This is a genomic window from Mesorhizobium sp. M1A.F.Ca.IN.020.04.1.1, assembly GCF_003997315.1.
Classification (GTDB): domain Bacteria; phylum Pseudomonadota; class Alphaproteobacteria; order Rhizobiales; family Rhizobiaceae; genus Mesorhizobium.
Genome location: NZ_RZSN01000004.1, coordinates 1 through 57,671 on the forward strand (window position 1 = coordinate 1; position 57,671 = coordinate 57,671).

Consider the following 57,671-nt stretch of genomic DNA (forward strand, 5'->3'; position numbering starts at 1 on the left):
TTCATGTGCAGGAACACGGTGCCGTTCTCGAAGCCGCGGAAGGTGATGTCGCCACCATCCTGCGCGACCGCCGGGCGCACCCGGGTGTCGAGCAGCTCCTTGATGGTCAGCACCAGCTCCTCATCCGCCTTGTCGTAGAACTCGCCGGCCTGGCCGGCATCGTTGGCCGGGGCCGCCGAAGCCATGACCGGCGCGCCGGACATGAAATGCTCCATGATGGCGCCGAGGATCGCCGGCTTCAGGTGCTGCCAGTCGGGACCGTCCTTGGTCACGGTGATGAAGTCGTAGCCGAAGAAGACGCCGGTGACGCCGGGGATCTCGAACAGCCGGCCGGCCAGCGGCGAAGCCTGCGCGGCGCCTTCGGCGTCGCGGAAGTCGGCGGTGCCGTCGCGCAGCACTTCCTTGCCGGGCAGGAATTTCAGCGTCGCCGGGTTCGGCGTCGATTCGGTCTGGATGAACATGGATATCTCCAGGCCCTTCCGGGCCGATAGTTTGGAATAGTTCTAAATAGGCTCTATCGGCTGGACATTCAAGCGAAACGCGTCGCCCGAACGGCTGGCTGGCGGAATGTTTTTGCCCCGGCGGAGCGCTTCGCCACGGCAAGCCTATCCTCCGACTTCCACGCTGAGTTGTCCACTCGTCTTCTGGATGTTCACCTCGGCGCCGTCCGCCGTGCGCATGAATTCGAGGTCGGCGCTTGCCTCGCCGACCCGCAGCCCGCGAAGCTCGATGCGGCTGACGAAATCGGGCAGTCGCGGCCGCACGATCCGCAGCCTGTTTGCGAAGGCGTCGGGCTCCAGGCCGAGGCAGGTGGTCACCAGGAACGGCACCGCGCCCGCTGCCCATGCCTGCGGGTGGCAGGCCACGGGATAGTGCACCGGCACCTGGAAATCGTTGCGCTGAAAGCCCGCCATCGCCTCCGGCAGCCGGTGATGGCGGAAGTGCATCGCCGCTTCGACAATGGCGGTGAAGGTCCTCAGCGCCGCGCCGTCCTCGCCATACCGCCGGCAGCCGGCCGCCAGCAGCGCATTGTCATGCGGCCAGACGGTGCCGAGATGATATCCGACGGGATTGTAGCGCCGCTCCGCGCTCGAGAGCGTGCGCACGCCCCAGCCGTTGAACATGTCGTCCTGCATCAGCCGCCGCACGGTTCGGCGGCCCTTGCCCCGATCCGCGATACCGGTCCACAGCGCATGGCCCGGGTTGGAGGAAACGACCGCGACCGGGCGGCCGCGCGCCTCGAGCGCCAGCGCGAAAGTGTCCAGGTCCTCGCACCAGAAGTCGCGGTTGAACCGTGTCCGAAGCTTTTCGGCCTCGCCGCGAACCTGCCTGGCGCTGTTGCGCTCGCCAATGCGTTCGTAGAGATCGGCGATGGCATGCTTGGCCGCAAACACATAGCCCTGCACCTCGACCAGCGCGATCGGCGGCCTGGCGATGCTGCCGTCGGTCCTGACGATCGCGTCGGCCGAATCCTTCCACCCCTGGTTGACGAGACCGCTTTCCGAGATGGTCCGGTATTTGACATAGCCTTCGCCATGCCCGTCTCCGGCCCTGGCGATCCAGCCCAAGGCCTTTTCCACCGGCTCCCGCAGTTCGCGGAAGAGCCCCACGTCGCCTGTCCACGCGGCATAGCGGCCGAGAAGCAGCAGGATGAGCGGGGTCGCGTCCACCGTGCAGTAGAATCTGGCATGCGGGACATTGCCCGCGCGAGCGAGCTCGCCGACGCGCAGCTCATGCAGGATCTTGCCGGGCTGCTCCTCTCGCCATCGATCCGTTCGACGTCCCTGATAGCCGGCGAGAAGGCGCAGCGTCTGGGCGGCGATCTCCGGCTGGAAGGCGAGCATCTCGAGCGCGACGATCAGGCTGTCGCGTCCAAACAGCGCGACGTACCACGGCACACCGGCTGCGAAATACTCCCTCTTGCCAAGATCCGACCTGAGCACCGCGAGATCGCGCAGCGAACGGTCCATGATGCTGTTGAGCAGCAGGCTGTCGCTGTCGAACTTCGTGTGTTGCTCCAGCCATTTTTCAGTATCCGCCTGAACCGTCCCGGCAAAGCCCTCGAGGGCAAACGCCGGGTGCTGGCTCATTTGCTCGGCCTCCGGCTCTTCCGACAGTTCCCTCAATTCTATGGTGATCGCGATGGTGCGCTTTTCTCCTGGCGCAACATCGAACTGGAACTCGGCCGCGGTTCTGTGCATGGCATCGGGTGCCGGCAAGAAACCGATTGTTGCCGTTCTGCGAACGTGGTCGGCGCCGTGATAGACAAAGTGGAGGCTGCCGTCGCACCAGGCGGGCCGCTCGCACCTGCCGAGGTTCTTCGGCACCAGTCCGCGCACATTGAAAATGTCCTCGAAGCCGGCGCCGAAGTGCAGGGCCAGCGGAAAGCCATGCGGCTCGTGGCCGAAATTCTGGATGGTCAGAACCTCTCGCACGCGTGTTTGCTCCGCATCGAGAATGCGCTCCCAGCGGATGCCGAGCTCGTCCTTGGGGATCAGTCGCCCCCCATCGCAATGCAGGTCGGGATTGGCCAGTTCGAAAAGCGCGGCGTAACCTCTTTGCGCGGTCGAGGCCAACACGATCGGCGGCAAACCGCCCAGCGTCATCTCATAGCCGCCGAGGAAACGGCAGTCGTGGAAATAGAGCCCGAAGCCGTGCTCGCCTTTCAGCGGTATCTGGGCGTCGGGAGCGACGACATAGTAGAGATCGAGATTCTTGACCGTAATCGCGCCGGCGATGCTGTCCACCATGGCCGGGTGCCCCTTGGCGAGCACGCGGTGCCTGCGCTCCTGCTGCGCATGAGGCGTCTGCCGGGCTTTTTGCTGCGATCGCGCTGCCTGCGAGCGCGGCTGCACCGGTGATCCAGTCCCAGCGTTTCGCGGCTTTGACGTGCCGCTACGCCCTGCTTTCCGGGTTGATTCGTCCACCGGCGCTCCTTTGGAATGGCCGTTTCCGTGACCATTCCAAATGGCGCGCCGCCGACACGGGCCAAGGGCTATGGGCTGGTTGATAACATCGATGTGTATCTGCGGATCGGCGACGTTCCAATCGGGCCGGAGGGGCCTTCCCAATTCAGGCCAGGCTCTCGATTTCCTCGTCGGAGAGGTTCTGCGGCACCACGGTAACCGGGATGGGGAAGGCGGCGCCCCGGCCGGCCACCGCACTCACCAGTGGCCCCGGACCTTCCTTGCCGGCGCCGGCCGCCAGCACCAGGATGGCGATGTCCTGGTCTTCCTCGATGAGCTTGTGGATTTCCTCGGTCGGCTTGCCTTCGCGCACCACCAGTTCCGGCTCGATGCCGACCTTCTGGCGCACCTTGCTGGCATAGGTGTCGAGCGCCGCGCGCGCGGTCGCGTTGGCTTCCTCGCGCATGATCTTCTCAACCCCCAGCCAATGCTGGAAATCGTCCGGCTCGATCACGTAGAGCAGGACCAGCACGCCGCTGGTGCTCTGTGCGCGCGTCGATGCGTAGGCGACCGCGCGCTCGCATTCCGGCGTATCGTCGATGATCGCCAGGAATTTGCGGCGATGTCCGGCTTCACGGCTGAGGCGTTTGGAAACCATGTCTGTCCGCTCGGTATCAATTCGGCCGCAATCTGCCACCGCCACGGACCGGCGGCAAGCCGCCGGCCGGTATGGCGATCCCGGTCAACCAGCGAGGACCGATCAGTCCTGCAACAGGCCGATGATGTCGCGCACCGTCTTCATCGTGCCTTCGGCGATCGCGCGGGCGCGCTCGCCGCCGTCCTCGAGCACGGCGTCGACATAGGCGCGGTCGCCCTCGATGCGGCGCATCTCCGAGGCGATCGGCGCGAGCTTTTCAACCGCGAGGTCGGCCAGCGCCGGCTTGAACACGGAAAACTGCTGGCCGCCATATTCCTTCAGCACGTCGGCTTTGGAAATTTCGGCGAGGCCGGCATAGATGCCGACCAGGTTTTCGGCTTCCGGCCGGCTTTCCAACCCGTCGACTTCACTCGGCAAGGCCTCCGGATCGGTCTTGGCCTTGCGGATCTTCTTCGAGATTGTGTCGGCATCGTCGGTGAGATTGATGCGCGACAGGTCCGACGGGTCCGACTTCGACATCTTCTTCGAGCCGTCGCGCAGGCTCATGATGCGCGCCGCAGGACCGCCGATCACCGGTTCGGTGATCGGGAAGTATCCGTTCACCGTCTCTTCGCCGACCTGCATCTCGACGCCGACGCCAAGCGCCGCGATCTTCTCCGAGAAGTCGTTGTTGAATTTTTGCGCGATGTCGCGGGTCAATTCCAGATGCTGCTTCTGGTCCTCGCCCACCGGCACATGGGTGGCGCGGTAGAGCAGGATGTCGGCGGCCATCAGGCTCGGATAGGCGAGCAGGCCGAGCGAGGCGTTCTCGCGGTCCTTGCCGGCTTTGTCCTTGAACTGCGTCATCCGGTACATCCAGCCGATGCGCGCCACGCAGTTGAAGATCCAGGCCAACTCGGCGTGCTGGATGACCCGCGACTGATTGAAGACGATGTGCTTCTTGGGGTCGATGCCCGATGCCAGGAAGGCTGCGGTGATCGAGCGCGTCTGGTCGCCAAGGTCCTGGTGCACGAGCTGCGCCGTCAGCGAATGCAGGTCGACGACGCAATAGATGCAGTCGGATTGTTCCTGGAGGGCGACGAATTTCTTGATGGCACCGAGATAGTTGCCCAGATGCAAATTGCCGGTCGGCTGGACGCCCGAGAAGACGAGGGGCTTGAAGGCGGACATGATTTCCTCATGGCTTGTGGAGGGCCGTATATGCATGATTCCAAAAAGTTGCAGACTTTTTGGAGCCAATCATGCGGCTGGAAACCGCGCGGCGAAAGTCTTGCGACGGCGGGCTTATGGACGAAGGCGAATGCGGGATCAAGACCGCTGTTGCTGAAAGCCAGCTCGAGTTATTCGTCCAAGCCGGTGTTCGATTTCCGCGGCGCAGATTTCCCCGTGCCGCGCTTCACGTTCCGACGGATCATGCCGAAATCGGCGCCGCCGGTGCCGAAGGCGGTGATGAAGTAGAGCGCCGCACCCCCGCCGACAAGCGCGAGCAGCGTCGTCGCCTTGATCACCAGCGGCGAGCCGGGTCCGAGCCTTGCCGCGAAATAGTGCTCGGCGAAATAGAGCGCGACCGCCATCACAACAGCCGACAGCACCAGCCGGGGAATGCGCTTCAAGAGCGGTATGTCACGACCCCAGTGGCCGCGCTTTATCAACATGCCGAGCAGCAAAGCCGCGTTGACCCAGCCGGCGACGGCCGAGGCGACGGCGATGCCCGGCGCGCCCATCGAAGGAAACAAGCTCAGCGCGGTGGCGACGTTCACGCCGACGGAGATGGCGGCGAAGATCATCGGCGTGCGCGTGTCCTCGCGCGCGAAATAGCCGGGCGTGAAGGCCTTGATCAGCACGAAGGCCGGCAGGCCGAGGCCGAAGATCGCCAGGATCGAGGCGACGATCGGCGTCGAATGGTTGGCGGCGAAGGCGCCGCGCTCATAGACCAGCCGCACGATCGGCTCCGACATCACCCAAAGCGCCGCGGCCGCCGGCAAGGTCATGAACAGCGTGAACTCGACCGAGCGGTTCTGCAGATTGGCCGCCTCGATCAGATTGCCCGATTTCAAAGCCCGCGACAGCTCCGGCAGCAGCACGATCGCCACCGCAACGCCGACGACGCCGAGCGGCAGCTGGTAGATGCGATCGGCATAGGCGAGCGATGACACGGCGCTGTTCTGCCCGGAGGCAATCGCCGTGCCGATCAGCTGGTTGATTTGGGTGATGCCGCCGGTAATAGCGGCCGGCAGCGCCAGGATCAGGAGCCGCTTGACGTTCGGCGTCATCTTGGGTCGGCGGAAGCCGATCGAGATGCCGGCATGGCGCACCGCTACCCAGACGATGGCGAGCTGCACGATGCCCGCCGCCAGCACGCCCCAGGATAGGCCGAAGCCGACATCATGCGCGTCGAGCCCATGATACCAGGCATAGGCGAGCACGCTGATCAGGATAATGTTAAGGAAAGCGGGGGCGATGGCCGCGGCGAAATAGCGGCGCAGCGAGTTCAGCATGCCGGCCATCATGGCGCCGAGCGACATGCAGATCAGATAGGGAAACATGATCGTCGCCAGCCGGACGGTCGTCTCGAACTTGCCCGGAATGTCGGCAAAGCCGGGCGCCACCAGGTAGCGGACGATCAGCGGCATCGCCAGTTCCATGGCGATGGTGAGCGCCAGAAGCGCCGAGAACAGCACGCCGAACACTTCCTCCGAGAAGCGCTTTGCGCCGTCGGTGCCGTGCGTTTCGATCTCCTTGGCGAACAGCGGCACGAAGGCGGCGTTGAAGGCGCCTTCGGCGAACAGCCGGCGGAAGGTGTTGGGAAACTGGAAGGCGGCGTTGAAGGCGTCGGCGACCGGTCCGGTGCCGAGGGCCGCCGCCATCAGCATCTCGCGGCCGAAACCCAGCGCGCGGCTCATCAGCGTGCCGGAGGCGACGGTGGCGAATTTTTTGACAAGGCTCATGCGGAGGATGACTGCCTGCGGAATTGCGTCAAATGGATGGTGATGATCACTCGGCGGCCGCCGCCTTGGCCTTGCCGTTGCGTTCGGGCGCGTTGCCTTCGAGTGTGTCGATCAGCCGCTTGTGGATCGTGGCCGTGCGCGTCGGGCTGTCGATCTTCTGGCCGGTAAGGTCGGTGACATAGAAGGTGTCGATGACCTTTTCGCCGAAAGTGGTAATGTGGGCCGAGGCGATATCGAGCGAAAGGTCCGACAGCGCGCCGGTGACCTCTGAGAGCAGGCCGGGCCGGTCCAGCCCCTCGATTTCGATCACGGAAAAACGGTTCGACAGCGTGTTGCGGATCTCGGCGCGCGGCGGAATGCGGAAGGCCTTGGCGCCGCGCTTCGGCTTGGCCCGCTTCTCGATCATCTCGGGCAGCCAGCTCTTGCCGGACAGCACGTCCTCGATCAGCTTGCCGACGCGTTCGGCCCGCCGCCGCTCGTCCTCGTCGCGATCGAATTCTCTGGAGATCAAAATGGTGTCCAGCGCCCGCCCGTCAGAGGTGGTGAAGATCTGCGCATCGACGATGTTGCCGCCGGCCGCGGCACAGGCGCCGGCGATCACCGACAGCAGGCGCGGATGGTCCGGCGCCAGCACGGTGATCTCGGTTACCGCTTCGAACTCATGCGTCTTCACAATGGTGGCGAGCTTCCTGCCGGCCACATCCGCCTCGCGGACGAATTCGGCGTGGCGCAACTGGTCGGGCAGGTCGACGGTCAGCAGATAGTTTTCGTAGTGCTGGGCGACATAGCGCTTGCGCTCCTTCGCCGGCCATGCGGAAAGCGCCTCGGCGAGCCGCTCGCGCGCGGCGGAGGTGCGCTCGGCGCGCGACACTTCGGAGAAGCCCCCGGTCAAGAGCAACTCGGTCTCGAAATAGAGCGTGCGCAGCAATTGTCCCTTCCAGCCGTTCCACACGCCGGGTCCGACGCCCCGAATGTCGCAGACGGTCAGGATCAGAAGCAGCTTCAGCCGCTCCACCGATTGCACGATCGAGGCAAAATCCTCGATCGTCTTGCGGTCGTTGAGGTCGCGCGTCTGCGCCGTCATCGACATCACGAGATGGTTTTCGACCAGCCAGGCGACGGTCTCCGTGTCGGCGGCCGACAGCCCCATATGCGGGCAGATGCGTCGCGCGATCCTGGCGCCGGCCTCCGAATGGTCCTCCGGCCGGCCCTTGGCGATGTCGTGCAGGAGCACCGCGACATAGAGCGCCTCGCGGCTCTTCTTCAGCCCCGGCATCAGCGAGTGCGACAGCGGATGCACCTTGGCGCCGTCGCCGCGCTCGATCTCGGCCAGCACGCCAATGCAGCGGATGAGATGCTCGTCCACCGTATAATGGTGGTACATCGAGAACTGCATCATGGCGACGATCTTGCCGAAGTCGGGGATCAGCTTGCCGAGCAGCCCCGCCTCGTTCATGCGCCTGAGGTTGAGCTCGGCATTGCGGTCCGAGGTCAGGATATCGAGGAACAACCGGTTGGCCTCCTCGTCGCGCCTGAGCGACTTGTTGGCCAGGCCGAGCGACCGGGTAAGCAGCTTCAGCGCGTCGGGGTGGAACTCCAGCCCGTGCTTGTCGGCGAACCAGAACAGCCGAAGCAGGTTGACCGGATCGCGTTCGAACACGCTGTCGTCGGCAATGTTGATGCGGTGGTTGTCGACAATGAAATCGGACGTGCCGGCAAGCTTGCGCTTGCGCCGCGAGAAGGTGAGGAAGATGCGGTTGAAGCCGGGCACATGCTTGGCCTGCTCTTCCTCGAGCGCGGCGCAGAAGATGCGGGTGAGATCCCCGACATCCTTGGCGACCAGGAAGTAGTGCTTCATGAAGCGCTCGACAGCCGACAGCCCGGGATGCGTCGTATAGCCCAGCCGCTCGGCGATCTCGCGCTGGATGTCGAAATGCAGCCGCTCTTCCGCCTTGCCGGTGAGGAAATGCATATGGCAGCGCACCGCCCACAGGAAGTCCTCGGCCTTCTGGAATTCGCGATACTCGGCTTCGGTGAAGACGCCTTTCTCGACCAGTTCCTGGCCGGTACGCACGCGATAGAAGTATTTGCCGATCCAGAACAGCGTCTGCAGATCGCGCAAGCCGCCCTTGCCGTCCTTGACATTGGGCTCGACGAGGTATCGGCTCTCGCCCGCCTTGGCGTGGCGCTCGTCGCGTTCGGCGAGCTTGGCCTGCACATATTCGGGTCCGGTGGTGCGCACCACTTCGTGGTCGAAGCGGGTGAGCAGTTCGTCGTAGAGCTTGCGTTCGCCCCACAGGAAGCGCGCTTCCAGGATCGAGGTGCGGACAGTGATGTCGGTGCGCGAGAGCCTCAGACACTCTTCGATGTTGCGGGTGGCGTGGCCGACCTTCAGCCCCATGTCCCACAGCATGTAGAGCATGTATTCGACGATCTGCTCGCCCCACGGCGTCTGCTTGTAAGGGAGCAGGAACAACAGGTCGATGTCGGAGCCCGGCGCCAGCGTGCCGCGGCCGTAGCCGCCGACCGCGACGACCGCCATGCGCTCGGCGGCGGAGCGGTTCTTGACCTGGTAGACGTGGGTGGCCGCGAAGTCGTAAAGCGCCCGGATCAGCTCGTCCATCAGATGCGACAGCCGCTCGGCGCAGGCATGGCCGCCGCCATCCTGCTTCAGCATCGCCTCGGCGATCGTTCGCCCTTCCGCGAGCTTGCCCTTGAGCAGTTGGAGAACCGCTGTGCGGGCAGCCTTGCCGGAGCCGTCGCCTGCGCTCGGCGCCGTCAGCGCAGTCATGTCGCGGCGCAAAGCGTCGCCATCGATGATTTCGTCGAGTTTGAGGGAGATCTTGGCCATTCGGCGGCGTCTATAGCGCGTTTTCTTCGCGCTGTGTATGGGGCGTGCGACAGGCCGAATTCCATCACGCGGAAGGTGCGTTCGACGCTCAGCCGATCAACTTTATAGACTAAAAAATCGAAATTGACCCTTGACCTTCCAGTTAATGGAAGGACTACCTCCGCCTCAATCCGAGAGTTCCGAGGCATTTGCTGATGACCCATTCCGACCATAACCATCATCATGCGCACGGCGCATCCTGCTGTTCGGGGAAGAATGCTCGGCCTGCGACCGAAGCGGTGATTCGCGACCCCGTCTGCGGCATGGCGGTCGATCCGGCGGCCGGCAAGCCGGCGGCCGAGCATGGCGGCAGGACCTTTCATTTCTGCAGCGAGCGCTGCCGCACGAAGTTCCAGGCCGAGCCGGACAAATATCTGACGGCCACCGATCCCGTCTGCGGCATGAATGTCGACCGCGCGAGCGCCAGGCATTTTGTCCGACACGAGGGGCAGGGTTTCTATTTCTGTTCGGCCGGATGCAAGGACGAGTTCGAAGCCGAGCCGGCAAAGTACCTTGCCGGCCGGCCTGCGCCGCAGCCGATGCCTAAGGGCACGCAATACACCTGTCCGATGCATCCCGAGATCATCCGCGACAGGCCCGGCTCCTGCCCGATCTGCGGCATGGCGCTGGAGCCGATGGGCGTGCCCTCCGGCGACGAAGGCCCGAATCCGGAGCTTGTCGATTTCACCCGCCGCTTCCGGGTCAGCGCCGTGCTTTCGCTGCCGCTTCTGATCATCGCAATGGCGCCGATGCTGGGCGTCAGCTTCGAAAGTTTCGTCGACGGCCGCACGAAGACATGGGCAGAACTGGCGCTGGCGAGTCCGGTGGTGCTGTGGGCGGCGTTTCCGTTCTTCCATCGTGGCTGGGAATCGCTGCTCAACCGCAGTCCCAATATGTGGACGCTGATTTCGCTCGGCGTCGGCGCTGCCTATCTCTTCAGCCTTGTCGCGACGCTGTTCCCGGATGTCTTCCCGCACCAATTTCGCGGCCATGACGGCAGCGTGCCGGTTTATTTCGAGGCGGCCGCGGTCATCGTCGCGCTGGTGTTCCTCGGCCAGGTGCTGGAACTCAGAGCCCGCGAGCGCACGGGCTCGGCCATTGGCGCCTTGCTCGACCTCGCGCCGAAGACGGCGCGCCTGATCGGCGCTGACGGGACCGAAAAGGACGTGCCGCTCGACAGCGTCAAGACCGGGGACAGGCTCCGTATCCGCCCTGGTGACGCCGTGCCGGTCGACGGCATCGTGCACGAGGGGCGCTCGGCCATCGACGAATCGATGATCACCGGCGAGCCGCTGCCGATCGAGAAGTCGGAGGGCGATTCGCTCACCGGCGGGACGCTCAACAAGAACGGCTCCCTCATCATGCGTGCCGAAAAGGTCGGCGCCGAGACCACGCTTTCGCGCATCGTCGAAATGGTCGCCAAGGCGCAGCGCTCGCGCGCGCCGATCCAGGGGCTGGCAGATCGAGTTTCCTTTTACTTCGTGCCGGCTGTCGTGCTGGTGGCGATCATCGCCTTCATTGTATGGTCGCTCTTCGGCCCCGAGCCCAGCCTGGCCTACGCCATCGTGTCGGCGGTGTCGGTGCTGATCATCGCCTGTCCCTGCGCGCTCGGCTTGGCCACGCCGATGTCGATCATGACTGCGACCGGCCGCGGCGCGCATGCCGGCGTGCTGATCAAGGAAGCGGCGGCGTTGGAGCGCTTCGCCTCCGTCGACACACTGATCGTCGACAAGACCGGCACCTTGACCGAGGGCCGGCCGCGGCTGACCGATGTCGTCGCCGCCGAAGGCATTGCGGAGAATGAATTGCTGGCGCTCGCCGCGACGCTCGAAAAGGGCTCGGAACACCCGCTCGCCGAGGCGATCGTCGAAGGTGCCGCCGAACGCGGCGCCAAGCTTGCAGGTGCCGAGGACTTCGAGGCGATAACCGGCAAGGGCGTTGCCGGTACCGTGTCCGGCAGGAAGGTTGCGCTCGGCAATGCGGCGATGATGGCCGACCTCGGCGTCGACACCGCGCCCGTTTCCGCCAGCGCGGAGGCGCTGCAGGCCGAAGGCAAGACGGCGATGTTCGTTGCCGTCGGCGGCAAGCTTGCCGGCCTGGTTGCCGTCGCCGATCCGCTCAAGGCAACCACGGCCGAGGCGATCAAGGCGCTGCACGACAAGGGCTTGAGGATCATCATGGCGACCGGCGACAACGAGCGCACGGCAAAAGCGATCGCCGGCAGGCTCGGCATCGACGAGGTCCGCGCCGGGCTGCTGCCGGATCGGAAGGCGGCACTTGTCGACGAACTGCGCGCCAGGGGCGCCGGCATCGCCATGGCCGGCGACGGCGTCAACGATGCGCCGGCGCTTGCCGGAGCCGATGTCGGCATCGCCATGGGCACCGGCGCGGACGTCGCGGTCGAAAGCGCCGGCATCACGCTGGTCAAGGGCGATCTCAACGGCATCGTCAGAGCCCGCACACTGGCCCAGGCGACGATCCGCAACATTCGCCAGAACCTGTTCTTCGCCTTCCTCTACAACGTGCTTGGCGTGCCGGTCGCCGCCGGAGTGCTCTACCCACTCACCGGTATGCTTCTGTCGCCGATGATCGCGGCGGCGGCGATGAGCCTGTCGTCGGTCTCGGTGATCGGCAACGCGCTGCGGCTGAGAACGTTGAAACTCTGAGCGACGCCCCCAAATACGACATTCCATTCAACAGGAGATATTGGATGACCTTGGCCAAGAAGATTGTGCTGCTGCTGATGGCGGCGGGAATGCTGATCGCGGTGTTCCTCGAAAGCGTGCCCGCGCAATCGGACGAAATGAAGCACGACATGTCCGGGATGGCCATGGGCGCGGACAGCCCAGCAACCGCTGGCTACAAGGCGGCCATGGTCAAGATGCACAAGGACATGATGCTCAACTACACCGGCAATGCCGATGTCGACTTCGTCCGCGGCATGATCCCCCATCACCAGGGAGCCATCGACATGGCCAAGGTGGTGATCGCCAACGGCAAGGACCCGGAAATCCGCAAGCTCGCCGAGAACGTCGTCAAGGCGCAGGAAGCCGAGATCAAAAAAATGCAGGATTGGCTTGCCAAGCATCCGGTGAACTAGTTCCCCGCGCCGGAAATCCGGACGAAGGCGAGGACTTCGGCCTGGATTTTCGGCCATGCTTGTGCTGCGATCCAGCCTCACGCGGAGCGGGCCATGTCTTCTAAAATCAGAACCACTTTCCTGCCGTCAGGCGAAGCCGTTCCGGTGCTGGGTCAAGGCACGTGGAAGATGGGTGAGGACGGCCGGCGCCGCGCCGACGAGGCCGCGGCGCTAAGGCTTGGGCTGGATCTCGGCATCACGCTTATCGATACGGCGGAAATGTATGCCGGCGGCGGCGCCGAGGAGGTGGTGGCGGAAGCCATCGCCGGGCGCCGCGACGAGACTTTTCTGGTTTCCAAGGTGCTGCCGTCCAACGCCTCGCGCGCCGGCGTCAAGCGGGCCTGCGAGAACAGTCTGAAACGGCTCGCCACCGACCGCATCGACCTCTATCTGCTGCACTGGCCGGGCAGCGTGCCGCTGTCGGAAACGATCGAAGCCTTCGAGGCCTTGAAGGCGGCCGGCAAGATCCGCCATTGGGGCGTCAGCAATTTCGATACCGACGAGATGGAGGAATTGGTCGGCCTACCCTCCGGCGCCAACGTCCAGACCAACCAAGTCCTCTACAACCTCTCTCGGCGCGGTCCGGAATTCGACCTCGCGCCCTGGAGCCTTGAGCGCGGCATCCCGCTGATGGCCTATTCGCCGGTCGAGCAGGGCGCGCTGGCGCGCAACGCCAGGCTCGATGCCGTTGCCGCCCGCCACAACGCCACGGCGGCGCAGGTCGCGCTCGCCTGGGTAATGGCGCAAAAAGGCGTCGTTGCCATCCCGAAGGCCAGCCGGCAGGAGCACGTCCGCCAGAATGCTGCGGCGCTCGACATCGTCCTGACGGCGGAAGACCTTGCCGAACTTGACCGCGCCTTCCCGCCGCCGACGCGCAAGCGCGGGCTGGAGATGATCTAGGCGCGCTCGCAATGACGCTGGAAAGCCTTATTTCGCCGCCAGCCCCTTCAGCCTGTAGAGCGCCTCCAGCGCCTCCCTTGGCGTCATCTCGTCCGGATTGATCACCCCCAGTGCTTCGCCCAGGACATCGTTCTTCGCCGGCTTCGGCGCTTCGCGCTTCACCGCCACCGAAAACAGCGGCAGATCGTCGACCAGCCGGTTGGTCTTGCCGGAAACTTCGCCTTCCTCGAGTTGGTGCAGCACTTGCTTGGCGCGCGCCACCACCGCTTCCGGCAGTCCGGCGAGCCGAGCCACCTGCACGCCGTACGAACGGTCGGCGGCACCCTTGCCGACCTCGTGCAGGAAGACGACATCGCCTTCCCATTCCTTGACCCGCATGGTGACGTTGGAGAGCCGCGAAAGCTTGCCGGCCAGCGCCGTCATCTCGTGGAAATGCGTGGCGAAGATCGCACGACAACGGTTTTTTTCATGCAGATATTCGACCGCCGCCCAGGCGATCGACAGACCGTCGAAGGTCGCGGTGCCGCGGCCGATCTCGTCAAGGATGACCAGTGCCCGCTCCCCCGCCTGGTTTAGGATCGCCGCGGTCTCGACCATCTCGACCATGAAGGTCGAGCGGCCGCGCGCGAGATCGTCCGAGGCGCCGACGCGCGAGAACAGCCGGTCGACGACACCGATATGGGCGCTTTCGGCCGGCACGAAGGAGCCGGTCTGGGCAAGGATGGCGATCAGCGCGTTCTGCCTCAGGAAGGTCGACTTGCCGCCCATGTTCGGGCCGGTGAGCAGCCAGATGGCGCCGGCCTTTGCCCCGTTTTCAGGCGAGAGGTCGCAGTCATTGGCGACGAACGGACCTTCGCCTGATCGCCTGAGCGCCTGTTCGACCACCGGGTGGCGGCCGCCGGCAATCTCGAAGGCGAGGCTGGAATCCACGACCGGCCGGCACCAGCCCTCGCTTTCGGACAGCAGCGCCAAGGCCGACGATACGTCGAGGACTGCAAGTGCCTCGGCCCCGGCGCGGATGCTGTCGGCCTCGCTCACCACTTCAGCCGTCAGGCGGTCGAAGGTGGCAAGCTCGATGCCCAGCGCCTTATCGGCGGCATTGGCGATCTTCGATTCCAGCTCCGCCAGTTCCGTCGTGGTGAAGCGCATGGCGTTGGCCATGGTCTGGCGATGGATGAAGCGCGCCTTCGCAGCGTCGCTGCCGGTCATGATCGAATGATGGTTGGCCGTCACCTCGATATAGTAGCCGAGCACATTGTTGTGCCGGATCTTCAGCGAGCGGATGCCGGTCTCCTCGATCAACGAGCGCTCCAGTCCGGCGATCACTTTTCGCGACTCATCGCGCAACGCCCGCATCTCGTCGAGTTCGGCACTGTAGCCTGACCGCACGAAGCCGCCGTCGCGCCTGATGAGCGGCAACTCGTCGTCGAGCGCCTCGCCGAGATGGCGGGCGAGCGCCTCGGGCACGCCATGGATCGCCGAGAGCGCCGCGGCGAGTTCGGCGGGGAGCGCCGTCGTCGCAAACAGTGCGGCGATCGCGCCCGCGGCCTCGAAGCCGGCGCTGAGCGCGCCAAGGTCGCGCGGGCCGCCGCGGTTGAGCGCCAGCCTGGAGAGTGCCCTCGGCATGTCGGCGACACTTTTCAGGTTCGTTCGCAATCCCTGGCAAAGCCGCGCTTCGGCGCGAAAGAACGACACCGAATCCAGCCTAGCGGAAATCAATGCCGGGTCGGTCAGCGGCGCCATCAGCCGGTCGGCGAGCAGTCTCGCCCCGCCCCCGGTCACGGTTCGGTCGATCGCCTTGAACAGCGAGCCTTCGCGGCTGCCGGATAGCGTGCGCAGGAGTTCCAGATTGGCGCGCGTCGCCGGGTCGATGAAAAGCGTCGAGCCGTTCTCCTCGCGCTCGGGCCGCGACAGCGGCGGCCGTTCGGCCTTCTGCGTCTTCTCGACATAGGCGATGGCGCCCGAGATCGCCGACAGCTCGGCACGCGAAAAAGTGCCGAAACTGTCCGGGGTCGCCACCTCGAAGAAGCGGGCTATGCGGCCCGTGGCCGACGCCGAATCGAACAGCGATGGCGGCTGCGGGTTGGCGACCCGGCCGAGCACGTCGAAGACCGGCCGCAGCTCCGCGTCATGGAACACCGGCTCGGCGACGATCAGCTCGCGCGGATCGACGCGGAAAATGTCGGCAAGCAGCCGTTCGGCCGAGGTTTCAGCCACCCGAAACGCGCCCGTGGAGATGTCGATCCAGGCAAGCGCGAAACTGCCTTGGCTGGCTGCATTGCCGCCCTTCACTCGCCCTAGCGCCATCAGGAAGCTCGACTCCGAGGGTGCAAGCAGCTTGTCCTCGGTGATGGTGCCCGGCGTGACCAGCCGCACCACGTCGCGGCGCACCACCGATTTCGAGCCACGCTTCTTGGCTTCCGCCGGGTCCTCGATCTGCTCGCACACGGCAACGCGGAAGCCCTGCGCGATCAGCTTCTGCAGATAATCGTCCGCCGCATGCACCGGCACGCCGCACATCGGGATGTCGTGGCCCTGGTGCTTGCCGCGCCGCGTGAGCACGATGCCGAGCGCCTGGCTCGCCTTTTCGGCGTCGTCGAAGAACAGCTCGTAGAAATCGCCCATGCGGTAGAACAGAAGCGAATCCGGGTTCGCCGCCTTGATCTCGATATACTGCTCCATCATCGGTGTGACGCCGCCCATGGTGGGCGCCGGCGTCGTCGTTTCCTGGGCGTCGGTATCGGTCGGCATGTGCATGTTCATGCCCGAACGCTAGCAGATGTGGCAGGGCGGTTTAATGCCGGAGGCTCGAAAAGCAGGGGAAAGCGCGAGCCATGCTGCCAGCTCGCCGTCAATCGGTCCGCCGCATTGCCGGCCTTCTGCGTTGAAGCAGCTTCGCCCGGCTTGTCGGTTTACAGTCGCCGCGTGTAGCCTTAATCGGTGGGAACCATAAGCAAGCAGCCGTCCCAAGCGGTGCCGCACAGGCGAGGAAATCAAAAGCATCATGGCCAGGAAAACCGAAAGCAGCGGGCCCTCCGTCAGCGCGCAGGAGGCGCTCGAATTCCACGCCATGGGTCGGCCGGGCAAGCTGGAGATCGTCGCCACCAAGCCGATGGCGACGCAACGCGATCTGAGCCTCGCCTATTCGCCGGGCGTCGCCGTTCCTGTGCGCGCAATCGCGGAGGATCCAAGCCGCGCCTTCGACTATACGACGCGCGGCAACATGGTCGCCGTCATCTCCAATGGCACCGCAATCCTCGGTCTTGGCAATCTCGGCGCCCTGGCTTCGAAGCCGGTCATGGAAGGCAAGTCGGTGCTGTTCAAGCGCTTCGCCGATGTCGATTCGATCGACCTCGAGGTGGCCACCGAGGACGCCGACGAATTCATCAACTGCGTGCGCTTCCTCGGACCTTCCTTCGGCGGCATCAATCTCGAGGACATCAAGGCGCCGGAATGCTTCATCATCGAGCAGCGGCTCCGCGAGTTGATGGACATCCCCGTCTTCCACGACGACCAGCACGGCACCGCCATCATCTCGGCTGCCGGGCTGATCAACGCGCTGGAGATCACCGGCCGAGACATGAAGACCACGAAAATGGTCTGCAACGGCGCGGGCGCAGCGGGCATCGCCTGTATCGAATTGATGAAGGCGATGGGTTTTTCGCCGGAAAATATCATCCTGTGCGATACCAAGGGCGTGGTCTTCCAGGGCCGCACCGAAGGCATGAACCAGTGGAAGTCGGCGCATGCGGTCAAGACCGAGGCGCGCTCCCTCGCCGAGGCGCTGGACGGCTGCGACGTCTTTCTCGGGCTCTCCGCCAAGGGCGCGCTGACCCCCGCCATGGTGCAGTCGATGGCCAAGAACCCGATTATCTTCGCGATGGCCAATCCGGATCCGGAGATCACGCCCGAGGAAGTGGGCGAGATCCGCACCGACGCCATCATGGCCACCGGCCGCTCGGATTACCCGAACCAGGTCAACAATGTGCTGGGCTTTCCCTACATCTTCCGCGGCGCGCTGGATGTCAGGGCCACCACCATCAATGACGAGATGAAAATCGCCGCCGCACGCGCCCTCGCCGAGCTGGCGCGCCAGGACGTGCCCGACGACGTCGCCGCCGCCTATCAGGGCAACCGGCCGAAATTCGGCCCCAACTACATCATCCCGGTGCCCTTCGATCCGCGCCTGATCTCGGCGATCCCGCTTGCCGTGGCCAGGGCCGCGATGGAGTCCGGCGTCGCCCGCAAGCCGATCCTCGATCTCGACCGCTACGCGCATGAGCTCTCCGCCCGCCGCGATCCGATCGCCTCGACCTTGCAGCGCATCTACGACCGCGTCCGCCGCCAGCCCAAGCGCATCGTCTTCGCCGAAGGCGAGGAGGAGCAGGTGATGCGCGCCGCCGTCTCCTATGTGAACCAGAGGCTGGGCACGGCGATCCTGCTCGGCCGCGACGACGTCATCAAGGAGAATGCCCGCAACGCCGGCATCGAGCTCAACAAGCAAGGCCTCGAGATCATCAATGCCAGGCTGTCGCGCCGCAATGGGATCTACACCGACTATCTCTACGAACGCATGCAGCGCAAAGGCTACCTGTTCCGCGACTGTCAGCGCCTGATCAACAACGACCGCAACCATTTCGCCGCCTGCATGGTGGCGCTGGGCGACGCCGACGGCATCGTTACCGGCGTGACCCGCAACTATTCCACCGCGCTCGACGACGTGCGCCGCGTCATCGACGCCAAGCCAGGCCACCGCGTGATCGGCGTTTCGATCGTGCTGGCAAGGGGCCGCACCGTGCTGGTTGCCGACACCGCCGTGCACGACATGCCGAATGCCGAGCAGATCGCCGACATCGCCGAGGAGGCGGCCGGGTTTGCCCGCCGCATGGGCTACGAGCCGAGGATTGCGATGCTCGCCTACTCCACCTTCGGTCATCCGCAGGGCGAGCGCTCCGAGCGGGTGCAGGAGGCGGTGCGCATCCTCGACAAGCGCCGCGTCGACTTCGAATATGACGGCGAGATGGCCGCCGACGTGGCGCTGAACCCGCGCGCCATGGCGCAGTACCCGTTCATCAGGCTGACCGGTTCGGCCAATGTGCTGGTCATGCCCGCCTTCCACTCGGCCTCGATCTCGACCAAGATGCTGCAGGAACTCGGCGGCTCGACCGTCATCGGCCCGCTGCTGGTCGGTCTGAACAAGCCGGTGCAGATCGTCTCGCTCAACGCCAAGGACTCAGACATCGTCAACATGGCGGCGATCGCGGCCTATACGGCGGGGAATTGACGGGCGGCCGCCGCGCCCCGCCCTTTGCCGAACTCAAAAGCAAAGGCCCGTGGCGATGCCGCGGGCCTTTCTGTTTGGGTCGCAGCTTTCGATCAGAAATTGCGCTGGAAGCGCACGATGCCGCCGACGCTGTCCTTCTTGTCGGCCTTGGTCCAGTTGCCGAACGGAGTGCCGTCGTCGAAGTGGCCGAAGTAGTTCCAGTCGACTTCGGTCGTGATCGTGTAGCCCGGTACGATGGTGTAGGCGACGTTCGCCGCAAGAGCGTAGTTCTTGTCGTCGTCGGCCGAAGCCTGGAGATTGAACGCCGTCTTGTCGTTGAACTTGTAGGTGCCGCCGCCCCAGACGGCCCAATTGCCGCCCCACGGCTTGTAGAAGCCGCGACCGCTGGCATCGATGGCGTTGCCGGCATTGTCATTGAGGTTGTCGTCGGCGCCGTAGCCGCCCATGACGAACAAAGTCAGTTCCTTGCTGACATTGACGTCCAAGCGAACCTTGCCGGCGACTTCCTCGTAATTGCTGTCATAGGCGACGACGCCGGTGATCGCACCCCAGTCGCCCTTGTACTTCAAGCCGCCGACGACGTGAGGAACGTAGCTGTCGATCGTGCCGGTCACGCCGGAGCCCCCTTCGAGCGAGATGACGCCCGAGAAGCCGCCGTCCACATCGAAGTAGTAGCTGACGACGTTGGTGTCCTTGACGCCGTACGGAATGATCGTGTCCTGGATGACATTGCCCGCGTAACCGATGAACTGGTCATAAGGCGTTTCGTCCTTACCGACGCGCAGGCCGCCGAGCTGGATCCAGGCGAAATGCAGGTCGGGCGCCTTGTTGGCAGCGGGGTTGGTGTCAACCTCACCGTTGGAGGTGACCAGGTTCTTGTCACCGAAGTTGAAGCGCGTTTCGGTGTAGGTCTTCAACGTGCCGAGCTCTCGCGCAGCATTTCGATGGGGACGCGGCCATCCAGTTCGGGGCAGGGATGAGCGAGCCAGAACCAGGCCAATCTCGGATTGGTGATGGCCGCCAACACCTCGCTTATGCCGGGGGCCGGCCTGCCGTCGATGAACTGGGCGAGCGGGAAGACATGCTTGCGGCCGCCTTTGCGCAGCGCGACGACCTCAGCGCGCCTTTGCCAGCGGTGCAGCGTCGAGCGAGGTATACGGAACTTCTCTTCCAGATAGGTCGACCCGGCGACCTCGCCGGCCCAGTCTTCGATCAGCATCGACTGCAGCTCGGAGACCCGCTCGGCAAAGGGCCGCGGGATGGGCTTGCCGGCCCCGATCTTCGGATTTTCGTCCCTGCTGCCTGCGTCGCGCGGCTCGGCGCGCGCGATCTTCTCCGCCATCGCGCGGAAGAATTCGGAGGCGAGCCCGGTCCAGCTGCCCTTGAAGGAGGTGATGGCAAGCCGCTGCGCCTGCGGCAGGAACGGAAGGGCGGCGGCAACACCGCCGGCCATCGCGGTGGCGCAGATCAGCGCCTCCGCGTCCTTTAGGACGCCATGCTGCATCAAAGCCTGTCGCACAGCCTCGGCCACAAGTCCGGCCAAGGCGTCTTGCGAAGTTCCTTCAGGCGGATTCTGAAATCTGGTCATGCATCTGTCTTGCGGGGCCGCGCTTCTCCCAAACTGGGCCGTCGTTGAACGGCTACAGCGGAAAGCGGCTATCGCAATGGTGACGGACGCAGCGACCGTGAAGGTTGCTGTCTTGCATTTTTGACACCCCAACTGCTGCGGGCGCCCGAAATGTCAGTCGCGGAACGCCCAATGTGCCTCTAGGAGCGATCTATGACAGCGGCGCGACAGCCGGGTTCATTTGGCGCCCGACCGGGATGACGCGGCGGAACTAAAGCAGGCCCGCCTGTTCCGCTTCGCGGCGCAGATTCTGGCGCGGTCGCGGGCCGATCTGCTGGATCACCAGCCCGGCCGCCAGTGAGCCGAGGTCGCCGCAGTCCTGGAGGCTGCGTCCGGTCGTGTATCCATAGAGGAAACCGGCGGCATAAAGGTCGCCCGCGCCGGTCGTGTCGACCAGTTCCTTGATCGTGGTCGCATGAATAGTGACGGTCTCGTCGCCGCGCACGATCACCGAGCCCTTTTCCGAGCGAGTAACGGCGGCGATCTTGCAATCTTTGCGTATCGCCGCCAGCGCGTCCTCGAAGGAAGCGGTCTGGTAGAGCGACTTGATCTCGTGGCTGTTGGCGAAGACGATGTCGACCGTGCCGGAGCGCATCAGATCGAGGAACTCGTCGCGGTAGCGGTCGACGCAGAAAGAATCCGACAGCGTCATCGACACTTCGCGCCCCGCCGCATGCGCCAGCCTCGCGGTCTGCCGGATCGCTTCCTTGGCGCGCGGCGGATCCCACAGATAACCCTCGAAATAGGTGACCTTGGCGCCGGCCGCCTTGTCGGCCTCGACGTCCTCCGGCCCCAGCTCGACGCAGGCGCCGAGATAGGTGTTCATCGAGCGCTCGCCGTCCGGCGTGACGAAGATCATCGAGCGAGCCGTCGGCGGCTCGCCTTGCAGTGGCCTGGTGTCGAAGGCCACGCCCTGGGCGCGGATATCATGGCTGTAGATGTCGCCGAGCGCATCGTTCGACACCTTGCCGAAAAAGGCGGCGCGGCCGCCGAAGCTCGCCACGCCCGCCGCCGTGTTGCCGGCGCTACCGCCTGAAGCTTCGATCGCCGGTCCCATGCGGCTGTAGAGGAGCTCGGCGCGCCTGGTGTCGATGAGGTTCATCGCGCCCTTGATGATGCCGTTGGTTTCCAGAAAGGCCTCGTCGCATTGCGCGATGATGTCGACAATGGCATTGCCGATGCAAAGCACGTCATATTCCGGCATCAATGTCTCCGCCAACGACTGTCCGGCTTTGTGCCACGCCGGCCGCGCGCGGGTCTAGCGGCTCGCAGCCGCTTTGCCTACCCCGAAAATCGGCACCGGTTTCCGCTTCGCCGACTTCCGGCCGGTTGCTGCGGCAGCCGTCGCGCCGAACTGGACCATATCGTTAGAGGCGACGGCGGCTATGGTTGGAGCGTCATCGAAACATCTAAGCCGCGGTGTGAGCTAGAACGGACCGTCGAAACAGGCTGAAGGCGCGAAATCCCATGTCCGATAAGACCGAGATGACGACCGAGCTGGCGCTGCTTGGCCTGCTGGCGGTGTTGTGGGGTGCCTCCTACACCTTCATCAAGATCGGCGTCGAGACGATCCCGCCGGTGACCTTCATCGCCGGGCGCACGCTGATCGCCGGCGGCATTCTGCTTGGCCTCATCCGCTGGCGCGGCCTTGTCATGCCGCGGGAGGTGGTCATGTGGCGCCGCTTCATGTTCCAGGCCTGCCTCAACAGCGTCATCCCGTTCACGCTGATCGCCGCCGCCGAACGTTCGATCGACGCCGGCCTTGTCACGATCCTCAACGCGACGTCGCCGATCTTCACCTTTCTGCTGACGGCGCTGATCACCCGCCACGAGCCGGTGACATTGCGCAAGCTGGTCGGCGTCGGCGCCGGCATCGCCGGCATTTGCCTCATCGTCGGCACCGAGGCGCTGGGCGGCATCGGCCATCAGCTCTGGGCGCAGCTTGCGGTCGTCGCCGCCACCGTCTGCTATGCCGGCGCCGCCATTTTCGGCCGCAATTTCAGAGGGCTCGACCCGATGGTGCCGGCCGCCGGCTCGATGATCTGCGGCGCCGTGATCCTGATTCCCTTGAGCCTCGTCTTCGACCGGCCCTGGACGTTGACGCCGTCGACGGCGTCGATTCTGGCGCTCTTCGGGCTTTCGGTCTTCTCCACCGCGCTCGCCTTTTCGATCTTCTTCCGGCTCATCCACACGCTGGGCTCTGTCGGCACCACCTCGCAGGCCTATCTGCGCGTGCCGATCGGCGTCGGCATCGGCGCCGTCTTTCTGGGCGAAAGCCTCGGGCCGAGCGCCTGGTTCGGCATGGGCTTCGTCGTCGTTGGCGTCGCGGCCATGACCATCCCGGCCAGGCTGGCCAGGCTTGCGCAATAATGCATGTCGCCCAAAAGTGCATGGCGGTTTTGGGAGGACGACATGCATCGAGACAAACCTAAGGCGCGTCGACGCGACGCGCTTAGTTGCGCCGCTTAGCAAGCCCGCCTATCTCGGGATCGTCGCTCCTCTGTAAGGGCTTGGACCTGCCGTGATCCTCGATGCCGCCCGCGCCGCCGCCAGCCGGCTGTTCTCACCTGAATTCCGCTCCGTCTTCCTGAAGACGCTGGGCCTGACGCTGCTCGCCTTGGTGGCGCTGTGGTTCGGCATCGAGAGCCTGCTCGAATGGCTGGCATGGCCGTGGCTGCAGGCATTTGTGCCCGGCCTGCCGTCCTGGGCAGGATGGCTGAGCGGCATCATCGCCGGCATCCTGTTGGCAATGGGCATGGCGCTGCTCGTGGCACCCGTGACGGCGATCGTCGCAGGGTTGTTCCTCGACGATATCGCCGAGGTGGTCGAGCGCACCGACTATCCCGGCGATCTGCCCGGCCGTGCCGTGCCGGTGCTGCAGTCGCTGGCGCTGGCGATAAAATTCTTTGGCGTCGTGATCCTCGGCAACATCGTCGCCCTACTGCTGCTCCTCGTGCCGGGCATCAACCTCGCCGCCTTCTTCATCGTCAACGGCTATCTGCTGGGTCGCGAATTCTTCGAGTTCGCCGCCATGCGCTTCCGCCCCGAGGCTGAAGCCAAGGCGCTGCGCCGGAAGTATGCGGGCACGGTATTCCTGGCCGGACTGCTGATCGCGGTCTTCCTTGCCGTGCCGCTGCTCAACCTTTTGACCCCGCTCTTTGCCGCCGCCATGATGGTGCGTCTGCACAAGGCGGTTTCGGCGCGGGACCCGGTCCAGCGCAAAAGCGCGTAGCGGTTTTTCGTCCGGAAATGCGCAACAAGGGGATAGAGCGGTTCGGTGTTTCCGTGAAACGCTGAACGCTCTAATCCTGCTCGGTACCGCCCCCGCGGAACAGCGCCTGCAGCTTGCCGAACGGCATCGCCGAACGGGTGAAGCCGAAGGTGCCGTCCTGCTGGATTTCCCGCGCAGCGGTTTCCAGCATGCCAAAGGCGAAATTCGTCAGCCATGGCCCGAGCGAGACGCGTTTGACCCCGGCCGCGGCAAGGTCGGCCACGGTGAAGCCGGGCCGCGCCATGACATTGACTGGCTTGCTGACCGCGGAGCAGACCGTCCGCACCGCGTCGATGTCGCTCAGGCCCGGCGCATAAAGCACGTCGGCGCCGGCTTTCTCGAAAGCCTGCAGACGCTTGATCGTGTCGTCGAGATCGGTCTTGCCCCAAAGGAAATTCTCGGCCCGCGCGGTGAACACGAAATCGTGCTTCAGGGCGCGCGCCGCCTCGGCGGCCGCGGCGACGCGTTCGACAGCATGCGAGAACTCGTAGATTGGATACTCTAGATCGCCCGTATGGTCCTCGATCGAGCAGCCGGCAAGGCCCGCGGCTTCCGCCGCGAAGATGGTTTCTGCCGCCTGCTCGGCGCTGTCGCCCTTGCCGCGCTCGAGATCGGCCGAAACCGGCAGGTCGGTTGCCGCCGTCACTTCGCGGCAATGGTGGATCATGGCCTCGAACGTCACGGCGCCGTCGGGCAGGCCGCGCGAGAAGGCGAAGCCGGCGCTGGTCGTGGCCAGCGCTTTGAAGCCGAAGGAAGCCAAAAGCTTAGTGGTGCCGACATCCCAGGGATTGGGCATGACGAAGGTCGAGGCGTGCAGATCGCGAAAAATCTTGCCCTTGTCCATGGCGGGTCCTCAATCATGGGTCGTGCCGGGAATTTATCGCGGTCGCCCCGGTCGGGCAAACGAATGCGCTCGGCTCAGAAGCGTTTCTCGTTCTCTGCTGACACCCGTTTGAGGGCGTCTGAACCCGCCACGTAGCGCGACGTTTTCTTATCCCAATGATAGATGGCTGAAATGTCCTTCGAGGACGCCTCGGGCGCCTCATCGTCGCAGCTTTCGCCGCTTGGTATCGTGGCGTCGGTCACCGTCACCTTGACGGCTGCATGCGGCCGGCCGTCGGCAACGGCCTTAAAAGCGATGTCCTGCTTGCGGCTGTAGGTGCATAGCCTTTCATCGAACGTGTAGATCATGTCGATCAGTTCGAACTTGTCGTTGCGCACCATGATCAACGGCGTGATCACATAGCCCTGGCTCGAATTGAAATGCGTGCTCATGGTGATGAGGATATCGTCACCGGCGCCGACCGACAGTTTGTTCGGTTCGCGAAAATAGGTGCTGCGATCGACGGCGACATTGACCGCGTCGAGCAGCGCCGGCTTGCCGCCGGTCAGATCGTAGAGCGCCAGCATCGCATAGCCCTCGGCGCTGTCGGGAGAGTCGCCGAGATCGAACAACATGGTCAGCCGGTCCTTGCCGCCGGCCTTGATGGCCAGCACCGCAGCATTGGGCAGGCTTGATGTCTCAGGCGGCGAGCCACCGCTGTCCGGACCGGCGACATGGCGCATTTCGATCGGCAAGCCGCCGTGGTAGAAGCCATCGGCGTTCAACGCCAGATCGGGGATGACCATCCTGGCCAGATCGAGATAGGTGACGTCCTTGTGGCCCGGGATGGCGCTGGCAAAGTCCGGAAAGCTGACATTTTCCGCGCTCGCCGGGCCCCAAAACCATAACAGAAGCACAAGAGCGAGGGCGAGGCGAAGCAGGGTGAATTTCATGGGGTGGGAGCCGCCGGCTGTTTGACGGCTGCACGCTAGCACGGAAGATTTCGCCGCACAGCCCGGAGCAATTCCAGGAAGAATGTGAACCAGTTTTCCGTCCGGAATTGCGTAAACTAAATCATAGAGCGGGTCGGCAATTCGACGAAAGCGGAACCGCTCCAGTGTCCGATCAAAGGATCGGCACCAGTCCTGCGAGGTCCCGCATGTCGTCGAACAGGATCCCGCCGGCGCCCGCCAGCCCGTCGCGGTCCGAGAATGGATCGGCGTGATAGGAAAACACGCGCATGCCGGCGGCAATGCCGGCCTGGGTGCCGGCGACGCTGTCCTCGATGACGATGCAGTCGACCGGCGCGAAGCCCATCGTCTTTGCCGCATGCAGGAAGAGGTCCGGGAACGGCTTGCCGCGCCCGACCATGGTGGAGGAAAACATGGCGTGCTCGAACAGCGGCAACAAGCCGGTCTGCCCGAGCGTGATATGCATCTTCGAAACCCGCGCCGACGAGGCGACGCAATAGGCAATACCGGCGGCGCGCACCTTTTCGATGAAATCGCGCACGTGAGGGATCGCCTCGACGCCATGCGCGAATAGATCCGGCAGGCCGGCGTTCCAGCGTTCGACGAAGTCGGCGCCGAGCCGGGCCTCGGTCGCCTCTTCGATCTCTTTCTGCACCGAGGCCATGCTGCGGCCCGAGAAGATCTTGCGGCAATATTCGAATGTGGTTTGAAAGCCCGCTTCACAAAGCCAGTCGGCGAGGCGCCGATTGGCAAGGTTCTCGGTGTCGACCAGAACCCCGTCGCAATCGAAGATGACCAGTTTTGGGACGTGCATTTATGCGGTGCCGGTCGATCCGAAACCGCCGGCGCCGCGCGCCGTGCCGCCGGCGAGCGCCCGTTCTTCGCTGGCCACCTGCGTGACTGCCGCAAACACGATCTGCGCGATCCGCATGCCGCGCGTCACCGCGAAGTCCTCATCGCCAAGATTGACGAGCAGCACTTTCACCTCGCCGCGGTAATCGCTGTCGATGGTGCCGGGCGTGTTGAGCACGGTCAGCCCATGTTTGAAGGCGAGGCCGGAGCGCGGCCGCACCTGGCCTTCCATGCCTTCCGGGATTTCCACGATCAGCCCGGTCGGCACCAGCGCGCGTTTTCCGGGCAGGATAAGCAGCGGCCGGTCTTCCGGCACCGCGGCTCGCAGGTCCATCCCGGCCGCGCCCGCGCTTTCATAGGTCGGCAGCGGCAAGCCATCGCCATGCGGAAGCCTGACGAAACCGACGGTGGGGCCGATGACGGAGGAAGGATAGACAGCCGTGCGCATGAGCCCATTCCTATCGGCGCGGCTGCCGATTCGGTCAACCCGGCCGCGACGCTATCAACGCCTTTCTTTCAATGCGGTTCCGCGTCAGCGCAACTCCACCGGAACGACGGTCGTCTCCTTGATCTCCTCCATGACGAAGGAAGCGGAGACGTCCGACAGCGGCACCTTGGCGATCAGCCGCTGATAGAGCCTGTCATAGGCTTTCACGTCGGCGACGCGGGCTCTCAGCACATAGTCGAGGTCGCCCGACATGCGGTAGACGCCGGTGATCTCGGCAAAGCCCGTCACCGCCGCCCGGAACTTTTGCAGCCAGTCCGGGTCGTGGTTCGACGTGCGGATCAGGATGAACACCGAAAGCCCGAGTCCAAGCTTGTCGGCATCGACCAGCGCCACGCGCCCGGTAATGACGCCCTCCTCCTCCAGCCGCTTCACGCGCCGCCAGCAGGCGTTGCGGGACAAGGCCACGCGCTCCGACAACTGGTCGACGGAAAGCGTGCCGTCGCGCTGCAGTTCGGCCAGCAATCTCCGATCAGTTTCGTCGATATCATATGCCATTCTTGGGATAAATGTCCCAAAATAGGGCTAGACACAAGGACAATTTGGGATCGATGAACCTTCAACTCGTGGCAGGATACTCAATATCGGGGCTCATCCCGGCAGGAGGGATCACCATGACGACGCGGTTTTCGGCGCTCTTTACGTCTCATCCGGCCAAGGTTGGCGAAACCTATTTCGGCCACATGGCCTTCGCCGCCTGGTTCTGCTCCCGCCTGTCGATGGCCGCGGGCGCCGCCCTCGTTCACGCTTTCTTGCCATTTCTGTTCGAGACTACCGCCAGCCGAATCGTCCGTGAGCTCTATGAGCGCACGAACAACAGAGGCTCACACGCGGTGAAGGAGCCTCAGGCTCTGATGGATCGCGCCTGATAAATGGTGGAATGCGATGTGCCGGTGGGCGGCTTATCTCGGTGAAGCGGTCTTCCTCGAAGACATCGTCACCGCGCCCTGCCACTCGCTGATTGCCCAGAGCCACTGCGCCCAGGAGGCCAAGTCGCCGACCAATGGCGACGGTTTTGGCCTCGCCTGGTATGGCGACCGTCCCGAGCCCGGCCTTTACCGCGACATCCTGCCGGCCTGGTCGGACCCCAATCTGAAAAGCCTCTGCCGGCAGATCAAATCAGGCCTGTTCCTCGTTCATGTGCGCGCCTCCACCGGCGGCGCGACCAGCCGCATGAACTGCCATCCCTTCGTCTCCAGCCGCTGGTCGTTCATGCATAACGGCCAGATCGGGGGCTTCGAGAAGATCCGCCGCGCGCTTGAGAATTCGCTGTCGGATGCTGTCTTCGACCAGCGCGAAGGGACGACTGATTCCGAACTGTTCTTCCTGCTGATGCTCGACGAAGGCCTGTCCGCCGACCCGCAAGGCGCGGTAGCCCGCGCCACCAGCCGCGTTCTCGAGGCTTCGCGCCACGCCGGTCTCGAACCCTCCCTGAAGCTGACAGCGGCATTTTCCGATGGCGAGGCGCTCTACGCCGTGCGCTACGCCACCGACGGCCAGGCGCCAACGCTCTATACCGGCGCATTCGCGAGCCGCGCCGGCCGCTGCATCGTCTCCGAACCGTTCGACCGCGACGGCGGAGAATGGCAGGCGATCCCGCCGTCGAGCTTTGTCACCATGACAAGGGACGGCACAAACATCCGGCCGTTCGCGCCGACCGTTGCTAAGTTCGCGTTGGCCGTCTAGCTCCAAACGTAGCCAAGGTCGCGGGACAGCGCCGCCATGACAACAGCTCGGCGCAATTTCGATCAAGCACCGCTGTCCTAACGATGCTGAATTCGGCTTGAAGCCGCGGTCTCATCCGCCATGTTCAAGGCGCAGCGCGGCAAGCAGCCGGAGTGCAGCATCATGGACATCGGATTTTCCTCGACTACCGAACTCGCGGCAGCAATTGCCCGGCGGAGAATCTCGGCCGTGGAGGCGCTCGATGCGCATCTGGCGCAGATCGACCGACATAACGAAGCACTGAACGCCGTCATCCTCCTCGACCGGGAAGGTGCGCTTCAGCGTGCCCGAGAAGCCGATGTGGCACTGGCCCGCAGCGCCGCGCTCGGCCCGCTGCACGGCGTGCCGTTCACGCTGAAGGATGCGCACGAGACCGCTGGCATGAAGACGACGGTCGGTTTCCCGCCATTTGCCGACTACGTTCCCAAGCAGGACAGCCCTGTGGTTGCCAGGCTAAAGAGAGCCGGCGGCGTGCTGGTCGGCAAAACCAATGTCGCCACCATGCTGGGCGACTGGCAGTCTGACAATCCGCTGTTCGGCCGCACCGGCAACCCTTGGGATCCGTCGCGCACAGCGGGCGGCTCCAGCGGCGGCGCTGCCGCTGCGGTCGCGACGGGCATGACGCCCTTCGAGGTCGGCACCGACATGCAGAGTTCCATCCGCTTGCCCGCCGCCTTTTGCGGCGTCTACGGCCTGAAGCCGACCGAGCATCGCGTCTCGCTGGCCGGCGCTTTTCCCGACCCGGGCGGCATTCCGCGCAGCGTCCGCTTGATGTCCTGTGTTGGGCCGATTGCTCGCAATCTGGAGGACCTGGCGCTGATTTACCGGATCATTGCCGGTCCGGACGGCGGCGATACCGATCTGGCGCCGGTGCCGGTTGATCCCATACCGACGCTCGAGCTGAAATCGCTGCGCATCGCCTTCGCCGGCACCTTCCGCGGCTTTCCGGTGGCCGCGGAGATCGGCGCCGCGGTCGAGAGATTGGCTGCTAGGCTGGCTTCGGCCGGCGCGCACGTCGAGGAAGCCAAACTGCCGAAGCTCGACCTGCATGATGATCTCGCCGAGGGCGGCAAGTTGATCGGCATGATGCTGGAGGCAGCGCAACCGGAACCGCCGGAACAGCCTGCGCCGGTGTCGCGCTGGTTCGCGGCGCTCGCTCGCCGCGACCGGTCGATTCTTGCCTGGGAGCGGTTCTTCGAAAGCTGTGATGCCTTGCTTTGCCCGGTCGCCATGACAACGGCCTTTCCGCACTGCAAGCCAGGCAGCCCGCTGAAGGTCGACGGCAAGGACGAGAGCTATTGGATGCTGCCGGCCTATGGCGCGGTCTTCAATTATTCCGGCCATCCGGCGCTGGCGATACCAGGCGGGCAGGACAGCAACGGGTTGCCCATCGGCCTGCAACTGGTCGGCAAGCGCTGGTCGGAGGCGAGACTGCTCGGCGTCGCTGCGGCGATCGCGCCGCTGACCGACGGGTTTCGCCGGCCGCCGGGCTACTGAGCGAAGCGCGACAGCGCATAAGGCGCGAGCAATGGATCGCGCTCGCCATCGACGATTTCGCGGGCCGCAAACAGGCCGATGGCGGGTGCCAGCGTGATGCCGGAATGGGTGACGGCGACATAGACGCCACCTACGCCGTCGGCGCGGCTAACAATTGGGAAACCATCGATCGGAGTAGGACGATAGCCGACTGTGTGGAAATCGTACTCCAGCCCGTCGGCGCCGCGCAGCATCGCTTTCACCGCTTCGAAAAGCTCAAGCGCGGTTGCCTCCGGGTTCTCGCCCGGATCGCCGCCGCCAAAATCCGAGCCGGCGATGATCCGGCCCTCGGCCGTCTGCCGCATATGCAGCCTCTCGGCCAGCACCAGGCCGTTGAGGAGTTTCCTGTAGGGTCGCGAATGCACGATCAGACCGGGCGGCGTCTTGATCGGCAACTGGACGCCTGCCGTCGCGGCGATCGCCGGGGCGCCGGCGCCGGCGGCGATCACCACCTCGTCGGCGGCGATGGTTTCACCCGCAACGACGACGCCGGTGAGCCTGCCGCCGGATAGAGTCAGTCTATCGACAGTCCCGGTAATAAGCCGCGCGCCGCGCCGTTCGGCGTCCGCCAGCAGCGCCGTTGCGGTCGCCACCGGCTCGGCCACGCCTTCCTCGGCGACATGAAGCGCAAAATCGGGAAGCTCGGTCAGGTTGGGCTCGATCCGCGCCGCCTGCTCGCGGCCGACCCGCTCGATGCCGTAGCCCCAGGACGCATGCTCGGCCGCATAGGCTTTGAGCTTGTCCGCCGGCAGGTCCCAGCACAGGCCGCCGCACCAGGCAAGCGGCAGGCCCGGCAGATCATTCGCCAAGCGTTTCCACTCGTTCATCGCCCGGATGCGCAGCCGGAAATAGGTCTCCGGATTGCCCCAGCTTGCGTTGATCCAGGCGAAGGAATTGGGCGTCGCGACGCCGCCGGCGCCGCTTGTCGAGACGACCGTCACCCTCGCTCCAACCTTCGCCAGATGCCAGGCGATCGATGCGCCGATGATGCCGGCGCCGATGACGATGACTTGTTTTGCGCTGCTCATGCCATGACCTTCAGAGGAGATTTCACCGTCATGCCATCGCGCCGGCCAGACCTCAAGCGAGAAGCGGCTACGCGCCGCCCATCGCTATCTGCTGCGCGCCGGCAAGCAGGCCCGTCATCTCTTCGCAGAGCCGCATGAGCCGTGAAGAGTCGACCTTCTTCGCTACCGCCAACGCTGTGCCGAGCTCCAGCTCCGCGCCGGCACGATCGCCGAGCTGGATGAGCAGCGCCGCGAGCGCAAGCCTGGCATCGGCGACATTGACCGGCGAGCCGACCTCGCTCCAGCGCGAGCATGCAGTCTGCAACTCCCGAACAGCCTCGGTGGGGCGGTCTTCCCGTATGAAAAGTTCAGCCTTGGCCTCGGCGGACAGCGCCCGGATGGAGGCCATCGGCCAGCGCTGCGGCTGGCTCTCCAGCTCGGTGATAACTTCTTTTGCGCGCTCGAGACGATTGGTGCGCGCCGCCACCTTGGCGAGAGTGGCAAGGACCATGCCTCGCCGCTGCAGCGTCGGCCAGCCGTTTCCGACCAACGACCGCTCGAGAGCGCTGAAGGCGGCCTCGGCCTGGCCTTGCTCCAGCTGCAGCAGCGCCAGGCCGGGCTGCGGATCCCAGCCGGCGGCATGGGACGCCCGATAGGCTGTTTCCGCCTCGGTGAGATCTCCGGCGGCCAGATGAATGTCACCCAAGACACGCAGCGCATCGCCCGTCGCCCAGGGGGCGTCGACGGCGAGCTGGTCGAGCGCGGCACGTACCAGCGCCTCAGCCTCCTTCAGCGTGCCGTGAACGCCGAGCACTTCGGCGCGATGCAGCCGGCAGGAGCCCGACAGATCCTCAAGCCCGTGTCCCCTGCACCAGTCCTCATAGCCGAGGGTCCATTGGTTGGCCCTCGCCCAGTCGCCAAAATTCCGGCAGGCCCAAAGTATGTTGCAGTAGAGAATGCCGCCGACGACCGGGTCCACGTCGCTGGAAAGACCGAGCGCGGCGGCAAAATCCTGATCCTCCTGGCCGGATTTGGTTTCACCGAGGCAGAGCTTGAAAAAGCCGCGATAGATCAGCCCGAGCGACTCCACGACCGGATCTGCGAGATCTCTGCCAACCGCGAAGGCCTGTTCGGCAAGCGCAAGGGCCTGCTCCGGCTCGGCTTCCGCGCCCATGATGCGCGCGCCCATCCAGCACCACAGGCCGTGCTCCCTGCTGTCGGTTGCGCCATCGATCAGCTGCGCCGCCCGCTTGTGCCAGCCCTTGGCGACGGCAAGTTCCCCTCTCTCCAGATGAACCCTGGCCAGGCCGATTGCCGGGGACGCCGCTCGCAAGCGCTCGCCGGCCACGCCGTAGGCAGTCACCGCGCGCGCCAGAAGCGGGATGGCTTCAGCCGGGCGCCCCATGCACTCCAGCGCAAGTGCCCATTCCTCGAGATCGGCCGTCAGCAGCTCGCCAGCGGCCTCCGCTTCGCTAAAGCAGGCCGCGGCCTCGTGCCATTTCCTGGCAGCAACAGCCGCGCGCGCCGACAGAATAGGCGAACCGGGGCTCCAAGGCTTGCCACCCGCGCTGGCCGGCCCGTTCGCCGAAATGGGCGGCTGGTCGAGGCAAATCCGGTAGCCGAAGCGGGGCAGGTTGCGCAGCGCCGTTTCCATGCCGCCCTGGCGAAGAACGCCGCGGGCGAGGCTTGCCACGCGCTGCAACGAAGCTTCCGTCACCGTCACGCCCGGCCATAGCGTTTCAAGCAATTCGTCTTTGCTCATGGCCCGGTCCCGGTGCCGCAGCAGGATGGCGAGGAAATCGAAGACCAGGGGCTGCACCTCGATCTCGCTTCCGGCGAGACGAAGGGACCGAGCGTCCTGATTAAGCTCGAAGTCGCCGAAGCAATAAGTTCCCATCGGCAGCAATCCTGTAACGGCACTAGGCAAAGGATCGGAAGAAGATAAGGACGGCGTAAGGACTGTCGGCCGCCTCTTGCGCAATTCTCCGTCTGCCCGGCGAGCCAAGCTGCAGTTTAGCTCAGCGGCCCCGGGGATGTCACCGGCACCGAATCTGGTCGAGCGTCCGGAGGCATTTGAACCCAAGATCAAGGAGATTGCGAAATGCAGAAATACATCATCGAACGTGAAATTCCCAAGGTCGGCACCTTCGAGCGCGAGCAGCTTCGCGACGCCTCCAAGGCCTCGAACGCCGTTCTCGCCGAGCTCGGCCCGGACATTCAGTGGGTCGAATCCTTCGTCGCGGATGACAAGACCTTTTGCGTCTACCTCGCCAAGGACGAGGCGATCATTCAGCGCCACGCCAAGATGAGTGGCTTCCCGGCCACCAAGATCACGCAGGTGAAGCGCCTGTTCGATCCGACGACGGCATACGCCGCCGCCTGACGGGGCGACCGATCGTGAAGTGCCTTGCAGGCGAGCTGCGAGCACGATCGATCCTGATCTTCTGTCGGCCAAACCTTCGGGAGGGCCAGTCTGGCCCTCCCGATTTCATCATTCAAACAGAGGAGGATAAACCATGACCATCCTTGGACAGGAGCTTGCGGCCAACCACTCCGCGCTCGGACGGTTCCTCGTTGCGATCTTCGAAATCTGCCGTTCCGGCGGAGGCGTGCTTGCGCGCATCCTGCGAAATCGCAGGGGTCGGGCCACGCTGGACGAATTGCCGGATTATCTGCTGCGCGACATCGGCATCGAGGGGGCGGAGATACGGTTAGCTACCCGGTTGGGCCGCCAGGACCGTCATCGCGAGCGAACCTGAACGGCCTAAGGTTCCTGTCAGGGGACATCGACTACGCTGTTCGGCCGTGCCGGTCTGCCCGAAACTGTCGACACGCCCAAAATGCGCTGCTAGAAGCCCGCGCCACAGACAGGATTCCAAAAATTGGCAGAAGACATCGAACAGGCGGTATCGCGCCGCCGCACTTTCGCGATCATCGCCCACCCCGATGCCGGCAAGACCACGCTCACCGAAAAGCTGCTTCTGTTCGGCGGCGCCATCCAGCTTGCCGGCGAGGTCAAGGCCAAGAAGGATCGCATCCAGACCCGGTCCGACTGGATGAAGATCGAGCGCGAGCGCGGCATCTCGGTCGTCACCTCGGTGATGACCTTCGAATATGACGACAACGTCTTCAACCTGCTCGACACGCCCGGCCATGAGGATTTCGCCGACGACACCTACCGCACGCTCTCTGCGGTGGATTCGGCCGTCATGGTCATCGACGCCGCCAAGGGCATCGAGCCCCGCACGCTGAAACTGTTCGAGGTCTGCCGGCTGCGCGACATCCCGATCATCACCTTTGTCAACAAGATGGACCGCGAGAGCCGCGATCCGTTCGAAATCCTCGACGAGATCGAGCAGAAGCTGGCGCTGGACACAGCACCGGTTACCTGGCCGATCGGCCGCGGCAAGACCTTTTCGGGCACCTATCACCTGGCGCAGAACGCGGTGCGCCGGAGCGATGACGAGAAGGAGCGCACGCCCGTAAACGGCCCGGATTCCAACCGCGTCGCCGGGCTTTTGCCGGAAAACGAGCGCAACGACTTCATCGAGGAACTGGAGCTCGCGCGGGAAGCGTGCAGACCGCTCGACATAGACGCCTTCCGCGAAGGCCATCTGACGCCGGTCTATTTCGGCTCGGCGCTGCGCAATTATGGAGTGCGCGACCTGATCGAGGCGCTCGGCGCCTACGGGCCGCCGCCGCGGGCCCAGGCAGCCGATGAACGCACGGTCGAGGCGACGGAGGGGAAGATGACCTCCTTCGTCTTCAAGATCCAGGCCAACATGGACCCCAACCATCGCGACCGCATTGCGTTCGTCCGCGTCTGCTCCGGCAAGCTGGAGCGCGGCATGAAGGCCAAGCTGGTGCGCACCGGCAAACCGATGAGCCTCTCGGCGCCGCAATTCTTCTTCGCCCGCACCCGCGTCACCGCCGACGAGGCTTTCGCCGGCGACGTCGTCGGCATTCCCAATCACGGCACGCTGCGCATCGGCGACACGCTGACCGAGGGCGAGGAGATCCTGTTCCGCGGCGTGCCGAACTTCGCGCCGGAAATCCTGCGCCGTGTCCGCCTCGGCGATGCGATGAAGGCCAAGAAGCTGAAGGAAGCGCTGCATCAGATGGCCGAGGAGGGCGTCGTGCAACTGTTCTCGCCTGAGGACGGCTCGCCGGCCATCGTCGGCGTTGTCGGCGCGCTGCAGCTCGATGTGCTGAAGGAGCGGCTTAACATCGAATACACGCTGCCGGTGGATTTCGAGATGTCGCGCTTCTCCGTCTGCCGCTGGATCTCGGCCGACGACAGGGCGGATGTCCAGCGCTTTATCGAGGCGCATCGCGGCGACATCGCCCGCGACCTCGACAACGATCCGGTCTTCCTCGCCCAGCACGCCTTCTCGCTCAACTACGAGGCCGAGCGCTGGAAAGCGATCCGCTTCGCCGCGGTCAAGGATTATCAAGTCCGCGACAAGGCGGCGTGATTGTGGTGAATAGTGAATAGTGATAGTCGGGCATCCTCACCATTCACCGTTCACTACTCACGCGTAATCACCCCTTCGCCGCTTCCTCGATCGTGGCGATGTCGATCTTGCCCATCTGCATCATCGCCGACATCACGCGCCCGGCCTTCGCTCTGTCGGGGTCCTGAAGCAGACGCGGCAACTGCTCCGGCACGACCTGCCAGGAAACGCCGAACTTGTCCTTCAGCCAGCTGCAGCGTCCCGGTTCGCCGCCGCCTTCGGTGAGTCTGGCCCAGAAATAATCGACTTCTTCCTGCGTTTTGCAGTCGATCGACAGCGACATCGCCTCGGTGAACTTGTATTGCGGCCCCCCGTTGAGGGCTTGGAACTGCACCCCGTCGAGCTCGAACGAGGCGACCAGAACCTGGCCTTCCTGGGGATGGCCCTTGGGCCAGCGCGTGACGCTAAGCACCTTCGAATTCTTGAAGATGGCGACGTAGTGGTTCATGGCCTCCTCGGCCTGGCCGTCGAACCAAAGGAAGGTGGTGATCTTCTGCATGTCTTGCTCCTCCGACTTGTTCAGGTTGGCTCATCATCAACGGCGCGCCGGCGATTTGGCGCGGCTTTCGTACCGTCTGCCTCAAGGACGGCTCGGCGCGGCGCGATCCGACAGCGTTTTTCAAATTTCCTGAAGAATCGTGGCGCAGCGCAAAATTGTGGCAAGCCCGGACCTTGGCCGCTATAACCCCTGCCGACTGAAATACAGCGCCGCCGCGCCACGTTTTAGCGCGGCCAGCCAGCAAGGAATACCGATGCCCGCCTACCGTTCCCGCACCACCACCCATGGCCGCAACATGGCCGGCGCCCGTGGCCTGTGGCGTGCCACCGGCATGAAGGACAGTGATTTCGGCAAGCCGATCATTGCGGTGGTCAATTCCTTCACCCAGTTCGTCCCGGGCCATGTGCACCTGAAGGATCTCGGCCAGCTCGTCGCGCGCGAGATCGAGAAGGCCGGCGGCGTCGCCAAGGAGTTCAACACCATCGCCGTCGACGACGGCATCGCCATGGGTCACGACGGCATGCTCTATTCGTTGCCGTCGCGCGAGCTGATCGCCGACTCCGTCGAATACATGGTCAATGCGCACTGCGCCGACGCCATGGTCTGCATCTCCAACTGCGACAAGATCACGCCCGGCATGCTGATGGCCTCGCTACGCCTCAACATCCCGACCGTTTTCGTCTCCGGCGGCCCGATGGAAGCCGGCAAGGTGGTGCTGGGCGGCAAGGCGCAGGCGCTCGACCTCGTCGACGCCATGGTGGCCGCGGCCGACGACCGAATTTCAGATGAGGACGTCAAGGTGATCGAGCGCTCGGCCTGCCCGACCTGCGGCTCCTGCTCGGGCATGTTCACGGCGAACTCGATGAACTGCCTGACCGAAGCGTTGGGTCTCTCGCTGCCCGGCAACGGCTCGACTTTGGCCACCCATGCCGATCGCAAGCGGCTGTTCGTCGAGGCAGGCCATCTGATCGTCGATCTTGCGCAGCGCTATTACGAGCAGGAGGACGACAGTGCGCTGCCGCGCAGCATCGCCTCCAAGGGAGCCTTCGAGAATGCCATGGCCCTCGACATCGCCATGGGCGGCTCGACCAACACGGTGCTGCACATCCTGGCTGCCGCGCATGAGGGCGAGGTCGACTTCACCATGGAGGATATCGACCGGCTGTCGCGCCAAGTGCCGGTGCTTTGCAAGGTGGCGCCGGCCAAGTCCGACGTGCACATGGAGGATGTTCACCGCGCCGGCGGCATCATGGCGATCCTCGGCCAGCTCGACCAGGCCGGGCTGATCAACCGCGATCTGCCGACAGTCCACACCGCAACGCTGGGCGAAGCGCTCGACCATTGGGACATCGCCCGCACTTCCGCAGAGAATGTGCGCGAGTTCTTCCGCGCCGCGCCCGGCGGCGTGCCGACGCAGGTCGCCTTCAGCCAGGATCGCCGCTGGGAGGATCTCGACACGAACCGCGAGACGGGCGTCATTCGCTCGGCCAAGACGCCGTTCTCGAAGGATGGCGGCCTCGCCGTGTTGAAGGGCAATCTGGCGCTCGACGGCTGCATCGTGAAGACGGCCGGCGTCGACGAGTCGATCCTGAAATTCACCGGTCCGGCCCGCGTCTTCGAAAGCCAGGACGCTTCCGTCAAGGCGATCCTCGGCAACGAGATCAAGGCGGGCGACATCGTCGTCATCCGCTATGAGGGGCCGCGCGGCGGCCCCGGCATGCAGGAGATGCTCTACCCGACCAGCTATCTTAAGTCGAAGGGCCTCGGCAAGGCCTGCGCGCTGATCACCGACGGCCGCTTCTCCGGCGGCACGTCGGGTCTGTCGATCGGCCACGTCTCGCCGGAAGCCGCCGAGGGCGGGCTGATCGGCCTGGTTCAGGAAGGCGACACGATCGAGATCGACATCCCGAACCGCAAGATCCATCTCGCCGTCAGCGAAGCCGAGCTCGACGCCCGCCGCAAGGCTATGGCGGCCAAGGGCGCGGATGCCTGGAAGCCTGAGGAAAAGCGCAAGCGCAAGGTGACGACGGCGCTGCGCGCCTACGCCGCCTTCGCCACCAGCGCCGACAAAGGTGCTGTCAGGAAAGTGCCGGAATAATAAGTCGGGCAGCGCCCCCCTACCTCCCCCTGTGGGCCCCTCTGTGGGGAGGTCGGACCGAAGGTCCGGGTCGGTCGGCGCCGCACCTCCACCCCGCTGCTGCGCAGCGACCCTCCCCACAACGGGGAGGGTAAGCGCCGTCACGGCATCAGCTGATATTCATAAAGCTTCTGATAGAGTCCCCCCTGTTTGAGCAGGGACTTGTGCGGGCCGCTTTCCAGCACCTTGCCGTTTTCCAGCACCACGATCGTGTCGGCCTGATGCACCGTTGACAGCCGATGCGCGATGACGATGGTCGTGCGCCCGACTGTGAGTTGCTGCAGCGCGTCGCGGAACAGCGCTTCCGACTCGGCGTCCAGCGCGCTGGTCGCCTCGTCGAGCAGCAGGATCTCGGCATTGCGCAGCATGGCGCGCGCGATCGAGATGCGCTGGCGCTGGCCGCCGGACAGCAACGAGCCGTTCTCGCCCACCTCCGTCTCGTAGCCCTTGACCATGGCGCTGATGAAGTGATGCGCGTTGGCGGCCTTGGCCGCGGCGATCACCTCCTCGTCGGTCGCGTCCTGACGCCCGAGACGTATGTTGTGCATGATGGTGCCGGCGAACAGGAACGTGTCCTGGCTGACATAGGCAATCTTCTGCCTGAGTGAATCGAGCGTGGCGAAGGAGATGTCCTGGCCGTCGAACATGACCTTGCCGCTTTGCGGGTCGTACATGCGCATGATCAGGTTGAGGATCGTTGACTTGCCGCCGCCGGAAGGTCCGACCAGCGCCGTCATCTTGCCGGCCGCCAGGGTCAGGTTGAGCTGTTCGAAAACCGGCGGGCTCTCGGGATAGGCGAAGCTGACATTGTCGAAGCGGATTTCGCCCGGGCCCGGCTGCAGCGGCTTGGCGCCGGGCTTTTCGGCCAGCGTCAGCGGCCGGTCGGCAAGCTGGAACATCATGCGCACGCCGACAATGCCGGTCTCCAGCGAGATGCGGACGCGCGCCAGCCGCTTGGCCGGCTCATAAGCGAGCAGCAGCGCCCCGATAAAGGCCATGATGTTGCCCGGCATCTGGCCGCCCTGCAGCACCAGGAAGCCGCTGATGAAGACTGCGCCGGCAATCGCCAGACCGGCAAGCGTTTCCATCACCGGGCTGGTGGCCGCCTCGAGCGTCGCGATGTTGTTGGCGCGGTTCTGGACGTCCGACACTGCCTTGTACATGCGCTTGCGCATCGCGCCTTCAAGATTGAAGGATTTGACGACGCGCACGCCGATTGCCGTTTCCTGCATCACATGCACGATCTGGCCGAGCGAGCGGAATTCCATCTTGGCGATCTGACGCACGCGCTTGAGAATGCTGTTGACGCCGTAGATCGCCACCGGTCCGACGACGAAGCAGATCAGCGACAGCGCCGGCTGCTCCCAGACCATCACCGCTACGAGCACGATCAACGTGACCAGATCGCGCACATAGGACGTGACGACGAGGTCGAGCACGCTGCGCGCGGCTTGGGCGTTGTTGGTCATGCGGGTGATCAGGTCGGACGACGAGGTCGAATGGTAGAATTCGATGCCTTGCGCCAGGATCCGGTCATAGATCTTGCGCTGCCTATCGGCGATGATGGCATTGCCGACACGGCTCATGAAATAGGCCTGAACGAACGTCGCCAGGCCCTTGAGGACGAAGATAGCGGCGACCGCGGCCGCGATCAGGTTGACGCGATCCGCTCTCTTGTAGACCACGAATTCGTTGGTGATCTCCTTCAGGATCCATGCGCTTGCCCCCGTCATGGCGGCCACCACCAGCATCGACACAATGGCCGCGCCATAGCCGAATTTATGCTCCCGGAAAGATTCTCGTACCAGCCTTGCGACAAGGCGCTGGTTCTCCGTCGAGCGGAAGAAGCGAAACAAACGGCCGATCCTGTGTCTGGCTTAGCAAATTTCGGATTCGCCACGGGGGCGAGAGGCGGCTTATAGAGCGAGTTGGCGCCGGAGGAAACGCCGGCAGGGAAGAAACGGCTGCGGCGGCCCGCCTGTCCGATCACGATAACGCTGATTCTACCAAAGGGATGACGACATGGATTTCGACCTCATCGTGCGCGGCGGCACGCTGCCGGACGGCAGGATCGCCGATATCGGCATCGCTGGCGAAACCATCGCCGCGATCGAGCCTCAGTTGCAAGGCGCAGCTCGGAGCGAGGTCGATGCGCGCGGCAATCTCGTCTCGCCGCCCTTCGTCGATCCGCATTTCCATATGGACGCCACGCTCTCCTATGGCATTCCGCGCATCAACGCTTCGGGCACGCTGCTCGAAGGCATTGCGCTCTGGGGCGAGTTGAAGCCGCTCCTGACGCATGAGGCGGTGCGCGACCGCGCGCTCGCCTATTGCGACTGGGCGGTGTCGATGGGCCTGCTTGCCATCCGCACCCATGTCGATATCTGCGACGACCGGCTGCTTGCCGTGGAAGCTCTGCTGGACGTGAAGAAAACGGTCGCGCCCTATCTCGACCTGCAGCTTGTCGCCTTTCCGCAGGACGGGTTTTATCGCTCGCCGACGGCCCGCGAAAACACAATCCGGGCGCTGGATATGGGCGTCGACATCGTCGGCGGCATCCCGCATTTCGAGCGCAGCATGGCCGATGGCACGCGCTCGGTGACGGAGCTCTGCGAGATCGCGGCGAAGCACGGCCTGATGGTCGACATGCATTGCGACGAGACAGACGACCCGCTTTCGCGCCACATCGAGCAGCTTGCCTATGAAACGCAGCGCCTCGGCTTGCAGGGCAGGGTGGCGGGCTCGCACCTCACCTCGATGCATTCCATGGACAATTACTACGTCTCGAAGCTGTTGCCGCTGATCGCCGAGGCCGGCGTCTCGGCGATCCCCAATCCGCTGATCAACATCATGCTGCAGGGGCGCCACGATACTTTCCCCAAGCGGCGTGGCCTCACCCGGGTGAAGGAGATGCTGGCGCTCGGCATCCGCGTCGGCTGGGGCCAGGACTGCGTGCTCGACCCGTGGTATTCGCTGGGCACGGCGGACATGCTCGACGTGGCCTTCATGGGCCTGCATGTCGCGCAGATGTCGAGCCCGGCCGACATGGCGCGCTGCTTCGACATGGTCACCAACGTCAACGCCGCCATCATGGGGCTTGATCATCTGGGTCTGACCGTCGGCAAGCGGGCGAGCCTTGTCGTGCTCGACGCCGGCAATCCGATCGAGGCCGTCCGCCTGCGCCCTGAGCGCCTCTGTGTCATCGCCAGGGGCAAGGTGGTGGCCGAACGGACCAGGCAGGAGACGCGGCTGTCGATCGCCGGTCGGCCGGAGAACGTCAACCGCAGGCACAAATCCGCGTAGCGCCAGCCGATTTCCGCCGCTGGTCTTACGGATCGTCCGAATTTCCCTCCTCAAAGCGACAGATTGCGAGTAGGGAGCCGGGCATGGCCCAGTTCCTCGCCCGCAATCTCACGATCAAGAATGTCCTGCTCGCCGGCATTCTCTTGATGCTGGCCGGCGACTTCATGTTCGCGCTGAACGACGCGATGGGCAAATGGCTGGTCGCTTCCTTCTCGGTCGGTCAGGTGGTGTTGGTTCGCTCCATCGGCGCCTTCTTGGTGCTTGGGCCGATGATCGCCAACCAGGGCGCAGGCAAGCTTTTTCAGGTGGAAAGGCCGGTGCTGCAGGTCCTGCGCGTCGCGGCGACCACGCTCGATACCGGGCTGTTCTATGCCGCGGTCGTCTATCTGCCGCTCGCCGACGTGATGAGCTTCTACATGGCCGGACCGATCTATGTCGCCGCGCTCTCGCATCTCCTGCTCGGCGAGAAGGTCGGCTGGCGGCGCTGGCTGGCGATCCTGGTCGGCTTCTGCGGTGTGCTGATCATCCTGAAGCCATCGTCGGCCGCGTTTTCGCTGTCATCGGCCTATGCGCTGATCGGCAGTATTGCCTTCGGCTTCGCCATCATTCTCGGCCGGCGTTTGCGCGGAACGAGTGACACGACGCTGGTCACCTGGCAGACCATCGGCACGTTGATTGTCGGCGGCGTTCTGACCATCGGCGCCTGGCGTATGCCGTCGGCGCTCGATTTCGGCGCCATGCTTTTGCTCGGCATCGTCTCCTGCGCCGCCCATCTGATGATCACCCGCGCGCTGAAGCTGGCGCCGGCGTCAACGCTGGCGCCGCTGCATTACAGCCTGCTCCTGTGGGCCATTGTCTTCGGCCTGGTCTTCTTCGGCGATGTGCCGAGCCCGCGGATACTCGCCGGCTCGGCCATCGTTGTGCTCGCCGGCATCTTCATCTTCCATCGCCAGAAGGTGGTGGAAACCGTCGTGCCGCCCGAGAACGTGCCGAAAGGCGTCAACTAGGATCCAGGCCTGCGCTCACCCCTCTCGCACAGCAGCGAGGTGGCGTGAAAACTCGGGCGTCTCCATCAGCGCCTTGCAGCGGGCGAAGCGTCCGTCCGCATAGGCGCGGAAATCGTCGACCGGGTTGTTGTTGGCGAGCTGGATCAGCCCCCACAGCGTCCAGAGCAGGTCGCACATGGCCTTGTAAATGACGACGCGGCCGCGCTCGGCCGGCCTTGCTTCGCCGCCGAAATAGGCGCGCATCAGCTCTTCGTCCTGGCCGGCGTCGAACTTGCCTTCGACCGAGAGGTCGCCGAGATCCCACAACGGATCGTTCATGCCGGAGTACTCCCAGTCGACGATCCACATCCGCTCCCCGGTATCGAGAAAGTTTTCGCAGAGCGGATCGCAGTGGCAGGCAGCAAGCTGGATCGGGTGCGTGACCAATGCTTCGCGCACGCTGCCCGCCTCGCGCACCACGTCGTGATAGCCGGGCGGCAGGGCCACATCCTTGGTCGACAGCACTTTCAGATAGTCGTCGATCATCGCAAACAGCTCGAAGCGGAAGGGGAAGACCGCGCCGGACGCATGCAGCTTGCGGAAGGCTGCGCCAGCACGCGCCGGACTGCCCTGTCTGGCCTTGAACTTTTCCGGCGACATGGTCTCGGCGTCGGCGACGAAGCGCGTTGCCATCAAGCCGGATGCGGGATCGGCAAAAAGCACCTCCGGGCTGACGCCGGCCTTGGCCGCCTCGCGCGCCGCCACTGCCTCGTTGGCGCGGTTGATATATTCCTCCGTGCCCTTGCCGGGAATGCGCAGGCAGACCTCGCCGGCCTTGTAGACACGGTTGGTAAGGCCACCCAGCCGCTCCAGCGGACCCTTATATCTGGCAAGCGCCGGAATGGCGGCCAGCGCCGCGCGCGCCTCTTCCATCGTCACCCCCTTAACCATCACGCCATGTTTATGGCGGAACGGTTCCACAGTTTTTGCCGCTTGGCTACCATGGCCGACACGAATCGGCGGCGGGAGCGGCAATGGCGGACGGCAAGCACAACAGCGCGCTAAGCGCGGCCTATGCCGCAACACGGCCGGACGAGGTGGCCGCAATCTACGATAGCTGGGCCGAAACTTACGACGCCGATATGTCGGCGGCCGGCTATCGCCATCCGACCATCTGCCTGGCCCTGCTGGCCCGCCATCTGCCGCGCGGCGCGGAACCTGTGCTCGACGCAGGCGCCGGCACCGGGCTGATCGGCGAATGGCTCGCAATCACCGGCTATCCTCGTGTCGAGGCGCTCGACATCTCGCAAGGCATGCTGGACAAGGCCGGCGCCAAGGGCGTCTACACGGCGCTGCATCGTCTGGCGCTGGGCGGCGCCCTGCCTTTCGCGGACGGCGCCTATGCCGGCATCGTTTCGGCGGGCGTCTTCACCTCCGGCCATGTCGGCATCGAGGGGCTGGACGAACTGATCCGCATCTGCCGTCCAGGCGGCATCATCGTGCTGACGATCAAGAACACGCTCTGGCAGGCCGGCTTTGCCGAGCGGATCGCCGTGCTCGAAGCGGAGGACGTCATAACCCGGCTTGAAGAGACACGGCCTTACGCGTCGATGCCCGGCGAGGGCGATGCGGTGCCAAGCAGAGGCCTCGTGCTGCGCGTCGGCTGACCGCTTTCCTCGCTTAAGCCTTTATCTTCTCTCCGGCCGGATCGTACATCGGCTCGAGATGGATCTTTGCCGGCGTGCGCTCCATCGCCACCACCAGTTCATAGGCGCCGGAGGCGAGGAAGTCGTCGCTGACGCCATCGGCGTTGCGCACATAGCCATAGCCGATGTTCTTCTCCACCGTATAGCCATAGCCGCCGCTGGTGAGATAGCCGACCGGTTGGCCGTTGCGCAGGATCGTCTCGCGTCCGGCCAGGACGACGTCCGGATCGTCGACCGTGCAGCCGGCAAAACGTTTTGCCAGCGGCTGGCCGGCCGCCTTCTCCAGCGCCCGCCGCCCGATGAAGTCGTTGTTCTTCCTGAGCTTCACCGCCCAGCCCAGGCCCGCTTCCTGCGGCGTGTCGTTCGGCGTGATGTCCGCCCCCCAGGCGTGATAGCCCTTTTCCAGCCGCAGCGATTCCAGCGCCCTGTAGCCGACCGGGCGGATGCCATGCTGTTTCCCGGCTGCCATCAGGGCATCAAAAATCTCGCCCGTCGCGGCGATCGGCACATGCAACTCCCAGCCGAGCTCGCCGACATAGGTCACCCGCAGCGCCCGCACGGTGTGGCCGGCGATGTCGATCTCGCGCGCGTGGCCGAAGGGGAAGGCGGCGTTGGAGACATCCGCACCCGTTACCGCCGACAGCACGTCGCGGGCACGTGGCCCCATCAGCGACAGCGTGCCGAAATCCTCGGTCACGTCTTTGAGCGCCGCGTCGAGTCCCTGGCCGAGATGGTCGCCGATCCACGAAAAATCATGCGTGCGGAAACCGGTGCCGGTGACGATGTAGAACCTGTCCTCGCCGAGCCGTGCCACCGTGAGGTCTGCTTCGATGCCGCCGCGCGTGTTGAGAAGCTGCGTATAGGTCAGCCGGCCGACCGGCTTGTTGATGTCGTTGGCGCAGATCCAGTCGAGCGCCCTCAGCGCATCGGCCCCGGTCATCTCATATTTGGCAAAGGAGGATTGGTCGAAGATGCCGACTTTCTCGCGCACATGCCGATGTTCCTCGCCGACCGCCTCGAACCAGTTCTGCCGGCCCATTGAATAGACGTCTTCCGGCTCTACGCCGTCGGGCGCGAACCAGTTCGGCCGCTCCCAGCCGAGCTTCGAGCCGAACACGGCGCGGTGCTCTCTCAGCCGCTCATAGAGCGGCGAGACGATGCGCGGCCGGCCCGAGAGATATTCCTCATGCGGGAAGCCAATGGTGTAGTGCTTGCCATAGGCCTCGAGCGTGCGGTCGCAGACCCATTGCCGGTCGCGGTGCAGGTTGGAAAAACGCCTGATGTCGACCACCCAGAGGTCGAGCGGCGCCTCGCCGTCGACCACCCATTGCGCCAGCACCCAGCCGGCGCCGCCGCCGGACGCGATGCCGAAGGCGTTGAAGCCGGCGCCGACGAACATGTTGGCGCATTCGGGCGCGACACCAAGGATGAAATTGCCGTCCGGGGTAAAGCTCTCCGGCCCGTTGATCATTTGCTTCACGCCGACATTGGCCAGCGCCGGCACCCGCTCGATCGCCTGCGCCATATGCTGCTCGAAGTGGTCGTAATCATCATCGAACAGGCGGAACTCCCAGTCGTTGGGCACGTCGCCCCCGGGGAGCTCAGTCGTCCAGGCCTGCGGGTTCGGCTCATAGCCGCCCATCACCAGCCCGCCGACCTCTTCCTTGAAATAGGTGCGGCGGTCGGGGTCGCGGATTGTCGGCGCGTCGTTGGCCAGCCCTTCGATCTTCTCGGTGATGATGTACTGGTGCTTGACCGGCTGCAGCGGCACGTTGATGCCGGCCATCGCGCCGACCTGCCTTGCCCATTGCCCAGCGCAGTTCACCACTCTGTCGCAGGCAATGTCGCCCTTTTCGGTCTTCACCGCGGTGATGCGTCCGCCCGCCATCTCGAATCCGGTGACGCGCGCGTCCTCGAACAGTTTTGCGCCATGCATGCGCGCGCCCTTGGCGAGCGATTGCGTGATATCGGAGGGGCTGGCCTGACCGTCGGTCGGCAGCCAGGAGGCGCCGACGAGGTCGCCGGTTTCCATCAGCGGCCACATGCGCTTCACCTCGGCGGGCGACAGCAGCTGCATGTCCATGCCGAAGCTTTTTGCCGTCGTCGCCAATCGCTTGAACTCGGTCCAGCGATCGGCGTTGGTGGCGAGCCTGAGGCACCCGGTCATTTTCCAGCCGGTCGCCAGTCCCGTTTCGGCCTCGAGCCCCTTATAGAGCTCGACGGAATATTTGAGCACGCGGGTTATCGAGGCCGACGAGCGCAGCTGCCCGACCAGTCCGGCCGCGTGCCAGGTCGAGCCCGAGGTCAGCTTGCCTTGCTCCAGCAGCACCACGTCGGCCTTGTGGTCGCGCGCCAAATGATAGGCGGTCGAGCAGCCGATGATGCCGCCGCCGATGACCACGATCCCGGCATGGCTGGGCAAAGTCATGATCTTGTCCCGTATCTCGTCCGGTAGTTTTCCAGTGCAGCGTCGAGCCGCACCAGGTTCTCTTCGGTATAGGCGACGTAATCGATGCCGGGCGCGTCGAGATAAATCTCGGAGACCATGCTCCACATTGCCTCGCGCAGCAGCGAGGCGCATTGCATGGCCGCGTGCGAGCGGCGGATCTCGCTGTCCGGCTCCTTCATGAAATAGGCGGTCAGGAAGGCGAAGGATTCCTCGTCGCTCATGCCCGCATTCGAGGCGGCCCCGGCCAGGTCGAACATGGCCGTGTTGAAGCCGGCATATTCGAAATCGATCAGCCACAGCCGCTTGCCGTCGTCGAGGATGTTGGCCGGCAAAAGATCATTGTGGCCGAAGACGATCGGCAAAAGCTTCTGCGCCCGTTCGAGCTCGTCGGCTAAAGCGAGATAGCGCGGCAGCTCGTCCTTCTTGCGGCTGCCACCTTCCTCGAGCGTGCGCGCATAGTCGCGGATGACATGAAAGACCCAGAACATGAAACCGGCGCCGGAGACGTGGTTCGGCATCTCGCGGTGAAAGCGCCGCAGCAGCGCCGCCACGCGGCCGAGATCGGCGCGCACATCCTCGGCAAGGAAGGTCCTGGCGCCGAGAAACTGGGTCACCAGAATTCCGGGCTCGGCGTAGTGCACGGCCGGCGCGAAGCCGGCCGCATGCGCCGCGCGCGCCGTCATCACCTCGCGCTCGCGAAAGACATGGTGGAACGGGAAGTCCTGGCCGAAGCGCACCACGTGCCGGCCGGCGGCGTCGGTAACGACATAGTTGGCGTTGCTGAGGCCGCCCGGCAGCGGCTCGATCTCGATGCCGCCGCTCCAGCAGGGCAGAGCGCGGATGCGGTCTTCGGTGGTTACGGCGGCGCTCACGGGTTCGGTCCTGCTTCGGCCGGCTTACGACAAAGCGCCGGTCTCTCACAAAGCGATGAGAGAAAAAAGAAAGGCCTCGTCGGTGCGGGATGCCGGGACTGATATCCCTCACCACACCGACGAGCCCCTTGGCCAGGCTTAAGATCCCGGCATCCGCCCCCGCGGATTCGAAAAAAGCTCGCGTCAGGCACGTTCCAGAAAATCTGGTCAGTCGATTGCGGCTCTGCCATCACCCTCCTGTGGCAGTTCCGAGCCTGTCACGACAACAATCTCACGCCAGCGTGATGTTGCTGTCAATAAAAAGCTGTGACCTTTTTTGGGTGTTTTGCCCGAAAATATGAGCAATTCCTTTAAAAGCGTTAGGAATGCCGTAGAATCGGTCAAAATCCCGGACATCCACATGATCCACTCGAAACGGCACGGCGAGATCCTGCGGCTCCTCGGTGAGGAGGGCACGATCACCATCGCCAGCCTGGCCGAGCGCCTGGGCGTGTCGCTGGAGACGGTCAGGCGCGACGTGAAACCGCTGACGGATGACGGAGCATTGCTCAAGATGCATGGCGCCGTCAGCCTGCGCTCTATGACAGGCGAGGCGCCGTTCGAGCGCCGCATGCGCGAGAATGCCGAAGCAAAGCGTCTGATTGCCCGCATGGTCGCGGCCACCATCCGCGACGGCGAGTCGATCATGCTCGACACCGGCACCACCACGTCCTTCCTGGCGCGCGAACTGCTCGGCCATCGCCGCCTGACGGTGGTCACCAATTCGTCCGACATCGCCCGTACGCTGGCGACGGTGAACGGCAACAAGGTCTACATGGCCGGCGGCGAGCTACGCAGCGATTCAGGCGCGGCCCTCGGAGTCGCGGCGATCGAATTCGTAAGCCGCTTCTCGGTCAGCCACGCGGTGATCTCCATCGGCGCGGTCGACGCCGTCGCCGGCCTGACCGACTACGAGCTGGAGGAGGCGGAATTCGCCCGCATGGTGTTGTCGCGCGGGCAACGCACGCTGGTCGTCACCGACCATACCAAGTTCGGCCGGCAGGGCCTGGTTCAGGTCTGCGGCTTCGACGGTTTCTCCGAGCTTGCCACCGACCAGCCGCCGCCGCGCGACATCGCCGCCGCGCTCAGCCAGGCCGGCGCGCGTCTCAGCATTGCGACGGCCTAGCGCCGGAGCCGCCAACGGCTTTCCTTCCCGGCCGCGCCGGTGTTTAGTCGGGCATGGCCTTCACCATCCGCCAGCTCCAGTTCTTCGTCGCCGTCGCCGAGCAAGGCACGGTCTCGGGCGCCGCGCAGAACCTCTCCATCTCGCAATCCTCGGTCACCGAGGCGATCAAGGAGCTGGAGAGCGATCTCGGCGTCGAGCTGTTCGACCGCCACCCGCGCGGCCTCAACATCACCCATAAGGGCCACCAGTTCCTGCGCCACGCGACGAAAATCCTGGCCGACGTTTCCGATGCGCGCCGCGCTTTCCTCGGCGATCAGTTGACGGCCGGCGGGCGGCTGCAGCTCGGCGTCACCTCGCTTGTAGCCGGATACGTGCTCTCCGATCTGCTGGCTCGCTACCGCCGCGCCTATCCGAGCGTCGAAGTCTCGGCGATCGAGGACAATGGCGACTATCTCGAGCATCTGCTGGTCGGCGGCAAGCTCGATATCGCCGTCATGGTCACGTCGAATTTGCGCGATCGCACCGCGCTGCAGTCGGAAATCCTCGAAGTCTCGGCCTATCGGCTCTGGCTGCCGCTCAGCCACAAGCTCGCCAGCGCCGACATTATCTCGATCGGCGACATCGCTTCCGAACCGCTGATCATGCTGACCGTCGACGAGATCGAGGAGAACACCGGCAAGCTGCTGTCGGCGCTGGGTGCGAGACCGCATGTCGCCTTCCGCACCCGCTCCGTCGAGGCCGTGCGCAGCCTCGTCGCCACCGGCGCCGGCGTGGCGCTGCTGCCAGATCTCGTCTATCGTCCCTGGTCGCTGGAAGGCGACCGCATCGAATCCCGCGATATCTCCGGCTCGCTTCCGGTCGTCCAGGTCGGCATGGTTTGGCGCCGCGGTTCCAGCCTGCCGCAGGCTGCCCGCGACTTTATCGGACTTGCCCAGTCGCAGCGCATGGTCCGGCAGCGGCTCTGATCAGAGCGATTCCAGCAAAGTGTGAACGGTTGGGCTCGGCCACTTCGCCGCAACCTTCCGTCCGGAATGGCGTCGGAAAGAGTATCGGAAAATCCGATATCGGCTTTCTGATAAATGGATTTGCGAAACCGGAATTTTCACCGCACTTTTCGCTCAGGGAACAAAGCCGCTCGGGAGCGCGGCTGCCGGGGTGATGGGAGCTCTGGCGTTCAGGTTTGCGTGTGATCCTTGTTGAAAACCGGATCGGTTTCGGGGCCATGCGCCAAAATGGGAGATCGATGATGAATGCATTCCTGAAGTCATGCACGGCGTTGACGGTTGCGCTGACCTTCTCGGGTCAGGCGATCGCCCAGGTCAGGGAAGTCGGCAAGGGCGAGGGCGAGCTGAATATCGTCGCCTGGCCGGGCTATATCGAGCGTGGCGAGACCGACAAGAACTACGACTGGGTGTCTGCCTTCGAGAAGGAGACCGGCTGCAAGGTCAACGTCAAGACCGCCAATACGTCGGATGAGATGGTCTCGCTGATGAACGAGGGCGGCTTCGACCTGGTGACGGCTTCTGGTGATGCTTCGCTGCGCCTCGTCGCCGGCAAGCGCGTGCAGCCGATCAACACCGACCTCATCAAGAGCTGGAAGACGATCGACGACCGTCTCAAGGACGCGCCCTGGTTCACCGTCGACAAGGTGCATTACGGCGTCCCCTACCAGTGGGGCCCGAACATCTTGATGTACAACACCACCGTCTTCAAGGAAGCGCCCAAGAGCTGGAACGTCGTTTTCGAGGAGATGAAGCTGCCCGACGGCAAGTCGAACAAGGGTCGTGTCCAGGCCTATGACGGCCCGATCCATATTGCCGATGCCGCCAACTACCTGATGTTCCACAAGCCGGAACTGGGCATCAAGGATCCGTACGAGCTCAGCGAAGACCAGTACAAGGCGGCGCTCGATCTGCTGCGCACCCAGCGCACCCTGGTCGGCCGCTACTGGCATGACGCCGCGATCCAGGTCGACGATTTCCAGAACGAAGGCGTCGTCGCCTCCGGCTCGTGGCCGTATCAGGTGAACACGCTGATCGCCGCCAAGAAGCCGGTCGCCTCGACCGTGCCGGAGGAGGGCGTGACCGGCTGGGCCGACACCACCATGATGGAAGCCGACGCCGCCCATCCGAACTGCGCCTATATGTGGCTCGAGCACTCGCTCTCGCCCAAGGTCCAGGGCGATGTGTCGTCCTGGTTCGGCTCGCTGCCGGTCGTGCCCGCCGCCTGCAAGGGCAATGAACTGCTCGGCGACGAGGGCTGCAAGACCAACGGTTACGACAATTTCGAGAAGATCAAGTTCTGGAAGACGCCGATCTCGAAATGCGCCAGCCAGAATGACAAGTGCGTGCCCTATTACCGCTGGGTGTCGGACTATATCGGCGTCATCGGTGGGCGGTGAGTTCGCCTAGCCTTTAGAAGTTGGCGCTGCCCCTCACCCTTACCCTCTCCCCTTGAAGAACGGGGAGAGGGGGTCGCCAGCGCTGGAGTTTGTCCCGTCTCCCCGTCTTTCACGCGGAGAAGGTGCCGGCAGGCGGACGAGGGGCAGCACAGACGCCCGAATTTGAGAGCCTGAACCTTCAGGACAGATCATGACCTCCGCCGTTTCCTTTAAACAAGTCTCGCGCCATTTCGGCAGCGTGCGCGCCGTCGATGCGGTCGATCTCGACATCGCGCCGGGCGAGTTCTTCGCCATGCTCGGGCCGTCCGGTTCCGGCAAGACGACCTGCCTCAGACTGATCGCCGGCTTCGAGCAGCCGACGGCCGGCTCGATCTCCATCTTCGGCGAGCGGGCCGAAGGCGTTCCGCCCTATCGCCGCAACGTCAACACCGTTTTCCAGGACTACGCGCTGTTCCCGCATCTGAACGTGCTCGACAACGTCGCTTACGGGCTGATGGTCAAGGGCGTCGGCAGGGTCGAACGGCTGAAGGCGGCGGAAGAGGCGCTCTCGCTGGTGCGCCTGCCGGGCTATGGGGCCCGGCGCCCCGGCCAACTCTCCGGCGGTCAACGCCAGCGCGTCGCGCTTGCCCGGGCGCTCGTCAACCAGCCCAAAGTGCTGCTGCTCGACGAGCCGCTCGGCGCGCTCGACCTCAAGCTGCGCGAGAACATGCAGGAGGAACTGAAGTCGCTGCAGAAGGTGCTCGGCATCACCTTCGTCTTCGTCACTCACGACCAGGGCGAAGCGCTTTCCATGGCCGACCGTGTTGCCGTCTTCAACGACGGCAGAATCATGCAGGTCGGCACGCCGGAGGACATTTACCAGCGGCCGAGGACGCGCTTCGTCGCCGATTTCGTCGGCTCGTCCAACGTGCTGCCGCCGGATTTCGTGCAGCGCTATTCCGGCCAGCATCGCTGGGGCAGCCTCAGGCCTGAATCCATCCGCGTATCGGGCGCCACGAGCGGCGATGGTGTTGCCGCGCGTCTGGTCGGGACCAACTATCTCGGCGCCACCACAAGGCTGGCGCTCGATGCCGATGGGCTGAGGCTGCATGCCATGGTGCCGGCGGGGACCGCGCTCCCTGCCGAAGGCGAGGCGGTGATGCTCACCTTCAATCGCGAGCACCTGCATCTGATGGACGAGCCGGCATGATTGAGGATTGTGCAAAGCACCCTCCTCTGTCCTGCCGGACATCTCCCGCGCAAGGGGGGAGATTGGCTCTCGCCGCTCGCTTCGCCAATCTTCGGCGTTGCAGAACTGGCGGGGCAGACGAGCTGCTGATCTCCCTCCTCGCGGGGGAGATGGCCGGCAGGCCAGAGGGAGGTGTGAAGGATCTCGGCCTTGCCGCCGTCGATCTGATCGTCGGTGCGGCGCGATGACAATCGCCGCTGTTCAATCCAAGCCCGTGCCCGCCATCCTGCCCGGCAACGGCGGCATGCGCGGGGCGCTCTCCGACCTCTTCTGGCGCCGGCCGATACTTCTCTTGCTGCTCATGCTGCTGCCGCCGCTTCTGTGGCTGGGCATCGTCTATATAGGCTCGCTTTTCGCGCTGCTTTTGCAGAGCTTTTTCTCGATCGACGAGTTCTCCGGCCTGATCAACCGCGAGTTCACGCTGAAGACCTATGGCGACCTGTTCCAGGCCGCCAATCTCGACATCATCCTGCGCACGGTGACGATGGCGGCGCTCGTGACGCTCGCCTCCGCGGTCATCGCGTTCCCCATCGCCTATTACGCGGCGCGCTATGCGCGCGGCCGCTGGAAGGCGCTGTTCTATCTCGGCGTCATGCTGCCGCTCTGGTCGAGCTATCTGGTCAAGATCTACGCCTGGAAACTGATCCTCGCCAAGGAAGGCATTCTCACTTGGCTGTTAGGCAAGCTCGGCCTGCTATGGCTGCTCGAGGCCTGGCTGTCGTTGCCGATCGTTGGCGGCAACTCGCTGTCGGTCTCCTTCACCGGCACCTTCATCGTCTTCGTCTATGTCTGGCTGCCGTTCATGATCCTGCCTGTGCAGGCGGCGCTGGAACGCGTCCCCGGCAACCTCGTCGAGGCCTCGTCCGATCTCGGCGCCTCGCCCGGCCAGACCTTTCGTAACGTGCTCTTCCCACTGGCGCTGCCGGGCATCGTCGCCGGCTCGATCTTCACCTTCTCGCTGACATTGGGCGACTACATCATCCCGCAGATCATCGGCACCTCGCGCCTGTTCATCGGCCAGGCCGTCTATTCGCAGCAAGGCACCGCCGGCAACATTCCTTTAGCCGCCGCCTTCACCGTGGTGCCCATCGTCATCATGGGCTTCTATCTGTGGGGCGCCAAGCGCATGGGAGCTTTCGATGCGCTCTGATCGCGGCCAATCCGCTCCGCTCGGGCTGAAGATCGCCGCCGCCTGCGGCCTGCTCTTCCTGCATCTGCCGATCCTTTTGATCTTCGTCTATGCCTTCACCACCGAAGAGAAGAGTTTTGTGTGGCCGCCACCGGGTTTGACCACGCAATGGTTCGCCGTCACCTGGAACAGGCCGGATGTCTGGGAGGCGCTGTCGCTGTCGATCCGCGTCGCTGCCATTTCGACCGCGATCGCGCTGGTTCTTGGCACGCTCTGCGCCGCTGCGGTTTCGCGCACGCGCTTCTTCGGCCGCGAGGCGATTTCATTGCTCGTCATCCTGCCGATCGCGCTGCCCGGCATCATCACCGGCATCGCGCTGCGCTCGGCTTTTGCGCTCGCCGACATCCCGTTCTCGTTCTGGACGATCGTGCTCGGCCACGCCACTTTCTGCGTGGTCGTCGTCTACAACAATGCCGTCGCCCGTTTTCGCCGCACCTCAGGCTCGATGATCGAGGCCTCGATGGATCTCGGCGCCGACGGTTTTCAGACGTTTAGGCATGTCGTGCTGCCCAACATTGCAACCGCGCTGCTTGCCGGCGGCATGTTGGCCTTCGCGCTGTCCTTCGACGAGGTCATCGTCACCACCTTCACCGCCGGCCAGCAGCAGACCGTGCCGATCTGGATGCTGGAGGAACTGATCAGACCGCGGCAGCGTCCGGTCACCAATGTCGTCGCCATGGTCGTCGTGCTGGTGACGCTGCTGCCGATCCTCTTTGCCTATTACCTGACCCGCGACGGCGACCAGATCGCCGGCTCGGGCAAATGAAAACAGCGAATAGGGATTAGCCAATAGCGAATAGGGAAAATCGATCGCGAACCCTGCCCGCCATTCGCAACTCGCTGCACGCAACTCGCTACTCGCTACTGCGAAGGGAGAAACCCCCATGGACACCCAGATGCTGATCGGCTCGAAATTCGACAAGGGCACCGAAATCGAGGAGCCGATCCTCAATCCGAAGACCGGCGCGACCATCCTCAACCTGCCGGAAGCAAGTCCGGCGCAGATCGAGGCGGCTGTCAGTGCCGCCGAACGAGCGTTCGTCAGTTGGTCGCGCACCACGCCGGCGCAGCGCTCCGGCTATCTGTTGAAAATCGCCGACCGCATCGAGGCCGAAGCGAAGGAGTTCGCCGCGCTCGAGGCGCTGAATTGCGGCAAGCCGATCAACGCCGTGCTCAATGACGAGATCCCGGCGATCGTCGATTGCTACCGCTTCTTCGCCGGCGCGGTGCGCTCGATGCCAGGCCAGGTCGCGGGCGAGTATCTGCCCGGCCACACTTCGATGGTGCGGCGCGATCCGATCGGCATCGTCGCCTCCATCGCGCCCTGGAACTATCCGCTGATGATGATGGCCTGGAAGCTGGCGCCGGCGATCGGCGGCGGCAACACCGTCGTCTTCAAGCCATCGGAGCAGACGCCGCTGACGGCGCTGAAGCTGGCGAGGATCCTGTCGGAAATCCTGCCCGAGGGCGTCGTCAATGTCGTCCTCGGCCGCGGCGACAGCGTCGGCAACACGCTGATCAATCATCCCAAGGTCAACATGATCTCGATCACCGGCGACGTCGCCACCGGCAAGAAAGTGCTGCAGGCGGCCGCCAAGTCGGTCAAGCGAACCCATCTTGAGCTCGGCGGCAAGGCGCCGGTCGTCGTCTTCGACGACGCCGATCTCGGCGCGGTGGTGAACGGTCTGCGCGCCTTCGGCTACTACAATGCCGGCCAGGACTGCACCGCCGCCTGCCGCATCTATGCCGGCAGGAAGATCTACGACAAGCTGGTCGCCGATCTCTCCTCGGCGGCGTCGACCATCAAATACAATCTGCCCGACGACACCGAGAACGAGATCGGGCCGCTGATCTCGCGCCGCCAGCGCGACCGCGTGTCAAGCTTCGTCGAGCGCGCTTCGGAATTGAAGCACATCGAGATCACCACCGGCGGCAAGCCGGGCGAGGGCTCCGGCTTCTACTACCAGCCGACGGTCGTCGCCGGAGCGTTGCAGGAAGACGAGATCGTGCGCCGCGAGGTGTTCGGCCCGGTCGTCTCGGTCACCCGGTTCTCCGAGGTCGACGAGGCGGTGAACTGGGCGAATGACAGCGACTACGGCCTCGCATCGTCGGTGTGGACCAGGGACGTCTCGCGCGCCATGACGACCGCGGCCCGGCTGCAATATGGCTGCACCTGGATCAACACCCACTTCATGCTCACTAACGAGATGCCGCATGGCGGCCTGAAGCAGTCCGGTTACGGCAAGGACATGTCGCTCTACGCGCTGGAGGACTACACCGCCGTCCGCCATGTGATGGTGGCGCACGGGTAAGCCCTCTACCTCTCCCACAACGGGCGAGGTCGGCCACGCAGGCCGCTACTCGACGATGCGGTAGATGTTCCACAGGCTGGTGCCCGACACCACATAGGGCTCCAGCTCCTTGCCCCATTTGGCGTGCGCCTCGATCTTGGCGATCTTGGCGAAGAACTCCTCCAACTGGGCCAGGCTCTCGACCTGGTGGTGGGTCTCGATCGTCGCTTCGCGTGCGCCGACTGAACCGGTCATGAGCTGGAATTTCAGGTCGGCGAGCCCAACCTGCGAGCCGATCTCGCGCTCCCATTTCCGCATCAGCTCGAGCGCGGTCTGCTTGTGACCGAACTTGGCATCGATCTGCCATCTGGCGCTGAACATCTTGGTTCTCCTCCCTGTCTTGCAGATGAATCCGTTCTTGAGCTACTCGTCCCAGGCCTGCACGACCGTCTGCCGCGCGATGCGGCCGTTCTTCAATTCGAGCATCGCGGCGCAGAACACCTTGGTGCCGTCGGGATAGGCGCAGGCCTGGGTGAAGGCGAGATTGTCGCCCTCGGCGATCGTGGCGTCGACCTTGTGGGTCATCGCCCGGCTGCAGATGTCGTCCCAGAAGGTGCTGATCGCCGCGCGGCCGCGGATTTCGCGCGGCTTGCTCGGCGGGTTGTTGCGGTCGATCACCCGCACCAGCGCATCGTCATTGTAGAAGCTCGCCAGCATCTTGCCGTCACGGCTCTCGATCGCTTTCTTGATCGCCGCGCCGTCCACTGTCTTGGTCAGCATTTCATCCTCCATGTGCCCATCGTCTTGGGTGGTAGATGTCCGAAGCGCTGCCCGACGATTACTGCCGGGCAGGGACTTCTCACTGCGAACTGGCCATGGCGGCTGCGAACAGGTCGTCGGTCTGCTTCTTGACGAGCCCACCTGACGCTTGGCCTGCATGGGACGAATTCATAGTCCTAGAGACACCCCTTTCGCTTCGCCCGAAAGCGCCATGGCACTCATGGCCCGTCCGGGCCAGTGTGCCTTGCCGAGAAGGCCGCCGCAGCAGCGCGCGACGGCAGGTCCAGCTTGAGCAATATGTTGGCGACGTGCCGCTTGACCGTATGCTCGCTGAGCCTCAGCTCGGCGGCGATCGCCGCATTGCTCATGCCGTCGGCAATCAGGTTCACCACCTCGCTTTCCCGCGCCGTCAGTGTAGCTGGCTGCAGGGCCCTGGGCCTGGGGCGGCAGGCCGGTTCCAGATGTTGTTCAGACGTGGCCTGGACCACCGGCAGCGGCTCGCTCAGCTCGTCGAGACTGACACGTCCGGCGTCGATGAAACGCAGGCCGGAGCCTATCGCCAGTTCGGCGACCAACCGCGAAGCGAGGATGTCGCCGGGTCCGGCATGGGTGGCGAGCTGAATGGTCACCCGCGCCGTGAGGCCGACCGGCTGGCCGCGCATTTCGATCTCGCCGACATGCACGCCTTGCCCACTTGCCACGCCAATCTGCTGCGCCGCATCGCGCAGCGCCGCCGCGCAGCGTATGGCGCGCGCCGGCCCGTCGAAACGAGAGATCAGCAATTCGCCGTGCGTGCCGGCAATCCGCCCGCCTTGGCGGCCCACCAGCAGCCGCCATGCTTCCTGGAAGCGCTGGCTGCGCTCGCTCCACATGCGGTCGCCGAGCTTGGCGGTGTCGAATGTGCGCGTCACCAGCAGCGCGGCAAGCACCCGCTCGGTGTCGGCCACCGCCGGCTGGCCGGTCAGGCACTCCTCGATCAGGTCGGCCACCCGGTCGACGTCCCCGGTCCAGATCGGATGGTCGCGGCCGGGTATCTCAGCAAGCCGGGCGCCGCGAATCTTCCTGGCAAGGAAGCGGCTGGCCTCCGGATCGACGCGCGCGTCATTGCG

48 protein-coding genes and 1 pseudogene (1 of these 49 running past the window's edge) are annotated in these 57,671 nt (G+C 64.5%); 23 read left to right on the forward strand and 26 right to left on the reverse strand.

Translation table 11 applies throughout. The features are described 5' to 3' along the window. The 6 genes from EOA49_RS01995 to EOA49_RS02020 all read right to left on the reverse strand — a co-directional run. Positions 1-461 (reverse strand): NifU N-terminal domain-containing protein (locus EOA49_RS01995; protein WP_127243018.1); only part of this gene is annotated, 461 nt, incomplete at its 3' end. A gap of 144 nt (positions 462-605) precedes the next feature. Next, positions 606-2,855 (reverse strand): glycogen debranching N-terminal domain-containing protein, encoded by a 2,250-nt coding sequence (locus EOA49_RS02000; protein WP_127240643.1) that lies wholly within the window; start codon positions 2,853-2,855, stop codon positions 606-608. Between the two features lie 217 nt (positions 2,856-3,072). Next, the gene (locus tag EOA49_RS02005) at positions 3,073-3,564 is read right to left on the reverse strand and encodes a universal stress protein (RefSeq protein WP_067003529.1); all 492 of its coding nucleotides are present in this window, start codon (positions 3,562-3,564) and stop codon (positions 3,073-3,075) included. A gap of 102 nt (positions 3,565-3,666) precedes the next feature. Then, positions 3,667-4,734 (reverse strand): tryptophan--tRNA ligase, encoded by a 1,068-nt coding sequence (gene trpS, locus EOA49_RS02010; RefSeq protein ID WP_127240642.1) that lies wholly within the window; start codon positions 4,732-4,734, stop codon positions 3,667-3,669. 170 nt (positions 4,735-4,904) lie between these two features. Then, complete coding sequence (gene murJ / locus EOA49_RS02015) at positions 4,905-6,512, reverse strand: murein biosynthesis integral membrane protein MurJ (RefSeq protein ID WP_095799240.1); 1,608 nt, start codon at positions 6,510-6,512, stop codon at positions 4,905-4,907. 46 nt (positions 6,513-6,558) lie between these two features. After that, positions 6,559-9,363 carry a [protein-PII] uridylyltransferase gene (locus EOA49_RS02020; RefSeq protein ID WP_127240641.1) on the reverse strand — a complete coding sequence of 935 codons (2,805 nt, stop codon included), beginning with the start codon at positions 9,361-9,363 and terminating at the stop codon, positions 6,559-6,561. Between the two features lie 194 nt (positions 9,364-9,557). On the opposite strand from EOA49_RS02020, the gene EOA49_RS02025 reads away from it, so the two are divergent. The 3 genes from EOA49_RS02025 to EOA49_RS02035 all read left to right on the forward strand — a co-directional run bounded on the left by EOA49_RS02025 (position 9,558) and on the right by EOA49_RS02035 (position 13,441). Continuing rightward, positions 9,558-12,068, forward strand: a complete 2,511-nt coding sequence (locus EOA49_RS02025; protein ID WP_127243020.1) for a heavy metal translocating P-type ATPase — start codon at positions 9,558-9,560, stop codon at positions 12,066-12,068. Positions 12,069-12,112: 44 nt separating this feature from the next. Then, the gene (locus EOA49_RS02030; RefSeq protein ID WP_095799243.1) at positions 12,113-12,502 is read left to right on the forward strand and encodes a DUF305 domain-containing protein; all 390 of its coding nucleotides are present in this window, start codon (positions 12,113-12,115) and stop codon (positions 12,500-12,502) included. Positions 12,503-12,595: 93 nt separating this feature from the next. Further along, positions 12,596-13,441, forward strand: a complete 846-nt coding sequence (locus EOA49_RS02035) for an aldo/keto reductase (protein ID WP_095799244.1) — start codon at positions 12,596-12,598, stop codon at positions 13,439-13,441. Between the two features lie 27 nt (positions 13,442-13,468). Here the strand turns inward: EOA49_RS02035 and mutS are convergent, their stop codons facing one another. Then, the gene (gene mutS / locus EOA49_RS02040; protein ID WP_245460487.1) at positions 13,469-16,192 is read right to left on the reverse strand and encodes a DNA mismatch repair protein MutS; all 2,724 of its coding nucleotides are present in this window, start codon (positions 16,190-16,192) and stop codon (positions 13,469-13,471) included. Positions 16,193-16,445: 253 nt separating this feature from the next. Here mutS and EOA49_RS02045 point away from each other — a divergent pair, with 253 nt between their 5' ends. Beyond that, on the forward strand, positions 16,446-18,725 hold the full coding sequence (locus tag EOA49_RS02045; RefSeq protein WP_067324316.1) for an NADP-dependent malic enzyme: 2,280 nt from the start codon (positions 16,446-16,448) through the stop codon (positions 18,723-18,725). A 92-nt stretch (positions 18,726-18,817) separates the two neighbouring features. On the opposite strand, the pseudogene EOA49_RS02050 reads toward EOA49_RS02045, so the two are convergent. The 3 genes and pseudogenes from EOA49_RS02050 to EOA49_RS02060 form a co-directional block, all read right to left on the reverse strand. Beyond that, positions 18,818-19,654, reverse strand: a pseudogene (locus EOA49_RS02050) (porin); the annotation flags it as partial. Continuing rightward, the gene (locus tag EOA49_RS02055; protein ID WP_095799246.1) at positions 19,639-20,313 is read right to left on the reverse strand and encodes a hypothetical protein; all 675 of its coding nucleotides are present in this window, start codon (positions 20,311-20,313) and stop codon (positions 19,639-19,641) included. The gene EOA49_RS02055 and the pseudogene EOA49_RS02050, both read right to left, overlap by 16 nt. A gap of 250 nt (positions 20,314-20,563) precedes the next feature. Continuing rightward, positions 20,564-21,556, reverse strand: a complete 993-nt coding sequence (locus EOA49_RS02060; RefSeq protein ID WP_095799247.1) for an adenosine kinase — start codon at positions 21,554-21,556, stop codon at positions 20,564-20,566. A gap of 263 nt (positions 21,557-21,819) precedes the next feature. Here EOA49_RS02060 and EOA49_RS02065 point away from each other — a divergent pair, with 263 nt between their 5' ends. Further along, a complete protein-coding gene (locus EOA49_RS02065) occupies positions 21,820-22,722 on the forward strand; it encodes an EamA family transporter (protein WP_095799248.1) in 903 nt (300 codons plus the stop codon). A 151-nt stretch (positions 22,723-22,873) separates the two neighbouring features. Next, positions 22,874-23,584 (forward strand): sulfate transporter family protein, encoded by a 711-nt coding sequence (locus EOA49_RS02070; protein WP_127240228.1) that lies wholly within the window; start codon positions 22,874-22,876, stop codon positions 23,582-23,584. Positions 23,585-23,654: 70 nt separating this feature from the next. On the opposite strand, the gene EOA49_RS02075 is transcribed toward EOA49_RS02070, so the two are convergent. The 5 genes from EOA49_RS02075 to EOA49_RS02095 all read right to left on the reverse strand — a co-directional run bounded on the left by EOA49_RS02075 (position 23,655) and on the right by EOA49_RS02095 (position 27,272). Continuing rightward, positions 23,655-24,467, reverse strand: a complete 813-nt coding sequence (locus EOA49_RS02075) for an oxaloacetate decarboxylase (protein ID WP_127215001.1) — start codon at positions 24,465-24,467, stop codon at positions 23,655-23,657. A 74-nt stretch (positions 24,468-24,541) separates the two neighbouring features. Next, positions 24,542-25,399, reverse strand: a complete 858-nt coding sequence (locus EOA49_RS02080) for a hypothetical protein (RefSeq protein WP_127243022.1) — start codon at positions 25,397-25,399, stop codon at positions 24,542-24,544. Between the two features lie 172 nt (positions 25,400-25,571). After that, a complete protein-coding gene (locus tag EOA49_RS02085; RefSeq protein ID WP_095824298.1) occupies positions 25,572-26,231 on the reverse strand; it encodes an HAD family phosphatase in 660 nt (219 codons plus the stop codon). Beyond that, positions 26,232-26,717: a dUTP diphosphatase gene (gene dut / locus EOA49_RS02090; protein WP_095799252.1), complete on the reverse strand. Its 486-nt coding sequence runs from the start codon at positions 26,715-26,717 to the stop codon at positions 26,232-26,234. It lies immediately after the preceding gene. 84 nt (positions 26,718-26,801) lie between these two features. Continuing rightward, the gene (locus EOA49_RS02095) at positions 26,802-27,272 is read right to left on the reverse strand and encodes an Lrp/AsnC family transcriptional regulator (RefSeq protein WP_067003562.1); all 471 of its coding nucleotides are present in this window, start codon (positions 27,270-27,272) and stop codon (positions 26,802-26,804) included. A 116-nt stretch (positions 27,273-27,388) separates the two neighbouring features. On the opposite strand from EOA49_RS02095, the gene EOA49_RS02100 reads away from it, so the two are divergent. The 3 genes from EOA49_RS02100 to EOA49_RS02110 all read left to right on the forward strand — a co-directional run bounded on the left by EOA49_RS02100 (position 27,389) and on the right by EOA49_RS02110 (position 29,996). Further along, positions 27,389-27,643, forward strand: coding sequence for a DUF6356 family protein (locus tag EOA49_RS02100; RefSeq protein WP_067003741.1), 255 nt, complete (start codon positions 27,389-27,391; stop codon positions 27,641-27,643). A gap of 16 nt (positions 27,644-27,659) precedes the next feature. After that, complete coding sequence (locus tag EOA49_RS02105; RefSeq protein ID WP_127240230.1) at positions 27,660-28,460, forward strand: class II glutamine amidotransferase; 801 nt, start codon at positions 27,660-27,662, stop codon at positions 28,458-28,460. Between the two features lie 162 nt (positions 28,461-28,622). Beyond that, the gene (locus EOA49_RS02110) at positions 28,623-29,996 is read left to right on the forward strand and encodes an amidase (protein ID WP_127240231.1); all 1,374 of its coding nucleotides are present in this window, start codon (positions 28,623-28,625) and stop codon (positions 29,994-29,996) included. On the opposite strand, the gene EOA49_RS02115 is transcribed toward EOA49_RS02110, so the two are convergent. Further along, a complete protein-coding gene (locus EOA49_RS02115; protein WP_127243024.1) occupies positions 29,990-31,063 on the reverse strand; it encodes an FAD-binding oxidoreductase in 1,074 nt (357 codons plus the stop codon). The genes EOA49_RS02110 and EOA49_RS02115 overlap by 7 nt on opposite strands. A 67-nt stretch (positions 31,064-31,130) precedes the next feature. After that, a complete protein-coding gene (locus EOA49_RS02120) occupies positions 31,131-32,939 on the reverse strand; it encodes a winged helix-turn-helix domain-containing protein (protein ID WP_127240066.1) in 1,809 nt (602 codons plus the stop codon). Between the two features lie 204 nt (positions 32,940-33,143). Between EOA49_RS02120 and EOA49_RS02125 the strand changes: the two genes are divergently transcribed. The 3 genes from EOA49_RS02125 to EOA49_RS02135 all read left to right on the forward strand — a co-directional run bounded on the left by EOA49_RS02125 (position 33,144) and on the right by EOA49_RS02135 (position 35,517). After that, on the forward strand, positions 33,144-33,425 hold the full coding sequence (locus EOA49_RS02125; protein WP_067003570.1) for a DUF4242 domain-containing protein: 282 nt from the start codon (positions 33,144-33,146) through the stop codon (positions 33,423-33,425). Positions 33,426-33,558: 133 nt separating this feature from the next. Further along, positions 33,559-33,801: a DUF1127 domain-containing protein gene (locus tag EOA49_RS02130; RefSeq protein WP_095824295.1), complete on the forward strand. Its 243-nt coding sequence runs from the start codon at positions 33,559-33,561 to the stop codon at positions 33,799-33,801. 123 nt (positions 33,802-33,924) lie between these two features. Then, positions 33,925-35,517, forward strand: a complete 1,593-nt coding sequence (locus tag EOA49_RS02135) for a peptide chain release factor 3 (protein WP_095780207.1) — start codon at positions 33,925-33,927, stop codon at positions 35,515-35,517. 67 nt (positions 35,518-35,584) lie between these two features. Here EOA49_RS02135 and EOA49_RS02140 read toward each other — a convergent pair whose 3' ends face one another. Further along, complete coding sequence (locus EOA49_RS02140) at positions 35,585-36,055, reverse strand: VOC family protein (protein ID WP_067324344.1); 471 nt, start codon at positions 36,053-36,055, stop codon at positions 35,585-35,587. A gap of 253 nt (positions 36,056-36,308) precedes the next feature. Between EOA49_RS02140 and ilvD the strand changes: the two genes are divergently transcribed. After that, positions 36,309-38,153 (forward strand): dihydroxy-acid dehydratase, encoded by a 1,845-nt coding sequence (ilvD, locus tag EOA49_RS02145; protein ID WP_095824294.1) that lies wholly within the window; start codon positions 36,309-36,311, stop codon positions 38,151-38,153. Positions 38,154-38,293: 140 nt separating this feature from the next. Here ilvD and EOA49_RS02150 read toward each other — a convergent pair whose 3' ends face one another. Continuing rightward, a complete protein-coding gene (locus EOA49_RS02150; RefSeq protein WP_127240065.1) occupies positions 38,294-40,048 on the reverse strand; it encodes an ABC transporter ATP-binding protein in 1,755 nt (584 codons plus the stop codon). A 166-nt stretch (positions 40,049-40,214) separates the two neighbouring features. Here EOA49_RS02150 and EOA49_RS02155 point away from each other — a divergent pair, with 166 nt between their 5' ends. Beyond that, positions 40,215-41,495 (forward strand): amidohydrolase family protein, encoded by a 1,281-nt coding sequence (locus EOA49_RS02155; protein ID WP_127240064.1) that lies wholly within the window; start codon positions 40,215-40,217, stop codon positions 41,493-41,495. 83 nt (positions 41,496-41,578) lie between these two features. Then, entirely contained in the window at positions 41,579-42,502 is a 924-nt protein-coding gene (locus tag EOA49_RS02160) for a DMT family transporter (protein WP_127240063.1), read from the forward strand. Between the two features lie 15 nt (positions 42,503-42,517). Here the strand turns inward: EOA49_RS02160 and EOA49_RS02165 are convergent, their stop codons facing one another. Beyond that, entirely contained in the window at positions 42,518-43,420 is a 903-nt protein-coding gene (locus EOA49_RS02165) for a phosphotransferase family protein (RefSeq protein ID WP_127240068.1), read from the reverse strand. Between the two features lie 95 nt (positions 43,421-43,515). Here EOA49_RS02165 and EOA49_RS02170 point away from each other — a divergent pair, with 95 nt between their 5' ends. Further along, the gene (locus EOA49_RS02170; RefSeq protein ID WP_127240062.1) at positions 43,516-44,148 is read left to right on the forward strand and encodes a class I SAM-dependent methyltransferase; all 633 of its coding nucleotides are present in this window, start codon (positions 43,516-43,518) and stop codon (positions 44,146-44,148) included. A gap of 13 nt (positions 44,149-44,161) precedes the next feature. Here EOA49_RS02170 and EOA49_RS02175 read toward each other — a convergent pair whose 3' ends face one another. The 3 genes from EOA49_RS02175 to EOA49_RS02185 form a co-directional block, all read right to left on the reverse strand. Further along, positions 44,162-46,615, reverse strand: coding sequence for an FAD-dependent oxidoreductase (locus tag EOA49_RS02175; RefSeq protein WP_127240061.1), 2,454 nt, complete (start codon positions 46,613-46,615; stop codon positions 44,162-44,164). Then, a complete protein-coding gene (locus EOA49_RS02180) occupies positions 46,612-47,508 on the reverse strand; it encodes a phosphotransferase family protein (RefSeq protein ID WP_095824288.1) in 897 nt (298 codons plus the stop codon). Before EOA49_RS02180 ends, EOA49_RS02175 begins: the two co-directional genes overlap by 4 nt. A gap of 207 nt (positions 47,509-47,715) precedes the next feature. After that, positions 47,716-47,904 carry a hypothetical protein gene (locus EOA49_RS02185; RefSeq protein WP_127214944.1) on the reverse strand — a complete coding sequence of 63 codons (189 nt, stop codon included), beginning with the start codon at positions 47,902-47,904 and terminating at the stop codon, positions 47,716-47,718. Between the two features lie 4 nt (positions 47,905-47,908). Here EOA49_RS02185 and EOA49_RS02190 point away from each other — a divergent pair, with 4 nt between their 5' ends. From EOA49_RS02190 to EOA49_RS02225, 7 genes are all read left to right on the forward strand, one after another. Then, entirely contained in the window at positions 47,909-48,673 is a 765-nt protein-coding gene (locus EOA49_RS02190; RefSeq protein WP_095799264.1) for a DeoR/GlpR family DNA-binding transcription regulator, read from the forward strand. Positions 48,674-48,726: 53 nt separating this feature from the next. Beyond that, positions 48,727-49,638: a LysR substrate-binding domain-containing protein gene (locus EOA49_RS02195; protein WP_067003593.1), complete on the forward strand. Its 912-nt coding sequence runs from the start codon at positions 48,727-48,729 to the stop codon at positions 49,636-49,638. Positions 49,639-49,919: 281 nt separating this feature from the next. Next, complete coding sequence (locus tag EOA49_RS02200) at positions 49,920-51,074, forward strand: ABC transporter substrate-binding protein (RefSeq protein ID WP_127240067.1); 1,155 nt, start codon at positions 49,920-49,922, stop codon at positions 51,072-51,074. A gap of 190 nt (positions 51,075-51,264) precedes the next feature. After that, the gene (locus EOA49_RS02205) at positions 51,265-52,263 is read left to right on the forward strand and encodes an ABC transporter ATP-binding protein (RefSeq protein WP_095824287.1); all 999 of its coding nucleotides are present in this window, start codon (positions 51,265-51,267) and stop codon (positions 52,261-52,263) included. 283 nt (positions 52,264-52,546) lie between these two features. Beyond that, positions 52,547-53,452 carry an ABC transporter permease gene (locus EOA49_RS02215; protein ID WP_206519861.1) on the forward strand — a complete coding sequence of 302 codons (906 nt, stop codon included), beginning with the start codon at positions 52,547-52,549 and terminating at the stop codon, positions 53,450-53,452. Next, entirely contained in the window at positions 53,442-54,257 is an 816-nt protein-coding gene (locus tag EOA49_RS02220; RefSeq protein WP_067003601.1) for an ABC transporter permease, read from the forward strand. The genes EOA49_RS02215 and EOA49_RS02220 overlap by 11 nt, the downstream gene beginning before the upstream one ends. Positions 54,258-54,375: 118 nt before the next feature. Then, on the forward strand, positions 54,376-55,803 hold the full coding sequence (locus tag EOA49_RS02225) for a gamma-aminobutyraldehyde dehydrogenase (protein ID WP_127239652.1): 1,428 nt from the start codon (positions 54,376-54,378) through the stop codon (positions 55,801-55,803). A 45-nt stretch (positions 55,804-55,848) separates the two neighbouring features. Here the strand turns inward: EOA49_RS02225 and EOA49_RS02230 are convergent, their stop codons facing one another. The 3 genes from EOA49_RS02230 to EOA49_RS02240 all read right to left on the reverse strand — a co-directional run. After that, positions 55,849-56,163: a hypothetical protein gene (locus EOA49_RS02230; protein ID WP_067003605.1), complete on the reverse strand. Its 315-nt coding sequence runs from the start codon at positions 56,161-56,163 to the stop codon at positions 55,849-55,851. 42 nt (positions 56,164-56,205) lie between these two features. Next, positions 56,206-56,562 carry a nuclear transport factor 2 family protein gene (locus EOA49_RS02235; RefSeq protein ID WP_095782332.1) on the reverse strand — a complete coding sequence of 119 codons (357 nt, stop codon included), beginning with the start codon at positions 56,560-56,562 and terminating at the stop codon, positions 56,206-56,208. Positions 56,563-56,780: 218 nt separating this feature from the next. After that, positions 56,781-57,671 carry the 3' portion of an alpha/beta fold hydrolase gene (locus EOA49_RS02240; RefSeq protein ID WP_127239651.1) on the reverse strand. It continues 663 nt past the right edge of the window, so 891 of the gene's 1,554 nt are visible here — the last part of the coding sequence; the start codon falls outside the window, past its right edge; it ends in the stop codon at positions 56,781-56,783.

Coding starts and splice junctions, on each gene's coding strand:
- EOA49_RS02100 (WP_067003741.1), top strand. CDS start 27,389: ATGACGACGCGGTTTTCGGCGCTCTTTACGTCTCATCCGGCCAAGGTT.
- EOA49_RS02140 (WP_067324344.1), bottom strand. CDS start 36,055: ATGCAGAAGATCACCACCTTCCTTTGGTTCGACGGCCAGGCCGAGGAG.
- EOA49_RS02125 (WP_067003570.1), top strand. CDS start 33,144: ATGCAGAAATACATCATCGAACGTGAAATTCCCAAGGTCGGCACCTTC.
- EOA49_RS02155 (WP_127240064.1), top strand. CDS start 40,215: ATGGATTTCGACCTCATCGTGCGCGGCGGCACGCTGCCGGACGGCAGG.
- EOA49_RS02055 (WP_095799246.1), bottom strand. CDS start 20,313: ATGACCAGATTTCAGAATCCGCCTGAAGGAACTTCGCAAGACGCCTTG.
- trpS (WP_127240642.1), bottom strand. CDS start 4,734: ATGTCCGCCTTCAAGCCCCTCGTCTTCTCGGGCGTCCAGCCGACCGGC.
- EOA49_RS02075 (WP_127215001.1), bottom strand. CDS start 24,467: ATGGACAAGGGCAAGATTTTTCGCGATCTGCACGCCTCGACCTTCGTC.
- EOA49_RS02030 (WP_095799243.1), top strand. CDS start 12,113: ATGACCTTGGCCAAGAAGATTGTGCTGCTGCTGATGGCGGCGGGAATG.
- EOA49_RS02230 (WP_067003605.1), bottom strand. CDS start 56,163: ATGTTCAGCGCCAGATGGCAGATCGATGCCAAGTTCGGTCACAAGCAG.
- dut (WP_095799252.1), bottom strand. CDS start 26,717: ATGCGCACGGCTGTCTATCCTTCCTCCGTCATCGGCCCCACCGTCGGT.
- EOA49_RS02005 (WP_067003529.1), bottom strand. CDS start 3,564: ATGGTTTCCAAACGCCTCAGCCGTGAAGCCGGACATCGCCGCAAATTC.
- EOA49_RS02080 (WP_127243022.1), bottom strand. CDS start 25,399: ATGAAATTCACCCTGCTTCGCCTCGCCCTCGCTCTTGTGCTTCTGTTA.
- EOA49_RS02235 (WP_095782332.1), bottom strand. CDS start 56,562: ATGCTGACCAAGACAGTGGACGGCGCGGCGATCAAGAAAGCGATCGAG.
- EOA49_RS02225 (WP_127239652.1), top strand. CDS start 54,376: ATGGACACCCAGATGCTGATCGGCTCGAAATTCGACAAGGGCACCGAA.
- EOA49_RS02160 (WP_127240063.1), top strand. CDS start 41,579: ATGGCCCAGTTCCTCGCCCGCAATCTCACGATCAAGAATGTCCTGCTC.
- EOA49_RS02120 (WP_127240066.1), bottom strand. CDS start 32,939: ATGGGAACTTATTGCTTCGGCGACTTCGAGCTTAATCAGGACGCTCGG.
- EOA49_RS02045 (WP_067324316.1), top strand. CDS start 16,446: ATGGCCAGGAAAACCGAAAGCAGCGGGCCCTCCGTCAGCGCGCAGGAG.
- EOA49_RS02205 (WP_095824287.1), top strand. CDS start 51,265: ATGACCTCCGCCGTTTCCTTTAAACAAGTCTCGCGCCATTTCGGCAGC.
- EOA49_RS02035 (WP_095799244.1), top strand. CDS start 12,596: ATGTCTTCTAAAATCAGAACCACTTTCCTGCCGTCAGGCGAAGCCGTT.
- EOA49_RS02105 (WP_127240230.1), top strand. CDS start 27,660: ATGTGCCGGTGGGCGGCTTATCTCGGTGAAGCGGTCTTCCTCGAAGAC.
- EOA49_RS02175 (WP_127240061.1), bottom strand. CDS start 46,615: ATGACTTTGCCCAGCCATGCCGGGATCGTGGTCATCGGCGGCGGCATC.
- EOA49_RS02020 (WP_127240641.1), bottom strand. CDS start 9,363: ATGGCCAAGATCTCCCTCAAACTCGACGAAATCATCGATGGCGACGCT.
- EOA49_RS02065 (WP_095799248.1), top strand. CDS start 21,820: ATGTCCGATAAGACCGAGATGACGACCGAGCTGGCGCTGCTTGGCCTG.
- EOA49_RS02110 (WP_127240231.1), top strand. CDS start 28,623: ATGGACATCGGATTTTCCTCGACTACCGAACTCGCGGCAGCAATTGCC.
- EOA49_RS02220 (WP_067003601.1), top strand. CDS start 53,442: ATGCGCTCTGATCGCGGCCAATCCGCTCCGCTCGGGCTGAAGATCGCC.
- mutS (WP_245460487.1), bottom strand. CDS start 16,192: ATGCCGACCGATACCGACGCCCAGGAAACGACGACGCCGGCGCCCACC.
- EOA49_RS02060 (WP_095799247.1), bottom strand. CDS start 21,556: ATGCCGGAATATGACGTGCTTTGCATCGGCAATGCCATTGTCGACATC.
- EOA49_RS02190 (WP_095799264.1), top strand. CDS start 47,909: ATGATCCACTCGAAACGGCACGGCGAGATCCTGCGGCTCCTCGGTGAG.
- EOA49_RS02095 (WP_067003562.1), bottom strand. CDS start 27,272: ATGGCATATGATATCGACGAAACTGATCGGAGATTGCTGGCCGAACTG.
- EOA49_RS02115 (WP_127243024.1), bottom strand. CDS start 31,063: ATGAGCAGCGCAAAACAAGTCATCGTCATCGGCGCCGGCATCATCGGC.
- EOA49_RS02185 (WP_127214944.1), bottom strand. CDS start 47,904: ATGTCCGGGATTTTGACCGATTCTACGGCATTCCTAACGCTTTTAAAG.
- EOA49_RS02025 (WP_127243020.1), top strand. CDS start 9,558: ATGACCCATTCCGACCATAACCATCATCATGCGCACGGCGCATCCTGC.
- ilvD (WP_095824294.1), top strand. CDS start 36,309: ATGCCCGCCTACCGTTCCCGCACCACCACCCATGGCCGCAACATGGCC.
- EOA49_RS02130 (WP_095824295.1), top strand. CDS start 33,559: ATGACCATCCTTGGACAGGAGCTTGCGGCCAACCACTCCGCGCTCGGA.
- EOA49_RS02085 (WP_095824298.1), bottom strand. CDS start 26,231: ATGCACGTCCCAAAACTGGTCATCTTCGATTGCGACGGGGTTCTGGTC.
- EOA49_RS02215 (WP_206519861.1), top strand. CDS start 52,547: ATGCGCGGGGCGCTCTCCGACCTCTTCTGGCGCCGGCCGATACTTCTC.
- murJ (WP_095799240.1), bottom strand. CDS start 6,512: ATGAGCCTTGTCAAAAAATTCGCCACCGTCGCCTCCGGCACGCTGATG.
- EOA49_RS02170 (WP_127240062.1), top strand. CDS start 43,516: ATGGCGGACGGCAAGCACAACAGCGCGCTAAGCGCGGCCTATGCCGCA.
- EOA49_RS02200 (WP_127240067.1), top strand. CDS start 49,920: ATGAATGCATTCCTGAAGTCATGCACGGCGTTGACGGTTGCGCTGACC.
- EOA49_RS02195 (WP_067003593.1), top strand. CDS start 48,727: ATGGCCTTCACCATCCGCCAGCTCCAGTTCTTCGTCGCCGTCGCCGAG.